The organism is Cupriavidus sp. MPR-AND1C (assembly GCF_058809705.1).
The window spans coordinates 1-55,341 of sequence record NZ_JBXASU010000049.1 but is presented as its reverse complement, the minus strand read 5'-3'; the positions used below and the strand labels follow the sequence as shown (position 1 = coordinate 55,341).

The 55,341-nt window shown below is 67.1% G+C and carries 53 protein-coding genes (1 of these 53 only partly in view); 16 read left to right on the top strand and 37 right to left on the bottom strand.

Annotated elements, in window-relative coordinates:
* Window positions 1-20: the 5' portion of a LysR family transcriptional regulator gene (locus tag AC1RWI_RS23790; protein ID WP_043353291.1), read on the bottom strand. It extends 895 nt beyond the left edge of the window; the window shows 20 of its 915 coding nt (coding positions 1-20); the start codon lies at window positions 18-20; its stop codon lies beyond the left edge, outside the window.
* Between the two features lie 143 nt (window positions 21-163).
* On the opposite strand from AC1RWI_RS23790, the gene AC1RWI_RS23785 reads away from it, so the two are divergent.
* Both AC1RWI_RS23785 and AC1RWI_RS23780 read left to right on the top strand, forming a co-directional pair.
* On the top strand, window positions 164-856 hold the full coding sequence (locus AC1RWI_RS23785) for a 3-oxoacid CoA-transferase subunit A (protein WP_043357684.1): 693 nt from the start codon (window positions 164-166) through the stop codon (window positions 854-856).
* Window positions 853-1,488, top strand: a complete 636-nt coding sequence (locus tag AC1RWI_RS23780; protein WP_492869173.1) for a 3-oxoacid CoA-transferase subunit B — start codon at window positions 853-855, stop codon at window positions 1,486-1,488. The genes AC1RWI_RS23785 and AC1RWI_RS23780 overlap by 4 nt, the downstream gene beginning before the upstream one ends.
* A 37-nt stretch (window positions 1,489-1,525) precedes the next feature.
* Here AC1RWI_RS23780 and AC1RWI_RS23775 read toward each other — a convergent pair whose 3' ends face one another.
* From AC1RWI_RS23775 to AC1RWI_RS23760, 4 genes are all read right to left on the bottom strand, one after another.
* Entirely contained in the window at window positions 1,526-2,407 is an 882-nt protein-coding gene (locus AC1RWI_RS23775) for an alpha/beta fold hydrolase (RefSeq protein ID WP_492869171.1), read from the bottom strand.
* A gap of 168 nt (window positions 2,408-2,575) precedes the next feature.
* Complete coding sequence (locus tag AC1RWI_RS23770) at window positions 2,576-3,607, bottom strand: isocitrate/isopropylmalate dehydrogenase family protein (RefSeq protein ID WP_043353286.1); 1,032 nt, start codon at window positions 3,605-3,607, stop codon at window positions 2,576-2,578.
* A gap of 126 nt (window positions 3,608-3,733) precedes the next feature.
* Entirely contained in the window at window positions 3,734-4,591 is an 858-nt protein-coding gene (locus tag AC1RWI_RS23765) for a D-amino acid aminotransferase (RefSeq protein WP_043353284.1), read from the bottom strand.
* A 177-nt stretch (window positions 4,592-4,768) separates the two neighbouring features.
* Window positions 4,769-5,797 (bottom strand): SDR family oxidoreductase, encoded by a 1,029-nt coding sequence (locus AC1RWI_RS23760; RefSeq protein ID WP_492869169.1) that lies wholly within the window; start codon window positions 5,795-5,797, stop codon window positions 4,769-4,771.
* 56 nt (window positions 5,798-5,853) lie between these two features.
* On the opposite strand from AC1RWI_RS23760, the gene AC1RWI_RS23755 reads away from it, so the two are divergent.
* Complete coding sequence (locus tag AC1RWI_RS23755) at window positions 5,854-6,609, top strand: TetR/AcrR family transcriptional regulator (RefSeq protein WP_492869167.1); 756 nt, start codon at window positions 5,854-5,856, stop codon at window positions 6,607-6,609.
* A 60-nt stretch (window positions 6,610-6,669) separates the two neighbouring features.
* Here AC1RWI_RS23755 and AC1RWI_RS23750 read toward each other — a convergent pair whose 3' ends face one another.
* The 9 genes from AC1RWI_RS23750 to AC1RWI_RS23710 all read right to left on the bottom strand — a co-directional run bounded on the left by AC1RWI_RS23750 (window position 6,670) and on the right by AC1RWI_RS23710 (window position 19,328).
* On the bottom strand, window positions 6,670-7,887 hold the full coding sequence (locus AC1RWI_RS23750; RefSeq protein ID WP_492869178.1) for a TolC family protein: 1,218 nt from the start codon (window positions 7,885-7,887) through the stop codon (window positions 6,670-6,672).
* A gap of 53 nt (window positions 7,888-7,940) precedes the next feature.
* Entirely contained in the window at window positions 7,941-11,090 is a 3,150-nt protein-coding gene (locus AC1RWI_RS23745) for an efflux RND transporter permease subunit (protein WP_492869165.1), read from the bottom strand.
* On the bottom strand, window positions 11,090-12,163 hold the full coding sequence (locus AC1RWI_RS23740; RefSeq protein WP_043353280.1) for an efflux RND transporter periplasmic adaptor subunit: 1,074 nt from the start codon (window positions 12,161-12,163) through the stop codon (window positions 11,090-11,092). The genes AC1RWI_RS23745 and AC1RWI_RS23740 overlap by 1 nt, the downstream gene beginning before the upstream one ends.
* Before the next feature lie 95 nt (window positions 12,164-12,258).
* Window positions 12,259-12,696: a hypothetical protein gene (locus AC1RWI_RS23735; protein ID WP_043353278.1), complete on the bottom strand. Its 438-nt coding sequence runs from the start codon at window positions 12,694-12,696 to the stop codon at window positions 12,259-12,261.
* A 69-nt stretch (window positions 12,697-12,765) separates the two neighbouring features.
* The gene (locus AC1RWI_RS23730) at window positions 12,766-13,605 is read right to left on the bottom strand and encodes an ABC transporter permease (protein WP_043353276.1); all 840 of its coding nucleotides are present in this window, start codon (window positions 13,603-13,605) and stop codon (window positions 12,766-12,768) included.
* 4 nt (window positions 13,606-13,609) lie between these two features.
* Window positions 13,610-14,383: an ABC transporter ATP-binding protein gene (locus AC1RWI_RS23725; RefSeq protein ID WP_043353274.1), complete on the bottom strand. Its 774-nt coding sequence runs from the start codon at window positions 14,381-14,383 to the stop codon at window positions 13,610-13,612.
* A gap of 14 nt (window positions 14,384-14,397) precedes the next feature.
* On the bottom strand, window positions 14,398-15,402 hold the full coding sequence (locus AC1RWI_RS23720; protein WP_492869162.1) for an ABC transporter substrate-binding protein: 1,005 nt from the start codon (window positions 15,400-15,402) through the stop codon (window positions 14,398-14,400).
* A 66-nt stretch (window positions 15,403-15,468) separates the two neighbouring features.
* Window positions 15,469-17,202 (bottom strand): hydantoinase B/oxoprolinase family protein, encoded by a 1,734-nt coding sequence (locus tag AC1RWI_RS23715; protein ID WP_492869160.1) that lies wholly within the window; start codon window positions 17,200-17,202, stop codon window positions 15,469-15,471.
* Window positions 17,199-19,328, bottom strand: a complete 2,130-nt coding sequence (locus tag AC1RWI_RS23710; RefSeq protein ID WP_492869158.1) for a hydantoinase/oxoprolinase family protein — start codon at window positions 19,326-19,328, stop codon at window positions 17,199-17,201. The genes AC1RWI_RS23715 and AC1RWI_RS23710 overlap by 4 nt, the downstream gene beginning before the upstream one ends.
* Before the next feature lie 287 nt (window positions 19,329-19,615).
* On the opposite strand from AC1RWI_RS23710, the gene AC1RWI_RS23705 reads away from it, so the two are divergent.
* The gene (locus AC1RWI_RS23705) at window positions 19,616-20,347 is read left to right on the top strand and encodes a TetR/AcrR family transcriptional regulator (protein ID WP_492869156.1); all 732 of its coding nucleotides are present in this window, start codon (window positions 19,616-19,618) and stop codon (window positions 20,345-20,347) included.
* A gap of 129 nt (window positions 20,348-20,476) precedes the next feature.
* Here the strand turns inward: AC1RWI_RS23705 and AC1RWI_RS23700 are convergent, their stop codons facing one another.
* Genes AC1RWI_RS23700 through AC1RWI_RS23685 form a run of 4 tightly spaced genes read right to left on the bottom strand, consistent with a single transcriptional unit; the run spans window position 20,477 to window position 24,840 of the window.
* Entirely contained in the window at window positions 20,477-21,343 is an 867-nt protein-coding gene (locus AC1RWI_RS23700) for a carbohydrate ABC transporter permease (protein ID WP_043353264.1), read from the bottom strand.
* 1 nt (window position 21,344) lies between these two features.
* On the bottom strand, window positions 21,345-22,274 hold the full coding sequence (locus tag AC1RWI_RS23695; protein ID WP_492869154.1) for a carbohydrate ABC transporter permease: 930 nt from the start codon (window positions 22,272-22,274) through the stop codon (window positions 21,345-21,347).
* Window positions 22,271-23,326 carry an ABC transporter ATP-binding protein gene (locus tag AC1RWI_RS23690; RefSeq protein ID WP_043353259.1) on the bottom strand — a complete coding sequence of 352 codons (1,056 nt, stop codon included), beginning with the start codon at window positions 23,324-23,326 and terminating at the stop codon, window positions 22,271-22,273. The genes AC1RWI_RS23695 and AC1RWI_RS23690 overlap by 4 nt, the downstream gene beginning before the upstream one ends.
* A 50-nt stretch (window positions 23,327-23,376) precedes the next feature.
* The gene (locus tag AC1RWI_RS23685; protein WP_492869152.1) at window positions 23,377-24,840 is read right to left on the bottom strand and encodes an ABC transporter substrate-binding protein; all 1,464 of its coding nucleotides are present in this window, start codon (window positions 24,838-24,840) and stop codon (window positions 23,377-23,379) included.
* A gap of 257 nt (window positions 24,841-25,097) precedes the next feature.
* Between AC1RWI_RS23685 and AC1RWI_RS23680 the strand changes: the two genes are divergently transcribed.
* The gene (locus AC1RWI_RS23680) at window positions 25,098-26,300 is read left to right on the top strand and encodes a glycine C-acetyltransferase (RefSeq protein WP_492869150.1); all 1,203 of its coding nucleotides are present in this window, start codon (window positions 25,098-25,100) and stop codon (window positions 26,298-26,300) included.
* Between the two features lie 57 nt (window positions 26,301-26,357).
* Window positions 26,358-27,413, top strand: a complete 1,056-nt coding sequence (tdh, locus tag AC1RWI_RS23675; RefSeq protein ID WP_492869148.1) for an L-threonine 3-dehydrogenase — start codon at window positions 26,358-26,360, stop codon at window positions 27,411-27,413.
* Between the two features lie 107 nt (window positions 27,414-27,520).
* Here the strand turns inward: tdh and AC1RWI_RS23670 are convergent, their stop codons facing one another.
* A complete protein-coding gene (locus AC1RWI_RS23670; RefSeq protein ID WP_492869146.1) occupies window positions 27,521-27,958 on the bottom strand; it encodes a universal stress protein in 438 nt (145 codons plus the stop codon).
* A 389-nt stretch (window positions 27,959-28,347) separates the two neighbouring features.
* Between AC1RWI_RS23670 and AC1RWI_RS23665 the strand changes: the two genes are divergently transcribed.
* Window positions 28,348-29,427: a Leu/Phe/Val dehydrogenase gene (locus AC1RWI_RS23665; RefSeq protein WP_492869144.1), complete on the top strand. Its 1,080-nt coding sequence runs from the start codon at window positions 28,348-28,350 to the stop codon at window positions 29,425-29,427.
* A 118-nt stretch (window positions 29,428-29,545) separates the two neighbouring features.
* On the opposite strand, the gene yfiB is transcribed toward AC1RWI_RS23665, so the two are convergent.
* The 5 genes from yfiB to AC1RWI_RS23640 form a co-directional block, all read right to left on the bottom strand.
* Window positions 29,546-30,052 carry an outer membrane lipoprotein YfiB gene (gene yfiB, locus AC1RWI_RS23660; RefSeq protein WP_492869142.1) on the bottom strand — a complete coding sequence of 169 codons (507 nt, stop codon included), beginning with the start codon at window positions 30,050-30,052 and terminating at the stop codon, window positions 29,546-29,548.
* Between the two features lie 40 nt (window positions 30,053-30,092).
* Window positions 30,093-31,391: a diguanylate cyclase DgcN/YfiN gene (gene dgcN / locus AC1RWI_RS23655; protein WP_052494873.1), complete on the bottom strand. Its 1,299-nt coding sequence runs from the start codon at window positions 31,389-31,391 to the stop codon at window positions 30,093-30,095.
* Entirely contained in the window at window positions 31,388-31,975 is a 588-nt protein-coding gene (gene yfiR, locus AC1RWI_RS23650; RefSeq protein WP_492869139.1) for a regulatory sequestration protein YfiR, read from the bottom strand. The genes dgcN and yfiR overlap by 4 nt, the downstream gene beginning before the upstream one ends.
* A 171-nt stretch (window positions 31,976-32,146) precedes the next feature.
* Window positions 32,147-33,103, bottom strand: coding sequence for an ATP adenylyltransferase family protein (locus AC1RWI_RS23645; RefSeq protein ID WP_492869137.1), 957 nt, complete (start codon window positions 33,101-33,103; stop codon window positions 32,147-32,149).
* A 232-nt stretch (window positions 33,104-33,335) separates the two neighbouring features.
* Window positions 33,336-33,797 carry an Lrp/AsnC family transcriptional regulator gene (locus AC1RWI_RS23640; protein WP_492869135.1) on the bottom strand — a complete coding sequence of 154 codons (462 nt, stop codon included), beginning with the start codon at window positions 33,795-33,797 and terminating at the stop codon, window positions 33,336-33,338.
* Window positions 33,798-33,924: 127 nt separating this feature from the next.
* Here AC1RWI_RS23640 and AC1RWI_RS23635 point away from each other — a divergent pair, with 127 nt between their 5' ends.
* The 3 genes from AC1RWI_RS23635 (at window position 33,925) to AC1RWI_RS23625 (ending at window position 37,007) form a co-directional block, all read left to right on the top strand.
* Entirely contained in the window at window positions 33,925-34,554 is a 630-nt protein-coding gene (locus AC1RWI_RS23635) for a LysE family translocator (protein ID WP_043353250.1), read from the top strand.
* Between the two features lie 304 nt (window positions 34,555-34,858).
* Window positions 34,859-36,013: a patatin-like phospholipase family protein gene (locus tag AC1RWI_RS23630; protein ID WP_492869133.1), complete on the top strand. Its 1,155-nt coding sequence runs from the start codon at window positions 34,859-34,861 to the stop codon at window positions 36,011-36,013.
* 193 nt (window positions 36,014-36,206) lie between these two features.
* Complete coding sequence (locus AC1RWI_RS23625; protein WP_492869132.1) at window positions 36,207-37,007, top strand: SDR family oxidoreductase; 801 nt, start codon at window positions 36,207-36,209, stop codon at window positions 37,005-37,007.
* 38 nt (window positions 37,008-37,045) lie between these two features.
* Here the strand turns inward: AC1RWI_RS23625 and AC1RWI_RS23620 are convergent, their stop codons facing one another.
* On the bottom strand, window positions 37,046-37,921 hold the full coding sequence (locus tag AC1RWI_RS23620; RefSeq protein ID WP_492869130.1) for a LysR family transcriptional regulator: 876 nt from the start codon (window positions 37,919-37,921) through the stop codon (window positions 37,046-37,048).
* 248 nt (window positions 37,922-38,169) lie between these two features.
* Here AC1RWI_RS23620 and AC1RWI_RS23615 point away from each other — a divergent pair, with 248 nt between their 5' ends.
* A complete protein-coding gene (locus AC1RWI_RS23615) occupies window positions 38,170-39,726 on the top strand; it encodes an MFS transporter (protein WP_492869128.1) in 1,557 nt (518 codons plus the stop codon).
* A 30-nt stretch (window positions 39,727-39,756) separates the two neighbouring features.
* On the opposite strand, the gene AC1RWI_RS23610 is transcribed toward AC1RWI_RS23615, so the two are convergent.
* From AC1RWI_RS23610 to AC1RWI_RS23580, 7 genes are all read right to left on the bottom strand, one after another.
* The gene (locus tag AC1RWI_RS23610) at window positions 39,757-40,752 is read right to left on the bottom strand and encodes a Bug family tripartite tricarboxylate transporter substrate binding protein (protein ID WP_492869126.1); all 996 of its coding nucleotides are present in this window, start codon (window positions 40,750-40,752) and stop codon (window positions 39,757-39,759) included.
* Window positions 40,753-40,788: 36 nt separating this feature from the next.
* Complete coding sequence (locus AC1RWI_RS23605) at window positions 40,789-42,255, bottom strand: MmgE/PrpD family protein (RefSeq protein ID WP_492869124.1); 1,467 nt, start codon at window positions 42,253-42,255, stop codon at window positions 40,789-40,791.
* A gap of 72 nt (window positions 42,256-42,327) precedes the next feature.
* Window positions 42,328-43,350, bottom strand: coding sequence for a tripartite tricarboxylate transporter substrate binding protein (locus tag AC1RWI_RS23600; protein WP_492869122.1), 1,023 nt, complete (start codon window positions 43,348-43,350; stop codon window positions 42,328-42,330).
* Window positions 43,351-43,408: 58 nt separating this feature from the next.
* Complete coding sequence (locus AC1RWI_RS23595) at window positions 43,409-44,035, bottom strand: YbhB/YbcL family Raf kinase inhibitor-like protein (RefSeq protein WP_492869120.1); 627 nt, start codon at window positions 44,033-44,035, stop codon at window positions 43,409-43,411.
* On the bottom strand, window positions 44,032-44,658 hold the full coding sequence (gene leuD, locus AC1RWI_RS23590) for a 3-isopropylmalate dehydratase small subunit (protein WP_492869176.1): 627 nt from the start codon (window positions 44,656-44,658) through the stop codon (window positions 44,032-44,034). Before leuD ends, AC1RWI_RS23595 begins: the two co-directional genes overlap by 4 nt.
* Window positions 44,659-44,660: 2 nt before the next feature.
* Window positions 44,661-46,061, bottom strand: a complete 1,401-nt coding sequence (leuC, locus tag AC1RWI_RS23585; protein WP_492869118.1) for a 3-isopropylmalate dehydratase large subunit — start codon at window positions 46,059-46,061, stop codon at window positions 44,661-44,663.
* A gap of 2 nt (window positions 46,062-46,063) precedes the next feature.
* Window positions 46,064-46,960, bottom strand: coding sequence for an isocitrate lyase/PEP mutase family protein (locus AC1RWI_RS23580; protein WP_052494870.1), 897 nt, complete (start codon window positions 46,958-46,960; stop codon window positions 46,064-46,066).
* A gap of 198 nt (window positions 46,961-47,158) precedes the next feature.
* Here AC1RWI_RS23580 and AC1RWI_RS23575 point away from each other — a divergent pair, with 198 nt between their 5' ends.
* Window positions 47,159-47,962 carry a GntR family transcriptional regulator gene (locus AC1RWI_RS23575; protein WP_052494869.1) on the top strand — a complete coding sequence of 268 codons (804 nt, stop codon included), beginning with the start codon at window positions 47,159-47,161 and terminating at the stop codon, window positions 47,960-47,962.
* A gap of 43 nt (window positions 47,963-48,005) precedes the next feature.
* Here AC1RWI_RS23575 and AC1RWI_RS23570 read toward each other — a convergent pair whose 3' ends face one another.
* The 3 genes from AC1RWI_RS23570 to purT form a co-directional block, all read right to left on the bottom strand.
* A complete protein-coding gene (locus AC1RWI_RS23570; protein ID WP_492869115.1) occupies window positions 48,006-48,386 on the bottom strand; it encodes a DUF427 domain-containing protein in 381 nt (126 codons plus the stop codon).
* A 67-nt stretch (window positions 48,387-48,453) separates the two neighbouring features.
* Window positions 48,454-49,152 carry an aspartate/glutamate racemase family protein gene (locus tag AC1RWI_RS23565; RefSeq protein ID WP_043353233.1) on the bottom strand — a complete coding sequence of 233 codons (699 nt, stop codon included), beginning with the start codon at window positions 49,150-49,152 and terminating at the stop codon, window positions 48,454-48,456.
* Between the two features lie 100 nt (window positions 49,153-49,252).
* Entirely contained in the window at window positions 49,253-50,458 is a 1,206-nt protein-coding gene (gene purT / locus AC1RWI_RS23560) for a formate-dependent phosphoribosylglycinamide formyltransferase (RefSeq protein WP_082055053.1), read from the bottom strand.
* A 249-nt stretch (window positions 50,459-50,707) separates the two neighbouring features.
* Here purT and AC1RWI_RS23555 point away from each other — a divergent pair, with 249 nt between their 5' ends.
* Window positions 50,708-51,502, top strand: a complete 795-nt coding sequence (locus AC1RWI_RS23555) for an SDR family NAD(P)-dependent oxidoreductase (protein ID WP_043353229.1) — start codon at window positions 50,708-50,710, stop codon at window positions 51,500-51,502.
* Window positions 51,503-51,623: 121 nt separating this feature from the next.
* A complete protein-coding gene (locus AC1RWI_RS23550) occupies window positions 51,624-52,163 on the top strand; it encodes an RrF2 family transcriptional regulator (protein WP_492869112.1) in 540 nt (179 codons plus the stop codon).
* Window positions 52,164-52,183: 20 nt separating this feature from the next.
* On the opposite strand, the gene AC1RWI_RS23545 is transcribed toward AC1RWI_RS23550, so the two are convergent.
* Together AC1RWI_RS23545 and AC1RWI_RS23540 are read right to left on the bottom strand one after the other, a co-directional pair.
* A complete protein-coding gene (locus AC1RWI_RS23545; RefSeq protein WP_043357659.1) occupies window positions 52,184-53,389 on the bottom strand; it encodes an NAD(P)/FAD-dependent oxidoreductase in 1,206 nt (401 codons plus the stop codon).
* 480 nt (window positions 53,390-53,869) lie between these two features.
* The gene (locus AC1RWI_RS23540) at window positions 53,870-54,424 is read right to left on the bottom strand and encodes a YbhB/YbcL family Raf kinase inhibitor-like protein (RefSeq protein ID WP_492869110.1); all 555 of its coding nucleotides are present in this window, start codon (window positions 54,422-54,424) and stop codon (window positions 53,870-53,872) included.
* 186 nt (window positions 54,425-54,610) lie between these two features.
* Between AC1RWI_RS23540 and AC1RWI_RS23535 the strand changes: the two genes are divergently transcribed.
* Both AC1RWI_RS23535 and AC1RWI_RS23530 read left to right on the top strand, forming a co-directional pair.
* Window positions 54,611-54,778 (top strand): hypothetical protein, encoded by a 168-nt coding sequence (locus AC1RWI_RS23535; RefSeq protein WP_170301751.1) that lies wholly within the window; start codon window positions 54,611-54,613, stop codon window positions 54,776-54,778.
* A gap of 31 nt (window positions 54,779-54,809) precedes the next feature.
* Window positions 54,810-55,341, top strand: a 532-nt coding sequence (locus AC1RWI_RS23530) for an SH3 domain-containing protein (protein WP_492869108.1), incomplete at its 3' end; no start/stop codon positions are given.

Here is a 55,341-nt window from a genome sequence, read left to right as displayed (position 1 = left end):
TGTCGGAGTTCGAGGTTCATCGCGATGGCCCGTTTTCAATATAAGTACAGCTTATCAATAATTAAGCTTTACGCACTTGAACCTATCGAAGTCTGCGCCGCATGATGCTCGACTTGGCGGCGGCGACGCCGCGGCACGCATCGGGAGCAAGTCGGGCATGGGATTGGTCAACAAACGGGTAGCAAGCTGCGCAGAGGCCATCGCCGACCTGCGCGACGGCGCCACCGTGATGGTGGGCGGCTTCGGCAGCGCGGGCCTGCCCGACGGCCTGATCGCAGCGGTGCTGGCGCATGGCGCGCGGGATCTCACGGTGATCTCCAACAACGCCGGCTACGACGGCGAAGGCGTGGCGAGCCTGATTGAAGCCGGGCGCATGCGCAAGCTGGTCTGCTCCTACCCGCTGACAGCGGGCGCCACGGCCTTCCGCGATGCTTACCGGCGCGGCGAGGTCGAGCTGGAACTGGTGGCGCAGGGCACGCTGGTAGAGCGCATTCGTTGCGCCGGAGCCGGGCTGGGCGGGTTCTACTGCCCCATCACTGCCGGGACGATCCTTGCCCAAGGCAAGGACACGCGGGAGATCAACGGTGTGCTGCACGTGCTGGAGCTGCCGCTGCATGCGGACTTTGCGCTGATTCGCGGACGTCATGCGGATCGCCTTGGCAACCTGGACTATCACCTGGCGGGCCGCAACTTCAACCCCATCATGGCCACGGCGGCGCGCGTGGTGGTGGCGGAGGTGGAGGCGATGGTCGAGGCCGGCGCGATGAATCCCGAACAGATCGTGACGCCCGGCATCTTTGTCCACCGCGTCGTCACCGCTAACGCCTGCAAACAGCAAGCCGGGAGCCAGCCATGAAGCGATGGAACAGGGAACAGATCGCCCGGCACGCGGCGCAGGACATCCGGCCGGGTGCCTACGTCAACCTGGGCATCGGCCTGCCGACGCTGGTCGGCGACATGCTCCCGCGGGAGCGCGAGGTCTTCCTGCATAGCGAGAACGGCATCCTGCATCTCGGGCCACGCCCGCCACTGGGCCACGAGAACCCGGACCTGATCAATGCCAGCAAGCAGCCGGTGACGCTGCAGCCTGGCGCGGCCATCTTCGATTCCGCACTGAGCTTCGCGATGATGCGCGGCGGCCACCTGGACCTCGCCATCCTTGGTGCCTACGAAGTGGCGGAGAACGGCGACCTGGCCAACTGGAGCCGCGGCGACCCGAACACGCCGCCCGCCGTGGGCGGCGCCATGGAGCTGGCCTTCGGCGCGCGCGAGGTCTGGGTGCTGATGGAACACACCACGCGCGACGCTCGCCCGCGCCTGTTGCACCGCTGCACGCTGCCGTTGACGGCAAGCGGCGTGGTCAGCCGCATCTATACCGACCTGGCGGTGATGCGCGTGACGCCCGACGGCTTGCTGGTGGAGGCCATGGCCGAGGGCATGACCCTCGGCGCGTTGCAGGCGCTGACCGAGGCGCGGCTGCTAGCCTAGCGCCGTCGGCAAAGCAGCGAACCAGCGAATCGGCATTTCAGCGGCTGGCCACCACCCGCTCGATCCACGCGACGAACACCGCGACCACTTCCTCGCGGTTGGTCTCGTTCAACGTCTCATGCCGCGCCCCGCCGAACACGTGGGACGACACGTCGGCCTGCCCTGCCGCGCGGTAGCGGCTGACCAGCGGCTCGAACCATGCCAGGTGATTGTTGACCGGATCGGAGTCGCCGGTGAACAGGTACATCGGCAACGCCGCACGGATGCGGCGCAGCGTATCCGGCTCGGCCAGACGCGCGCACTCGGTAAACATCGAGGCGCGCGAAGCCGGCGTCACGGTGAACCCGCACAACGGATCGGCGATATACGCATCCACCTGGGCTGGGTCGCGGCTGAGCCAGTCGAATGGCGTGCGGCTATCCGGCACCCCGGCATTCATGTCTTCCAGCTTGAAACCCGCCTGTGCTGCTGCCAGCATCAGGTCCACCGCGGTGGTGCCCGACAGCGATACGCCGTCGAGCAGCGCGCTGTGCTCAACCAGGTAGCACTGCGCTGCGAACGAGCCCATGCTGTGGCCAAACAGGATCAGCGGCACCCCGGGATGCTGCGAGCGCGCGTGCCGGCTGAGCACGGCCATATCGTCCGCCAGCGCGGCAAAGCCGCGCGGGCCGAAGTCGCCGAGCTTGTCCTGCGCGGCCGCATCGGCGCCGTGTCCGCGATGCTCGCTGGCGTAGACCACATAGCCCGCGCGCACCAGTGCGTCGGCCAGGGGCCGGTAACGCCGCGCATGCTCGCCCATGCCATGCGCGATCTGGACCACGGCACGCGGCGTGGCGCCACCCTGCCAGCGGTGGACCTCGATCTTGTGATCGTCATTCGAATCGAGACGAAAGTGGACGTAGGGTTCCGATGTCTGCATGCCAAGCCCTCGGTTAACGCCGGCCGCGTCGGGAGTGACGGTTGCGGCGCAGACATGGTACGCAAGCGGGCGCGTTCAGGCTATCGGGGTTGCTCCGCCCTGCCGCTGTGGGGAACGGCAGGGTTCCCAGTCCGCTGCCCGGCGCAGGCCGGGACGTTCGCCGCGCGCTTACCCCAGCCGCTTGATCACCGCCTCGGCGAACTGCAAGGTCGAGGCCGAGCCCTTGAGGTCGCCGGTTTTCACCTGATCCTGGTTGAGCGTCAGATCGATCGCCTGGCGCAGCCGCACCGCCAGGTCCTGGCGGCCCACATGCTCGAGCATCAGGCCGGCGGCCAGCATCAGCGAGATCGGGTTGGCGATGCCCTTGCCGGCAATGTCCGGCGCGGAGCCGTGCACGGCTTCGAAGATGGCCGCCGTCTCGCCGATATTGGCGCCCGGCGCCATGCCCAGCCCGCCGACAAGGCCGGCGATCTGATCGGACAGGATGTCGCCGAACAGGTTGGTACAGAGCAACATGTCGAACTGCCAGGGATTGAGCACGAGCTGCATGGCGCAGGCATCGACGATGCGATCATCCATCTCCACGCGGCCCACGTAGTCCTGCGCCACTTCGCGCGCGGCCTCCAGGAAGATGCCGGTCAGCGCCTTCAGGATATTGGCCTTGTGCACCACGGTGATCTTCTTGCGCTGGTTCTTGACCGCATATTCGAACGCAAAACGCGCGATGCGCCGGCAGGCGTCGCGCGTATTGGTGCCGGTGGACACGGCCACAGCATGCGGGTCATCGCCCACGGCGATGTAGTAATCGTGCGCCACGTAGAAGCCGCCCACGTTCTCGCGCACCAGCACCAGGTCGATATCTTCGAAGCGGCCCGGCACCAGCGTGCGCGCGGGCCGTACGTTGGCAAAGAGGTTGAAGGCTTCGCGCAGCCGCACATTGACAGAACGGAAGCCCCCGCCCACCGGCGTGGTCAGCGGGCCCTTGAGCGCCAGGCCTGTGCGGCGGATGCTATCGAGGGTGGCCTGCGGCAGCGGATCGCCGCCCTGCTCGATGCCCGCCATGCCAGCCTGCTGCACATCCCAGGAAAACGGCGCGCCCAGCGCGTCCAGCACCTTGACGGTGGCTTGCACCACTTCCGGGCCGATGCCGTCGCCCGGGATCAGGGTGGCGGGAATCTGATTGCGTGCTGGTTGTTCCATTTGCGCTTCCTCTCGACAGGTTGAATGTCCGCGTTCGCAGAGCATGCAATGCGGGCGCATTTCTGTCTAGCGCGGATCATGTCAGCCCGGCGGGATCGCACTGCCGGAAGGAAACTCAGGCGTTGATCACGCCGCCGCCGTGGCCGCCTTGGCTTGCTGGTATGCGGCGTACAGCTTCTTGAACACCGGGCCGGGCGCGCCATCGCCGATGGTCTTGCCGTCGATGGTGACCACCGGCAGGATCTCCTTGCTGGCCGATGTCAGCAACACCTCATCCGCGCCCATCACCTCGTCCTGCGAAATGCGGCGCGCTTCCAGCGAGATATCCAGCGCCGCGCACAGCTCCTCCATCCAGCCGTAGCGGATCCCTTCCAGGATCAGGTTGTCCTTCGGCGGTGCCGAGACCCGGCCCTTGCTGACCACCCAGACGTTGGACGCGGAGGCCTCGGTCAGCATCCCGTCGCGGAACTGGATGGTTTCGGTGGCGTCGTTCTCCACCGCGTTCTGCGCCGCCAGCACATTGCCCAGCAGCGAGGTGGATTTCACCTGGCAGTGCAGCCAGCGCTTGTCCTGCGCCGTCACGCAGGCCACGCCCTTCTCGCGCATGGCCGCTGTGGGCAGCGACATCGGGTTGGTCATGATGAGCACCGTCGGCGTCACCGTCTTCGGGAAGGCATGAGTGCGCCGGGCCACGCCGCGCGTGACCTGGATGTACACCATCTGGTCGGCGAGGCCGTTGGCCTGCACCACGCGGTCGATCAGCGCCATCCACTGCGCATCGGTGTGCGGGTTGGGGATGCCGATGGTGTCCAGGCTGCGCGCCAGCCGCGCCAGGTGCTGCGGCAGCCGGAACGGCTTGCCGGCATAGATGGGGACCACTTCATACACGCCATCGCCAAAGATAAAGCCGCGATCCAGCACGGGGACGCGGGCTTCGGACAAGGGCGTGAGCTCGCCGTTGAGATAGACGATTTCTTCGTTCATGGTGGGTAGGGTAAGGCTGGCGGGCGCCGGGGCCTGGGTTGCAGTACGGGTGCGCACTGGAAGAATGCATGCATTCTTCCACAAGGCGCTGGGGGATCTTATGCAAAATCGGCATGACCTTGGCCTGCTCCGCCACCCGGCCCGCCCGCCATGGCGTTCAGCTTGCGCCCCCGGCCCTCATGCCGAGGCCGGCAGCCATCCATGCGTCCGATACCAGGCAATGACATCGCGAACCGTGTGATCCACGGGCCGGAAGCCCAAGCCTAGCTCACCCTCGCTTTTGGCATGGCTAAAGCGGGTCCGGTCCGCTTCCTTCACCATCAGCCGCACGGTTGCAAGGCTGAGCAGGATCGGCTTGCCGGTGATCCGGGCGTAGATCTCCTGCACGCTGGCCAGCGCAAACAACAACGGCATGGGCAGCGCGCGCTTGGGCGTTGCCACCCCCGCGGTGCGTCCGATCAGCGGGATCAGCTCGCGCATGGTCATATGCCGGCCCGCCGCGAGATAGCGCTCGCCACGCCGCCCGCGCAGCGCCGCGGCGATATGGGCCTGCGCGACATCGCGGGCGTCGACCACGGAAAAGCTCCCCGGAACCAGGCCCGGCAATCGGCGCAGTGCCGTATCGAGCGCGACTTGTCCGGCTGAGGTCGGCCCGATATCGCCCGGCCCCCACATCCAGCCGGGCAGCACGAACGTGGCATGCATCTCGGGAACATTCTCGAGGAAAGTCAGGACAGCGCGATCGCCCAGGATCTTGCTGCGATAGTAGTCGTCGGCGTCGGCTGGATCGCGCACATGCGTTTCATCGATTACCGAACCCGGCGCGCCGTGGAGCACGGCGATGGACGAGGTCTGCACAAAGCGGCGCACGCCTGCCGCGTAGGCTTGCGCGATCAGGGCGGCCGTGCCGTCGACGTTGATGCGCCTGAGCGTTTCCCAGTGACTGCCGCCCTTGTAGTTGTCGCGGAAGAACGCGGCGGTATGGAACACCACATCGCAGCCGTGCATGGCCGGAGCGAACGCCTTGACATCGGCCATGTCGCCAACCACGAACTCCACACCCGCGAGATCGCCGAATTGCTGCCTGGCCTTCTCCGCCGAGCGCACCAGCGCCTTGACCGTGACCCCGCGGCCCTGCAGTTCGCGGACAAGATTGTTGCCGAGCAGACCGGTGGCACCGGTCACGAAAGCGGTTTGCAAGTTCATGGACAGGCCCTTATTTCGAAGATCATATGAAATTCAGATATCAATTGATATCCGTTATGATAGCAGCTGAAATCCCAAATGCAATCGATACGGCAACCCCTTTCGCCGCGCCCAATGCCATGCCCAATGCCACGCCAACGAAGCAACCCGCCCCGCGCAAGCGCCTGAGCCGCGAGCAAAGCCAGGCGCAGACCCGCGAGCGCCTGCTTGAGGCCGCGCGCAGTTTGTTCATGCAGCGCGGCTTTGGCGGCACGTCGATCCGGGATATCGCGGAGGAAGCGGGGTATTCGCAGGGGGCGTTCTATTCGAACTTCCCGGACAAGGAGGCGCTGCTGCTCGATCTGCTGCGCGGCCATATGGAGGCCGAGGCAAAACAGCTGGCAGCGGTGTTCGACACGGCGGAGCACACCGGCGCAGAGGTGCTCGCAGGCCTGGATGCCTGGGCCGCGGCGCTCCATGCGGATGCCGACTGGGCCATGCTATCGATCGAGCTGCAGATGCACGCCAATCGCAGCCCGTCGTTTGCCAGCGTTTACCGTGCGGTCTGCGAGACGCATCGCGGCGAACTCGGCGGCCTGATCGAGCGCCTGTTCCGCCATCTGGGCCGCGTGCCGCCGGCCCAGCCGGAAGAGCTGGCCGCGGGTTTCATGGCGCTCGCCCATGGCCTAGCGCTGCAACGGGGCACGACGAGCGCCGACCCGACCGGCCGGATGCTGATGCTGTTCCTGCGCGGCCTGCTGGCGAGCGCGCAGGTGGCTGGCGAAGCGGCCGATGCCGGTCATCCGGCAAAACGGGGCCGCGCAAGCCGGTAGCCGGTAACAGGTAGCCGCACGCCCGCAGCCCGGGCGCACCGCACCCGGGCTGCCACTGGCTCAATCGTCGAAGTCCCACATGCGGTGCAGGTCCAGCCGCAGGCGGCTGTCGGCCTCCAGCGCATCGACCAGGGCCACACGCTCGGCCAGCGTCGTATCGGCCAAGGCACGCCGGACCATCAGCAGTTCGCTCAGGCCGGTTTCCCCCGCCTTGTAGGCCCGGCCGGTGCGTGCCGCGGCGCTGCGCTGCAGCGCGAGCGCTTCGGCCTGTGCCACGGCTGCGGCGCGCTTGCCTTCCAGGCCGCGGTACAGCACCTCGAACTCGGCGCCGATCTTGCGCTCCACCGCCACCCGGCTACGGGCGGCCGCCTCCGCGTCGGCCGCTGCCGCCACCGCCGCCGAGCGCCGGTGCGCGGAGCCAAGCGGCATGCTGATGCTCACGCCGGCAATCCGCTCCGCGCCGCCGCGCTCCACCGTGAAGAACACGCCCACGGTCGGGTCCGGTTTGCGCTCCAGGTCGGTGCGCCGGGCCTGCCGCTGGGCTTGCGTCTCCTGCGACCGGGCGAGGCGAAACTCGTGGCTGTCCTCCACATAGCGGCCGCGCAGCGCATCGGCGGGGTCGTCCGGCAACGCCTGCAGGCGCACATCCGCCGGCAGGCCGCCAGGCACGCCCAGGCCCGGGAAGCGCGCCCGCAGCTCGGCCGCCGCCGCCGCTTCCGCCGCGCGCGCGCTGGCCAGCGCGGCTGCGGTGCGGGCGCGTTCAGCCAGCAAGAGCTCATGGTCCATGGGCGCCGCATCGCCGGCCTGCACGCGGCGTGCGGTCACGGCCGCCAGCTCGCCCGCCAGGCTGTCGTTGCCCTGCGCCGCCAGCCGCGCCTGTTGCGCGCGCAGCGCCCCGAACCACAGCGACAGGATCTGCCGCGAGACTTCATGGCGCGCATCCATCACGGCGAGCTGGCCTGACTGCGCCGTGGCATCGGCCAACTCGCCATCGGCGTCGGCCTTGCCCCAAAGCCGCAGCGGGCGCTCCAGCGCCAGTTGCCCTTCGGCAAACCGGTCGGACGGCTCGCGCACCTGGCGGCGCTGCCCGATGGCCCGCACCACGGCCTCGGCGGTGCCGGCACGGATGCCGTCCGCCCGGGCCAGCACCGCATCGCGGCGAGCCTCGGCCATCTGCACGTCCGGCGACTGGCCAACGGCGTCGCGCACAGCGGACTCAAGCGGCAACACGCCGGCCTGCGCCGGCATGGCTGCTTGCGCCCACACGGCACCCGGCATCCCGGTGGCAGCGATCATGACAGCCGCGGCTGTCATCTTGCCCATTGCGCCTCTCATTGCTCTTCTCCTTGTGCTTCTCCTTGCGCTTCTCCTTGTGCCATGCGGCCTTGCTTGTCCTCGCGCGGCCGCGCCACGCCAAAGCGCTCGAACAACAGCGGCAACAGCAGCAAGGTCAGTGCAGTGGAGCTGACCAGGCCGCCCGAGACGACGATGGCCAGCGGGCGCTGGATCTCGGAGCCGGGCCCGCTGGCGAGCAGCAGAGGAATCATCCCCAGCGCCGTGATGCAGGCGGTCATCAGGACCGGCCGCAAGCGGTCGCGCACGCCGGTGCGCACCGCCTCGGCCATTGGCAGCCCTTCCTCCAGCAAGGTATTGAAATGCGAAACCAGCACCACGCCGTTCAGCACGGCAATGCCCAGCAGCGCGATAAAGCCCACCGAGGCCGGCACCGACAGGTACTCGCCCGCCACCCGAAGCGCGGCGATGCCGCCCACCAGCGCGAACGGAATATTGGCGATGACGAGCGCTGCCTGGCGGATCGAGCGGAAGGTCAGCATCAGCAGCAGGAAGATCGCGCCCAGCGCCAGCGGCACCACCAGCGCAAGGCGCGCGGCGGCGCGCTGCTGGTTTTCGAACTGGCCGCCCCAGGCCACGCGCAATCCCTTGGGCAGTCCGGACAGGCCCGCCACGGCCGTTTGTGCCTCCTGCACGAAGCCGGTCAGGTCGCGTCCTTCCACGCTGACCTGGATCACCGCAAAGCGCCCGCCGTCTTCGTGGTTGATGCGCACCGGCCCTTCCACGCGCCGCACCTGTGCCAGCGAGGTGAGCGGCCAGGACGTGCCGTCCGGCGCTGTGACCTGCAGGCTGGTGAAGGTCTCGGGCGTCTGCCGCAGGCTATCGCTGCCACGCAGGATCAGCGGCGTGCGCACGGTGCCCTCCGGCACGATGCCGATCCGCTCGCCCTCCACCTGCGCGCGCAGCAACGCTTGCAGCGCATCGCCGGAAAGCCCCGCGCGGCCGACGGCTGCGCGGTCCAGCGCAAGCGTGAGGTACTGCACGCCCTCGTTGCTGGGCGCGATCACTTCGGCCGCGCCGGGGATCTTGCGCACGCGCGCGGCAATGGCCTGCGCCGCCGTGTCGATGGCGCCGAGATCAGAGCCGAACACTTTGATGGCCACGTCGCCGCGCGTGCCGGTCAGCATCTCCGAGACGCGCATCTCGATGGGCTGCGTGAAGCCATACACCACGCCCGGGAAACGCTCCATGACGCGGCGGATGGCGCTGGCGATGTCTTCCTTGCTGCCGCGCCACTGGTCCTTTGGCCGCAGCGCGAGGAAGGTGTCGGTCTCATTCAGCCCCATCGGGTCGAGGCCGAGATCGTCCGAGCCGGAGCGCGCCACGATCGAGCGGATCTCCGGCACCTCGGCCAGCAGCGCCTGCTGCACCCGCAGGTCCAGGCCCACCGAGGTGGCCAGCGAAACCGACGGCGCCTTCTGCAACTGCACGATCATGTCGCCCTCGTCCATGGTAGGCATGAAGGTCTTGCCCACCGACAGGTAGAGCGCCACCGCCACGGCCAGCGCCACGCCAGCCGAGGCAAAGACCGCGCGCGGATGCCGAGCGCTCCAGTCCTGCAGCCGGGCAAAGCCGCGTGCCACCTTGCGCATCAGGTACGGGGACTCGTCCGCATGCGTGCGCAGCAGCAGCGACGCCAGCGCCGGCACCACGGTGAACGCGATCGCCACCGACGACGCCAGCGCCAGCACGATGGTCAGCGCCACCGGGCCGAACAGCTTGCCCTCCAGGCCTTGCAGCGACAGCAGCGGCAGGAACACGATCGCGATGATCGACACCCCGGCAAGCATCGGCACCGCCACGCTGGCGACGGCATGACGGATCACCGCGCCGCGCAGCGATGGGTCGGACTTGCGTTCGTGCGCTTTCGCCAAGGCGGATTCGATGTTCTCCACCACCACCACTGCCGCGTCCACCAGCATGCCCAGCGCAATCGCCAGGCCGCCCAGGCTCATCAGGTTGGCGGTCAGCCCCACGTAACGCATCAGCATGAAGGTCGCCAGCATCGACAGCGGCAGGGTTGCCGCCACCACCAGCGCCGCGCGCAGGCCGCCGAGAAACAGGTACAGCGTCACCACCACCAGCAGGCTGGCCTCGATCAGGGCCCGCACCACGGTGTTGGCGGCACGCGTGACCAGTTCACCCCGGTTGTAGAACACGTGCGTGGACATGCCCTTGGGCAGCTGCGGCGCCAGCGCATCCAGCCTGGCCTGCACATCGGCGACCAGCTGGCGGGCATCGGCGCCGCGCAGGGCCAGCACCAGCCCCTGCACCGCTTCGCCACGCCCGTCCTTGCTGACCGCGCCGTTACGCGTGGCCACGCCGAGCCTGACGGTGGCCACATCGCCCACCGTCACCAGCGGCATGCCGTTGCGCCCGCCCGGCGCGGCAACGGCCACCTGGCGCAAGTCTTCCACGCCGCGCACGCCGCCTTCCACGCGCACCACCCAGTTCTCGTCGCCCTGCTCCACCCGGCCCGCGCCGTCATTGCGGTTGTTGGCGTCGAGCGCCTGGCGCAGTTGCTCCACCGTAACGGCGCGGGCGCGCAGCCGCGCCGGGTCAGGGATGACCTCGTAACTGCGCACCTCGCCGCCCAGCGCGTTGACATCTGCTACGCCGGGCACCGTGCGCAAGGCCGGGCGCAGCACCCAGTCCAGCACGCGGCGTCGCTCGGCCAGCGAGAAGGCATCGCCCTCCACCGTGAACATGAACATCTCGCCCAGCGGCGTGGTGATCGGCGCCAGCCCGCCGATGGCGTTGGGCGGCAGGTCGCGCAGCAGGCCGGCGAGCCGCTCGGACACCTGCTGGCGGGCCCAGTAGCTGTCCACGCCTTCCTCGAAATCGACCGTCACGTCGCTGATGCCGTACTTGGACACCGAGCGGACGATGGTCTTGTGCGGAATGCCCAGCAGCTCCTGCTCGATCGGCGTGGAGACGCGCTGCTCGACTTCCTCCGGCGTCATGCCGGGGATCTTCAGGATGACCTTGACCTGGGTGGGCGAGATGTCCGGAAAGGCATCGATGGGCAACTTCAAGTAAGCCCACGCTCCGGCCACAGCCAGCACACAGGCGGCAATCAGTACCAGCGCCCGCTGGCGCAGGGAGAATTCAATCAGGCCGGCAAGCATCACTGGCCTCCCGCGAGCATGCCCTTGAGCGCGCCCACGCCGGCCACCGCCACGCGCGTGCCGGCGGGCAGCGGGCCGCGCACGGTCGCGGCGGCATCGTCCACGGCTTCGACCACCACGGTCTGGTAGCGCACGCCGGTCTTGGTCGCCACGAACACGCCCGGCGTGCCACGCCAATACGTCAACGCCATGGCCGGCACCCGCACGCGGCCCGCACCGGTGGCGTCGGGTGCGCTACGCAAGTGCACGATCACATTCACGCTCTCGCCAGCCTGCAGGCTACCGCGCTTGTCCAGTACCGCGCGCACGCGCACGGCGGCGGTGCCGTCGCTTGCCGGCACCACGCCGGCCACCGTGCCGGTGGCGCCGCGCTGGCGCACCTCCACACGTTCGCCGCCGGTGGGAGCCGGCGCATCGCGGCCGACCAGCAGATCAAGCTCCAGCGCAGTGGGGTCCACGATGCGGAACAACGGCGCGGCGCCTTCCACGCGCGTGCCGGGCACGGCGTTAACCTCGGCGATCAGCCCGGCACGGCCGGCCACCAGTTGCGGCTCACCTGAGCCGCCCGCGAACACGATGCCCGCGGCAGCCATCTCGGCCTCGCGGGCGCGCACCATCGCCGCCCCTTCGGCCGCGCGTGCCTGCGTGGCTTGCCAGCGGCTGCCCGGGATGATGCCGTCGTCGTGCAAGCCGCGGTCCCGCGCCAGCGCCAGGCGGGCCAGGTTGGCCTGCGAGCGCGCTTCCGACAGCGCACGCCCAGCCTCGAACAGTTGCGGGCTGGCAAAGGCGGCCAGCGGCTGGCCGGCGCGCACCGGCTGGCCAATCGACACCAGCACACGCGAGACCATGCCGGCATAAGGCGCGGCAACCACGTACTGCGCATCGGGCTTTAGCACCACGCGAGCGCTGGCGCCGGTCGCCAGCTGCGCGGCACCGACGACGGGATCAAACCGCACGCCGAGCGCGCGGGCCTGGGCATCGGACAGCGTCAGTACCTGCGCGCGGGCCATGCCAATGGGGAACAGCGTCGACGCGACCAGCGCGCCAACGAAAACAACTCGACGGGAAAACATGCCTGGCTCCAAAGCAGGATGGAAGCGCCCGGCACGCCATGATCAGCCTCGATCAGGCGCGCCAGCGTGCACCGCCGGCGTGGCCGGCAGGGGAATCAGGAAGCGAGGGGAGGGGCATGCGCAGGGGGTGGCCTGCTGTCGCTGCCACGCCATCGGGGCGGCGTGCGCTCCCGCCACGGCAGGCGCCGGAACACCGGCAGCGGCCGCGCGCCAAACAGCAGGAACGCGAAGACCAGGCCGATCAGCACATCGGCGGCCTGCACGTGGAGGGGAAAGGCAATGGGGCCGATGGCGGTCTGCACGTCGACCTCAAGCGGCTCGACCGCGATCAGCGCGGCGGAACCCGCGGGCGAGGTGGATGAAGCGGAAGGAGAATAAGAATTAACCGCACCTTGGAGCGCCGTGTGCACATGCAGGCCATGGAGTTTCGGGGTTCCGAGATGGCCGTGCAGAAGCGGGGTGAGGAGCTGCATTGCAAACAGCAACAGCAGCAGGGCTCCCCGGTAGAAGGAGGGGCGGTCCGCGCGAAACATGGCGCGATTGTAGCCGAGTTCGAGGCGGCGGCGCAGTTTGTGAACGGACCATCCGCGCCGCCCGCCCCCTCAGCGTTTGGCTTGCACCAGTTGCGTCAACCGTTCCGTACCCGACGCGGGCACATGGCTTTGCCCCGGCCTGCCGCGCTGCGACGCGTGCCACGGCAGCATCCGCTCCTCGGCCCACTCCAGCGCCTTGAAGAGGATCACCCCCAGCGCGCACAGCAGCGCCAGCGCCACAAACACGGTCGGCGTGTCGAAGCTGCCTTGCGCCACCAGGATGACGTGGCCAAGCCCGGTCTCGCCCGCCACGAACTCGCCGACGATGGTGCCCACCAGCGCGAACGACACGCCCACCTTCATCCCCGCGAAGATGCTGGGCAGGGCGTTGGGAAAGCGGATCTTCCACAGTACCTTGCTGCGCGACGCCTGGTTGGCGCGCGCCATGTTCAGCATTTCCGGGTCGATGGATTTGAGGCCAAGCACCGTATCGATCAGGATCGGGAAGATCGCGATCAGCATGGCAATGGCGATCTTTGGCGCGGAACCGGTACCCAGCCAGATCACGAACAGCGGCGCCAGCGCCACCTTGGGCACGGCGTTGAGCGCCACCATCAGCGAGTAAAGCGTGCGATCCAGGAAACGGGAGTACACGATGCCGATGGCCGAGCCCACACCCAGGACCACGGCCAGGACAAAGCCCGCCAGCGTGGTCTGCAGCGTGTCCAGGCTCTGCATCAGCAGGAAACCCGGCTGCGCCAGGAACTCGGTAAAGATCTTGCTGGGCGGCGGCAGCAGGAACTCGCGCACGCCAAAGGCCCGCACCGCGCCCTCCCAGATCAGCAACAGCACCACGATGGTCAGGATGGCCAGCCGGCTGTTCTCGGAACGCTTCCATAGCAACTTCATCACATCATCCCCTGTAGATGCCAAGCTCGCGGAAAATCTGGCGGATCTGCGACACGTAGCCGGCAAAGGCCTCCGTCTCCCGCACCGCCAGGCCGCGTGGCCGTTCCAGCTCGATCGGAATCACCGCGGCGATGCCGCCCGGGTTGCGCGACATCACCACCACGCGGTCGCTCAGGTACACGGCTTCGGAGATCGAATGCGTGATGAACAACACGGTTTTGCCGGTGGCCAGCCATGTCCGCTGCAGTTCCTCGTTAAGATCGTCCCGCGTGAAGGGATCGAGGGCGCCGAAAGGCTCGTCCATCAGCAGCAACTGCGGGTCTACCAGCAGCGCGCGGCAGATCGAGGCGCGCTGGCGCATGCCGCCGGACAGCTCCCACGGATAGCGGTGCGCGAACGCGCCAAGGCCGAACAGGTTGAGCACGGAACGCGCGCGCTCCTCGAAATCGGCGCGATCCAGGTCGTGGAACTCGGCGGCAATCAGCACGTTGTCCAGGATCGTGCGCCAGTCAAGCAGCAGATCGCGCTGGAACACCACGCCCATGTTGGCCGGCGGGCCCACGATGGGGTCGCCCTGCAGCGCCAGGTGGCCGCTGGAAATGGGCTCCAGTCCAGCCACGCACTTGAGCAGCGTGCTCTTGCCGCAGCCGCTCGGGCCGACGATGCTGACGAATTCTCCTTCCTCGATTTCGAGGCTGACGTCCTTCAACGCGTACAGCGGTTCACGCTGGGAATGGTAGACCTTGTTGAGCTGCCCGATCTGCAGGAATGCCGACATGTACGTCTCCCGGACTAGTTCGCCAGCATGGCGTTGGTGTAGTAGTCGGCCGGCTTGCGCCCGGGCTTGATCATGCCGGCCTGCTCCATCGACTGGATGGCGGCCGCCCAGTCGGCATCGCTCTGCTTGCCGATCGGCAGGCCCTTGTGCGTGGGACTGTCGAAGAACGCACGGTAAGCCTGGATCTGCGCCAGCAGGATCTGCGGGTCCAGCTTGGCATTGGGGCGCTGTGCCAGGATGGCGGCTACGCCTTCATCGGCGTGGCCCGCGTAGATGTACTCCCACGCGCGCACCTGCACCTGGGCGAACTTCTTCAGCGCCGCGCCCTTCTCGGCCAGCCGTTGCGGCGTGGCCACCAGTCCATAGCTGGGGAAGTTGATGCCGCTGTCGGACAGCAGCAGCGCCTTGGCGGGGCGCACCTTGGACACCATCGGCTGGCCGAACGGCGCCTGCGACAGGAAGCCGTCGCTGTTGCCCGAGGCGTAGGTGGAGATCATGGCCGCGGGCGACACCATCACGATAGTGGCCTTGCCCTTGGCGATCTTGTTGGCCTTGAAGTAGGGATCGATAAACGGCGCCCACGGACTGGTGGTGAAGCACACCAGCTTCTTGCCGACCAGGTCCTGCACGGATCTGACGCCCAGCTTTTCATCGACCATCACCGCCAGGTCGCCCTTGCGGGCGAAGCCGGCGATGGACATCAGGTCCAGCCCGTTCTCTTTGGCCACGGCCATGGTGCCAAGCTGCACCTGGCCCACATCAGCCTGGCCGGCGGCGAGCAGTTGCAAGGTGTTGATGGTGCCGGTGCCGTCCTGCACTTCCACGTCGAGCCCGGCCTCCTGGAACCAGCCCTTTTGCTTGGCCAGGTGCATGGCGGCATGCATGCCCCATGGCGAGTAGTCCATCCGCACCAGCAGCTTCTGGGCGGGCGCCTGCGCTGAGGCCGCGCCGGCGAACAGCATCAACGATGTCGCGGCGGCACACGCGCGCCAGGCCAGTTTCATGACAGAAAAACGCATCTCGATTTCCTTTGTGGGGTGTCTGTGGGTATGCGTAAGCGGACGGCTGCCAGCCGTCCGGAAATACTACGCGGCCTTGGCCAGCAGCTTCGCGCGCAATGCCGCGGTGGATGGCACATCGATCTCGCCGGTGGCAGGGTCCACCACCACCTTGTAATGCTCGAGCACAAAGGCGGCGGTGAGCTTGTGGTTCCACACGTCCTGCCCGATGCGCTCGAAGTCGCGCACCAGCGGATCGCCGAAGCCGCCGCCGCCGGGCTGGATATGCGTCACCACATCGTTGCGTGCAATCGTCATGCCGACCTTGCTCGGCAGGTCAGTGATCTCATCGCCTTGCCGCAGCAGGTTGCGTGCCGGACTGGCGGGCCCGCCTCCGGCCAGGCCATACGGCGAGAACTTCATGCGGTCGGCACGCAGTTGCAAAAGCGCGTTGGGCGCCAGCACGCGATAGCTGCGGCGAATGCCCAGGCCGCCGCGGAACTCGCCCGCGCCACAGGAATCCTCCACCAGCTCGTAGGCTTCCACGCGCACCGGATGCTGCGCTTCCAGCGTTTCCACCGGCGTGTTCGACAGGTTCTGCGAGGCATTGGTGATGGCCTCGATGCCATCGCTGGCGGGGCGCGCCCCCCATGCGCCGCAGATCATGTCCACGATGATGTAGGGCTTGTTCTCGTCGCTCATGCCGGACAGGCACACCACCGTGTTGCCGCCTTCGCCGGCGGCGGGAATACGGTCCGGCACCACTTGCGCCAGCGCGCCGAGCATCGCATCGAACACGCGGTAGCCCGTCAGCGCGCGCGCCGCCACCGCGCTCGGCGGCAAGGGGTTGAGCACGGAGCCTTCCGGCACGCGCACCTCGATGCAGCGGAACACGCCAGCATTGTTCGGCACATCGCCCTTCAACGCGCAGCGCACGCTCAGGTAGGTGCACGACTTGGTGTACGACAGCGTGGAGTTGATGGCGGCGCGCACCTGCGGCGACGATCCCGTGTAGTCCGCGCTCACGTAGTCCTCATGCACCGTCAGCGCAACCTGGATGGGGATCGGCTCCGGCGACAAGCCATCGTCGTCGATGTAGTCGGTAAAGTGGAAGGTGCCTTTGGGCCATTTGCGGATCTCTTCGCGCGTGAGGCGTTCCGCGTAGTCCAGCAGCTCGTTCAGGTAGGCGCGCGTGTCATCGCGGCCGTATCGGTCGAACAGCGCTGTTAGTTCGCGCACGCCTACCTGGGTGGCGGCGTACTGCGCCTTCAGGTCGCCTAGCACACGGTCCGGCAGGCGCACGTTCTGCGCGATGATGCGCTCCAGCGTGTCGTTGACCTTGCCGCCTTCATACAGCTTGAGCACCGGGATGCGCAGCCCTTCCTGGTAAATCTCGGTGGAGTCGCTGGCGTTGGAGCCTGGCACGCGCCCGCCCACGTCGGTATGGTGGCAGATCACCACGCAATAGCCTTCCAGCTCGCCGCCATAGAAGAACGGCACGAACATGAAGATGTCCGGCAGGTGCATGCCGCCCTGGTAGGGGTCGTTGACCACCACCGCGTCGCCCGGATTCAGGTCGTTGCCATAGCGCGCCTGCACCGCCTCCATGGCCTCGGGGATCGCCCCCAGGTGCAGCGCGATGGTCTTGGCCTGCGCCACCATGCGGCCGTGCCGGTCGCAGATCGCGGCCGAGTAGTCCATCACGTCCTTGACGATCTCCGAGCGCGCCGTGCGAATGACCGTGTAGGCCACTTCGTCGACGATGGAGTCCATCGCGTTCTTGACGACCGCGAAGGTCACCGGGTCGAACTGCGTGCTCATGCTGCCTCCTGGGCGATATCGATGATGATGTTGCCGATCTTGTCCGCGCGCGCCGAAGCGCCTGGGGGCACGACGATGGTGGTGTCGTACGACTCGATGATGAGCGGGCCCTGGCGCGGCGCATCCGTCATGGCCGAGCGCGGGATCAGCAAGGTCTCGCGCGGTGCCTGGTCGCGCCCGAAGCTCACCTGGCGCGTGCCGGCAACACCATGCAGCGCGCTGGCATCCACCTGGATGGCGTCGAAATCCAGCCGCTGGTCGCTACGGCCATAGGCGCTCAGGCGCACATTCACCAGTTCCAGCGGCTCGTCGTTGCGGTAGCCAAAGGTTTGCTGGTATTGGACGCCGAAATCCTCGATAAGCTGCGCAAGCGCAGCAGCGTCCGGCGCCTTGCCGGCTTCACCGCCAGGCAGCGGGATGGTCAGCTCCGAGCTCTGGCCGAGGTAGCGCAGGTCGATGCCCACCGCCATCTCGACCGCGGCCTCCGGATAGCCTTCCAGCGCGAGGATGGCCAGGCCTTGCTGTCGCAGTTCGTCGATCACCGCGCCAATGCCGGCGCCATTGCAATCCGCCAGCGGCCGCAGGATGGCCTTGACGAAGTTATGCTCGGCATCCGCGCACAGCATGCCGGCCGAGCAGAACACGCCCGCCATCACCGGTGCGATCACCCGCTTGATGCCCAGCAGCATGGCCACGTCCACCGCGTGCAGCGGCCCGCCGCCGCCGAAGGCGATCATCGTCATGTCGCGCGGGTCGCGCCCGCGCTCCACCGTCACGGCACGCAGCGCGCGCGCCATGCTCACGTTGGCCACATGGCGGATGCCGTGCGCGGCGGCCAGCGTATCGAGCTTGAGCGGTGCACCGATATGCGCGTCAATGGCACGGCGCGATTGCTCCGGGTCCACCTTGAGGCTGCCGCCCGCCAGCGATTCGGGATTCAGGTAGCCAAGCACCATGTTGGCGTCGGTCACCGTGGGCCGATCGTTGCCGCGCCCGTAGCACGCAGGCCCCGGATTGGCGCCGGCCGATTCCGGGCCCACGCACAGCAGGCCACCGGCATCCATCCAGGCCAGCGAGCCGCCTCCGGCGCCCACCTCCGCGATATCGATGGCCGGTACCTTCAGCACATAGCCCCCGCCTTTGACAAAGCGGCTCGGCGCGCTGATGCCGTCGCGGAACTCGTACTCGGTGGTCAGCGACGGCGTGCCGCCGGTGATGATCGATGCCTTGGCCGTTGTGCCGCCCATGTCGAACACGATCAGGTCGCGCCCGCCACCCAGCGCGCCGATCTGCGCCGCGCCCGCCACGCCGCCGGCCGGCCCGGAGGCCACGGCAAACACGGGCTTCTCGCTGGCGCTGCCCACGCCCATCATGCCGCCGTTGGACGCCATCACCTGCAGCGACGCCGACACGCCCATGCGGGCCAGGTCATCCTTCAGGCGCCGCAGGTAAGTGCGCATGGCAGGCAGGATGTAGGCATTGACCACCGTGGTGCTGGTGCGTTCGTACTCCTTGATTTCCGGCAGCACATCGCACGATGCGGTCACCAGCAGGCGGGGAAAAGCCCGCTCCAGCTGCGCCTTGGCTTCCAATTCGTGCACGGGGTTGATATAGCTGTTGATAAAGCAGATGGCCAGCGCCTCCACGCCCTCTTCCACCAACCCGCGCGCCACGGCCAGTACCTCGTCCACGTTGAGCGGCACGATGATATTGCCGCGCGCGTCGATGCGCTCATTCAACCCGCGGCGATAACGGCGCGGCGCCAGCGGCTGCGGCTTCTGCCAGCCCAGGTCGAACATGGTCGGGGTGCGGATGCGGCCGATCTCCAGCACGTCGCGAAAACCCGCCGTGGTCAGCACGCCGGTGCGCGCGCCCACCTTCTGCAGGATGGTGTTGGACGCCGTGGTGGTGCCGTGGACGATTTCGGTGATATCGCCCGGCGCAATCCCGGCTTGCCCGATCAGCGACTTCAGGCCGGTGACGATGGCCTCGCCCAGGTCGTGCGGCGTGGTCGATGTCTTGTTGACGAACAACCGCCCGTCCGGCATTGCCAGGACGATGTCCGTGAACGTGCCCCCGATATCGCACCCGACCCGGACGCCCGCATTGCTTCCCGCATGAACCATGTCAACTCCAAGGATGTGAGGCACGGGCGACTTGCGCGTGCCGCGCATTCCGTTGCCCCGGAACGCGCACCGACCGACCTGCTAACTAACTAGTCAGTACAATAGAAGACGGGATTTTGCTTGTCAACCGGGTTTTCACGGAGCACCAGAATGGCGCCAACGCTTGGCTGGCGGCCTTCTTGCGGTGCGCTTCAGGGGGTGTACACTAACCATCTGGTTAGCGGGCGCACTGGCACGGTGCTGCCCGCCATGACAATGCCATGACAAATTTATCGAGGAACATCCGTATGCCAGTGACCGCCAAGACCGCGCGCAAGCCAAAGCCGCGCGACGCCCAGGCCACGCGCGAGAAGATCCTCCAGATGGCGTCGAAGGAATTCGCGGCCAAGGGCTTCGACGGCGCCCGCGTGGACAGCATCGTGGCCCGCAGCAAGATCAGCAAGAATCTGGTCTACCACTATTTCGACAGCAAGGAGGCGCTGTTCATCGAAGTCATGGAACGCGCCTACGCCGCCATGCGCGAGCGGCAGAACGAACTCGGCCTGACGGGAAAGAGCCCCGTCGACGATATGCGCGCGCTGGTGATGCACACCATCCAGCATTTCATCGAGCAACCGGAATTCATCCTGCTGCTGGGTACGGAGAACCTGCACAAGGCGGAGCACATCCGCAAGTCCAAGGTGATTCCTGCCATGTTCAATCCGCTGAAGAGCGCGCTGGCGGAGATTCTGGAGCGGGGGAAGGAACAAGGCGTGTTCAGGCAGGATGCAGACTGGGTGGATCTATATGTTTCGATCTCGGGCCTGGGGTCTTACTTCATCTCGAACCGCTACACGCTGTCGTTCGTGCTTGGCGTGGACCTCGCCGCCCCGGATCGCGTGGCGTCGAGGTTGCAGCATGTGCCGGACATGGTGATGAGCTACCTGTGCAATTTTGGCGCCGCGGCGACGCAGGGCAAGGAACAGCCGCGCGCGGAGCAGGCGACGGTGCGCACGCAAGGCGCGGCGGCGCTGCCGTAGCACGCATTGCCGGGCCGCCCCGTTGGCGGGTGGCTGGCTCCGATGGCATCTGCGCTGGCCAACGATCCGCGCTCGACGCTGCCCGGATCGCTTCGCTGTCGGCACGGACCCGGCCACCGCCAGACGCACTCACTTCACCGCGCCCACGGTAAAACCCGCGACAAAGCGGTCGACGAACAGGTTGTAGAGCACGGCTACCGGCACGCTGACGACCAGGCAGGCGCCCATCAGGGAGCCCCAGAAATAGACATCCCCGCGCACCAGGAAGGTCGGCACGCCAACGCTGACGGTGTACTGCGACGAACTGGTAATAAAGGTGAGGGCATAGACGAATTCCTGCATCACCAGCGTCAGCGTGAATATGACTACGGTCAGGATGCCGGCCGAGGACAGCGGCACCACCACCTTCAGGAAGGCGCCGAAGCGGCTCAGCCCGTCCATCATCGCCGCCTCTTCGATATCGCGCGGCACCGCCTTGAAGAACCCCATCATCAGCCAGGTGCAGAAAGGCACGGTGAAACTCGGGTACACCAGCACCAGCGACCACAGCGAATCCTGCAGGCCGAGCGCGCCGATGATGCGGGAGAAGGGAATGAACAGGATGGTGGGCGGGATCAGGTAGGTCAGGAAGATGGCGATCGCCAGCTGCCGCCCGCGGCTGCCTGCCAGCCGGGCCAGGCTGTAGCCGGCCGGTACCGCCAGCAGCAGGGTGATGGCCACCACCATCGCCCCCACCAGCAGCGTATTGGCGATCCAGCGCAGGTACTGTGTCTCCAGGAACAGCACGCGCAGGTTGTCCAGGGTGGGCGGCTGGTTGAACAGGAAGGGATTATTGGCCGTGTTGATCAGGTCGTGGACATCCTTGAAGGTGGTGATCAGCATCCAGTAGAAGGGAAAGGCGCAGAACCCCGCGAAGACGGCAAGGATGGCGACATGGCCGAAGCGTGCGCCCCAGCGCGCGCCTCTGTGCTTCCAGTGACTGGCATCAGCACGCATGTCAGGCTACCTCCGCGCGGTTGGCGATGGTCAGCAGCAGCGCCACCACCGCTACCAGCAGCGGGAACAGGAACAGCGAAATCGCCGCGCCCTCGGCCAGGTCGCCGCCCTGGATGCCCGTGAAAAATGCCAGGCTGGCGAGCACCTGCGTGGTGTCATAAGGCCCGCCACGGGTCAGCACGAAGATGATGATCATGTCGGTGAGCGTAAACACGATGCCGAACAACAGCGCCACCAGCATGATCGGCATCACCAGCGGGATATTGATGCGCAACAGGTGGCGCCAGAAGCCGGCGCCGTCCATGGCCGCGGCATCGTGGATATCCTGCGGGATGCCGTGCAGGCCGGCCAGGATGATGACCGTGGCCAGCGGCAGCAGGCGCCAGACATCCACCAGGATCACCGACGCCATGGCCAGGTCCGGCTGGCCCAGCCAGACCGGCCAGGTCTGCGGGCCAAACAGGCCGAGCGCGCGCAGCGTCCAGTTGATGATGCTGTAGACCGGATCGAAGATCCACAGCCAGCCGATCGAACCCAGCGAGATCGGCGCCACCCACGGTAGCAGGATCAGCAGCCGCACCAGCCATTTTCCGCGAAAATCGCGCAGCAGTGCCAACGCCAGGATCTTGGCCAGAATCACCACCAGCGCCTGCGACACCAGCGTGAACACCAGCGCATTGCCGAGCGAGCGCCAGAAGGTGGGGTTCTGCACGATACGCTGGAAGTTCGCGAGGCCAACAAAATGCATGGCGCGCGTGCCCACCGTGATATCGGACAGGCTGTAGTAGATCGACAGCAGGAAGGGAATGCCGAGCAGCAGCGCGATATAGATGAGTGCCGGCGCCAGCATCAAGGCACCGAGCCAGCGCTCGCCCAACGCATGCCAGGCACCGGCCTGTGGCGCTAGCGCGGCGGGAGCCCGGGTGCTCATGCCGGCCTCACGGACGGCGCTACGGACGACGCCACACCGAGGCTGGCGCCGGAACGCGGATCAAAGCGCCTCAGGTCGGCACGCCGCACCGCGAACGGGTAGCGCGCGCCGGTCTCCAGCGGGAAGGTGACGGTGCAGGGAATCCGCGAGATGACCTTGGCCGGCGGCAGTGGCGGCTCCAGCAGGCCATACACCAGCCGGTCGGAACCGAGATTCTCGATGCGGGTGATATGGAAGGGGAAGGGTTCCAGCGCTTCATCGCTGCCGTAGACCTCGCGCGGCAGGAAGTGCTCCGGCCGGAAGCCCGTCACCAGGGCATCGGTGTCGACCAGGTTCATCGGCGGCGAGCCGATGAAGGTGGCCACGAAGGTATCTGCCGGCTGCTCATACACTTGCTGCGGGGTGCCAAGCTGGTGCACGCGGCCGTGGTCGAGAATGGCGACCCGGTCGCCGAGCGCCAGCGCCTCGATCTGGTCGTGCGTGACGTAGATCGTGGTGGTCGCCAGACGCCGCTGAAGCTGCTGCAATTCCTCGCGCGCGGAGGTCCTGAGCTTGGCATCGAGATTGGAGAGCGGCTCGTCCAGCAGGAAGGCCACCGGCTCGCGCACCACCGCGCGCGCCAGCGCCACCCGCTGGCGCTCACCGCCTGAGAGCTGGCGCGGCTTGCGCGACAGCAGGTGGCCAATGCCGAACAGCGCCGCGGCCCAGCTCACCTTGCGCGCGATCGCCTCGCGCGGCATGCGCTGCGCCTCCAGCGGGAAGGCGATGTTGCCGGCCACGCTCAGGTGCGGATAGAGCGCGTAGCTCTGGAACACCATGGCCATGTTATGCGCGCGCGGCGGCAGCCCGGTGACGACACGGCCGCCCACCAGGATATCGCCGGAGGTGGGTGCTTCCAGCCCGGCAATCAGGCGCAGCAAGGTGGTCTTGCCCGAGCCGGACGGGCCCAGCAGCACCAGGAACTCAGCTTCGTGCACGGCCAGGTCGATGCCGTCGACAGCGTTGGTGCCGTCGAAGCGCTTGGTGAGTGAGCGGGTTTCCACCGTGGCCATGACTTATCGGCCCACGCCCATCCCGATGCCTCCGGTCCGGCGGGGGCGGCTCATATGAGTCCCTTTTCCCGCCACTTGGCGAAGATCCGCTTGCACGTCGCTTCCGCGGCGCGGATGGCATTCTCCGGCGTTTCGTCGCCGGTGGCGGCCTTGGCGAACATGGTGTTGAGCACCCAGGTATTGAAGATCTCGTCGATGGCCGCATTGGCATAGCCGGGGTAGCCGACGTTGGTGGCCTGGTTCATCAGGCTGCCCAGCACCTTGTACTTGTCGCGCGGGCGGGCCTTGGGATCATCGGCGATCAGCTTCTGCAGGTCCGGGACCGTGCTCGGGAAGCAGGGGAAATTGTAGAACTCGCTGCCGAGAAAGGCCTGGTGGAAGTTGTCGATATAGTCCAGCAGGAACTTCTTGGCACCCGCTATGTTCTCGGCGAATTTCCAGATCACGTAGCAGTCCATCACGTGTTCCATGCCGATGCGGCGCACCGGGCCACGCAAGGCCTGGGTCAGCCAGATATCGGACGTGACTGGAATGTTCTTGTTCTCGCCTTCGCGCGTGATGGAAATGGCGTTCAGGCAAAGCGAGATCTTGCCCGCCAGCATGGCGCGGTTGTTGGAGGACGGATCCCACGCCAGCACCTCCGGCGTCATGGTTTCCTGGTACAGGGCCTTGACGAACTTGACCGCCTCCAGCGTGTTCTTCGAATTCAGCACGACGGTATGGCGCTCATCCTGGACCGAGCCGCCGAATGCGAAGAGAATGGTTCGCATCGCCATCGCGGTATCGAGTTCGGCCGACAAGCCAATGCCCACCGGCACGTTGCGTTTGCGCTTGATCTTGCGGCCCGCGCTCAGCACGTCGTCCCAGCTGTCCGGCGGTGCCATGCCGCTCTCGTCCCACAGGTCCTTGCGGAAATTGATCGGGTCCGGCACGAAGCTGTCCGAGAAGCCGAAGTACTTCTTCGTCTTCGGGTTAAACGTACTCCTGATCGCCAATTCGACCGGCTTGCCATGCTTGCGCTGGCACTCCTCGTAAATCTCGCGGTGGTCGATGACCTGCTCCTCGTACACCGGCGCAGGCGACAGGAACATGAACAGGTCGTGCCCCTTCTGCGCGGATACCTCGGCGGCGGCCCGCGTGGCCAGCGCGGGGATCCCTACGTGATCGACGATGACCTCGGTATCGTTGCGCTGGCCCCATTCCTTCACGTAGGTGTTGTCGAACCACTTGTCATAGCCCGGCACGAAATGGTTCCACTGGAGGATCTTCAAGGTGTGCTTGGCTGCCTGTGCCCGGCGCGGCAGCACCAAGGGGCCAAGCCCCGCGGCAAGCGCGGTAGCCGCAGCGGCCTGGATCAGGCGGCGGCGCCGCGCGTTGTGGCGAACAAGGGTGCCGGGGGATGCGTGCCGGCGCGAATAGATGATTCGCTCGATAGGAGCAATCCGTACGTCTTCGTTCATGGCCGCCTCCGCCAGCAAGCCGGTAGCCGGCATGCGCACCGATCGCGGCGGCATGCGCAACCTCTCTTAAGGATAGGAGTTACCGACCCTAAGGCAAAGAGCCAAAGGCTTGATTTCATTGCGTTTACGATCCGATCCAGCGACCGGCGCGGCGGCTGCCGCATAGCAGCATCGGTCGCGCCTCGCCAGCCACCGCTTGCGCAGCGCAGCACAAAACACGCGCACAGCAAAAGCGGCATTTTCCCGGCTTTCGCCATACCATGGAGGCTGGCGCAAGCCACGCCGCCCAACAACCTTGCCAGGGGCCTCCCATGCGCGACCGCTATCTCTCCCACCTCCGCAATACGCTGGACACCATCCGCGCCGACGGCTTCCACAAATCCGAGCGCGTCATCGCCAGCCCGCAGGCGGCCGATATCCGGCTGGCGGGCGGCGAGCACGTACTGAACTTCTGCGCCAACAACTACCTGGGCCTGGCAGATGACCACCGCCTGATCGAAGCCGCCCGGCGCGGCCTGGAGCAAGACGGTTTCGGCATGGCCTCGGTCCGCTTCATCTGCGGCACCCAGTCCGTGCACAAGACCCTCGAAGCCGTACTCGCCAAGTTCCTCCACACCGGCGACAGCATCCTCTACTCCAGTTGCTTCGACGCCAACGGCGGCCTGTTCGAGACCTTGCTCGACGACCAGGACGCCGTCATCAGCGACGAGCTCAACCACGCCAGCATCATCGACGGCGTGCGCCTGTGCAAGGCCAGGCGCTACCGCTACCGCAACAACGACATGGCCGACCTGGAGACCCGGCTGCAGGAGGCGGATGCCGCCGGCGCGCGCTTCAAGCTGATCGCCACCGACGGCGTATTCTCGATGGACGGCATCATCGCGGACCTCAAATCGATCTGCGACCTGGCAGACCGCTACGGGGCGCTGGTGATGGTCGACGATTCGCACGCGGTGGGCTTCGTGGGCGAGCACGGGCGTGGCACGCCGGAGCTGTGTGGCGTGGAGGGCCGCGTGGATATCATCACCGGCACGCTGGGCAAGGCGCTGGGCGGCGCCTCCGGTGGCTATGTGGCGGCGCACCGGGAAATCGTGGAGTTGCTGCGGCAGCGCTCGCGGCCTTATCTCTTTTCCAACTCGCTGGCGCCGAGCATCTGCGCCGCCACGCTGAAAGTGCTGGAGCTGCTTGCCAGCGAAGAAGGCGCGGCATTGCGCGCGCGCGTGCGGGAGAACGGCGAGCATTTCCGCCGCGAGATGACGGCGCTGGGCTTTACGCTGGTGCCGGGCCAGCATCCCATCATCCCGGTGATGCTGGGCGATGCCGCGCTGGCATCCGGCATGGCCGATGCGTTGCTGGCGGAGCATGTGTACGTGGTGGGCTTCTCCTTCCCGGTGGTGCCTAAGGGCCGGGCACGGATCCGCACGCAGATGAGCGCGGCGCATACGGCCGAGCAGATCGAGCGGGCCGTGGCCGCGTTTGCCAAGGTGGGCCGCAAGTTCGGCGCCATCGCCTGAGCGGCGCTCAGGCGTCACCCAGGCACTTCATCCACGCTGCAAGCAGGAGGCTGCCCCATGAAAGCCCTCGCCAAACTCGAACGCGCGCCCGGCCTGACGCTGACCGACGTCCCCGAGCCGGAAGTCGGCCACAACGATGTGATGATCCGCATCCGCCAGACGGCCATCTGCGGCACCGACATCCATATCTGGAAATGGGACGAGTGGGCGCAGAACACCATTCCCGTGCCGATGCAGGTGGGGCACGAGTACGTAGGCGAGATCGTCGCCATCGGGCAGGAAGTGCGCGGGCTGGCCATTGGCGACCGCGTTTCCGGCGAGGGGCACATTACCTGCGGATTCTGCCGCAACTGCCGTGCCGGGCGCCGCCACCTGTGCCGCAACTCGGTAGGCGTGGGCGTGAACCGCGCCGGCGCCTTTGCCGAGTACCTGGTGATTCCGGCCTTCAACGCGTTCCGCATTCCCGACGATATCCCGGACGAGATCGCCGCCATCTTCGACCCCTTTGGCAACGCGACGCACACCGCGCTGTCCTTCAACCTGGTGGGCGAAGACGTGCTGATCACCGGCGCCGGCCCCATCGGCATCATGGCCGCCGCCATCGCTCGGCACGTGGGCGCGCGCAACGTGGTGATCACCGACGTCAACGAATACCGGCTCGCGCTGGCGCGCAAGATGGGCGCCACGCGCGCCGTCAACGTGCAGCACGAAAACCTGAAAGACGTGGCTGCCGAGTTGCACATGACGGAAGGCTTCGACGTGGGCATGGAGATGTCCGGTGTGCCGACCGCCTTTGCGGCCATGCTCGAGCACATGAACCACGGCGGCAAGATTGCCATGCTGGGCATTCCGCCATCGAAGATGGCGATAGACTGGAACCTGGTGATTTTCAAGGGGCTGGAGATCAAGGGCATCTACGGCCGCGAGATGTTCGAGACCTGGTACAAGATGGTTGCCATGCTGCAAAGCGGGCTGGACCTGACGCCGATGATCACGCATCGCTTCAGCGTGGGCGACTTCGAGGCCGGCTTTGCCGCCATGCTGTCGGGCAACAGCGGCAAGGTGGTGCTGGACTGGACGCAGCCGGGCAAGGCGACTACTGTCGCGGGCTAGAAGCGCATGCTAGAAGCGCATGCTGGTAGCGCATCCATGTCTTGCCCGGACGCTGTCACGCCGCAGGTGGCTGGCGCCGCACAACGCAAGCCGGCCGCGATGAGCCGCTAGCGATACACCAGCACAGGGATACTGCTATGCGTCAGCACCTTGTTGGTTTCGCTGCCGATCAGCACGCCCTGCAAACCGCGCCGCCCGTGCGAGGCCATCACGATCAGGTCGCAGTCCTTGTCCTGGGCGGCCTGGATGATGGCTTCATAGGGGTGGTCATGTATGACGCAAAGGGTCTGGCAAGTCACGTCCGCAGCCTCGGCTTCGGCGGCCAGGGTTTTCAGGTAGTCCGCCGAGTTGCGGGTGGCTTCCTGCACGAACCGCGTACGGGTGTCGGCCAGCAATTCCACCTGGTAGGTGTAGACATGGAAGTCCGGGATCACCCGGATCACCGTGACCCGGGCCCGCGCCTCATGGGCGAACACCAGGGCCTTGCGGAAAGCGGCTTCGGACAGGGGTGAGCCGTCGACGGGCAGCAGCAGATGCTGGAACATGGTGCCCTCCTGGCACGCGAAGGGCGCAGGCCACCGCACGGGCGCCCTCTCACGCTTCGCTCGGGTTGAGGATTACCTCTGTCCAAGTATAGATGTGCCGCTGCCGCGCACACCGCACACATCGCACACACAGCACACACAGCACACATACACCGCGCGCGCCCTTCATCTCCCCGCATTTTGCCGGTAAGATCCAGCACCGGTTCCGCGCCACGACGCGGCACCCAGCGTTTACCCGAGGCCGGGCAGCCACACAATGGCAGCCCGGCCTTATCGAGACGGCAGCCCCCGATGGCTGCCGTTGCAACTGCACTGCCTTGCAACCCAATGCGGTGCACCCGGAAAGCGAAGGTATCCCTTTGCGCTCCCATCTTCATGGAGAAGACGCTTTGACTGAACGCATCAACGCAGAGGCCGCCGGCCGCCTGTTCGGCACTGGCGAAGGCCCATCCCACGAGCGCGTCACGCTCGCCACCGATCCCGAGTCCGGCCTGCAGGCCATCATCGCCATCTACAGCACCAGCCTTGGCCCCGCGTTTGGCGGCTGCCGCTACTGGGCCTATCCCGCCGAGAGCGACGCCCTGACCGACGCCCTGCGCCTGTCGCAAGGCATGGCCTACAAGAATGCGCTGGCCGACCTGCCCTTCGGCGGCGGCAAGGCCGTGATCCTGCGCAGCCCGGCGCAAACCGATCGCACCAAGCTGTTCCGCGCCTTCGGCCGCATGGTCGAATCGCTGGGTGGCCGCTACATCACCGCCGAAGATGTCGGCACCACGGTGGAAGACATGGTCGCCGCCCGCACGCAGACCCGCTACATCAGCGGCATGCCGCGCGAGGGCACCTTCGGCGGCAACCCGTCGCCCAAGACCGCATATGGCGTGTTCGTCGGCATCGAGGCCGCCGTGCGCTACGTGCTCGACCATAACAGCCTGCAAGGCGTATCCGTTGCCGTGCAGGGCCTTGGCTCGGTGGGCTGGGACCTCTGCCGCCAGCTGCATGCGGCCGGCGCGCGGCTGACCGTGGCCGATATCCATGGCGCCAAGGCAGAACAGGCGCGCGAGCAATTCGGCGCGCAGGTGGTCTCCACCACCGCCATCACCAGCGTGGCCGCCGATGTGTTCGCGCCCTGCGCGCTCGGCGCGGTGATCACCCCGGCGGTGGCCGAAGGCTGCCAGTTCAAGATCGTCGCGGGCGGCGCCAATAACCAGCTCGCGTCGCTGGACGAGGGCGACACGCTGCAACGCCGCGGTATCTTCTATGCGCCGGATTTCCTGATCAACGCGGGCGGCATCATTAGCTGCGCCCGCGAGTACCTGGGCGGTGCCGAGGAAGCGGCGGTGCTGGCCGAGGTGGCACGGATCCGCGAGCGCGTGTTCGCGCTGGCCCAGCGCGTGGAGAAGAGCGGGCTGGCCCCCGCACGCGAGGCGGTCAACTGGGCACAGGAGAAGCTGGCGCAAGGCGCTCGCTAGTCCGCTAGCCTTGACGGTGTTGAGGGTCCGCGCTGACAACGGCGCGGACCCGGACGGGATCGCGTCGTCCTCCTGGAGCCCGTGCTTGAGATTGCTGCATTTTGGGTGTCGCCGGCAGCTACTCGATCGTGACCACGATGGCCACGCGCCGGTTTTCCGCGCGGCCCGCGGCGGTGCGGTTGTCCACCACCGGCTTGCTCTTGCCCAGTCCGCGCACCTGGATGCTCTCCGCCTGGAACCCCGTGGTGGCCAGCACATTCGCCACCGCCTGCGCGCGCCGGACCGACAACTGCTGGTTGTAGTCGGCCGAGCCGGAGTCGTCCGTATGCCCGTCCAGCCGCACATGATCAATGCCCGCGCCCGATAGTGCCCGGCCGATCCGCTGCACCGCCACCTGCCGGTCCGCGCTGATCACGTCCTCGTCCAGGCCGAACAGCACCTTCTCGGAAAAGTCAAGCCCCCAGCCATTTTCGGTAAGCTGGAACCCTTGCGACTGCAACGCCTCGACTTGCACAGCAGTGAGCTTCGGGGCCGGCACCGTCTGGCAGGCAGCAAGCGCAAGGGTGACGGCAATCACGGCGGCCGTGATGCACCGGCTGCCGGCGGCTTGCAAGTTCGATAGCATGACAGATGCTCCTATTCCTATTCTTGTTCTCGTTCTTGTCTTATTTCTCGCTGTCTTCGCACTCGGACACCGAGGCGGGCCCGGTGCTCGCCAGCCGCGGCTCCGCGGTCTCCCAGCCGCCTCCCGACCTGCGCTTGGCCCGGTACATGGCCTCGTCCGCCGTGTGCATCAAGGTGGCGGCAGTCTGGGCATGAAGCGGAAACACGGACAACCCGATGCTCAGCGAGGCCCCGATGCGGGTGCCGCTCGACAGTTGTACCGGATCTTTCATGCGAAGCAGGATATGCTCCGCGACCTGGACGATGTCGGCAGGCTTGCGCAGCGAGGTGAGCAGTACCGCAAACTCGTCGCCGCCGAGCCTGGCGACCAGGTCGCCCTCGCGCACGCAGGAACGGATGCGCCGGGCAATGTCGGACAACACCTCGTCCCCGGCGGCATGGCCGAAGTTGTCGTTGATCTCCTTGAACGCGTCGCTGTCCAGGTAGAGCACGCCCGCATATCCCTTGGTGGTGCCGGCGAAGCGTACGGCCCGATGCAGCGCATCCTCGAACGCTGCCCGATTGAGCAGGCCGGTCAGGCTGTCGTGGCTGGCGCGGTGCGCCAGCGACCTGTTCTCGTGCTGGAGCTGGTTCTGCCAGGTCTCCAGTTCGTCGAGCAGGCCGTTGAAATCCTCCCCAAGCGCGTTGAGCTCAGCAATATGCGCTGGCGGCGTGCGCTGGTCGAAAGCGCGCTCCGAGCGCACGGCATGGGCCACGCGCATGAGGTTGCGTACCGGCTCGATGATATGGACCAGCATGCGGCTCGACATGTAGTGCGCGCTGACCGCGGTGAGCAGCAGGCAAGCCAGCAGCCCCAGCAGCCCGCTGAGCACAAAGTGCAAGAGGTTGCCGGTGTCGGCGGTCAGGCGGACGGTGCCCACCGCCTGCGTTTCATGCAGGATCTCCTGCTCCACCGGGCCGAGCGCCATCACGCGGCTGGCCAGGCGCTGCAGGCCGGGAAACCGCTCGCCGGCCGGGCGCCGCCACTCGGCCAGCAGGCGGTTGTCCTTGTCATAGACGCGGGCCTGGGCCACCTCCGTCGCGGCGATGGCCACCAGCGCCTCGTTGGCGGCCGCCTGGTCGCGGAACACCACCGGCGCTTCCAGCGTGTACGCCACGGAGCGGGCAACCAGGTGCAGGTTGTGGTCGGCATAGACGCGCAGCGCGGCCAGCCCGAGCGCGGTCAGCGAGATGCCGGCCGTGCACACGGCGATCAACGCCACGCTGAGATGAATGCGGCGCAGCGCGTTGTATAGCGTCGGGCGCGATCTCGTCGCGTCGGGGCGCAATGGCAGCTTCATGGCGATGGCCCCCGGCGGCGGCCAAGCTGCAACACTGCCGGATGGATATGGATGCCACTGCGGGCAACGGCATCCAGGTTGACGCGGAACGAGACGTGGCCATCGACCACGTTGAGGCAGAACATGCTGCCGATCTCGCACTCGTAGTCTTCTTCCGTGATGACAAGGACCGGGCGCCCGATCAGCTCCGTCGACAGATTCTTGCGCCGGGCATCCGTCATGGGCCCGAGGTAGACGGAATCGCAGCCCGCGGTGGACACGCCATCCTGCAGGTCGATGCGCCTGGATTGCACGGGGCGCCCGCTTGCCAGCACGCCGCCTTCCGCGAGCTTGGCGCCGTAGCGCGACGAGCCGTCCACGCACAGGCGCAGGACTTCCCGCTCGTTTGGCCAGCGCGCATAGCCAAGCAGGCTGAACACCACCCGCGCCACCGCCTCGGTGCGCGGGGGGGGCGTGTCCGCCGTGGTGCCCTGCGACTGCGCGCAGAGGATGGCGGCGAGAAGGGCCGGCAGCAAGCGCGGCAGGCGCGAATGCTTGCTGCCGCGGCTCGGACTGGCTAGGGCGGTAGCCGTTTGAAGAGGCAAGTGGTGAAGCCTACCAAGTAATGCGATTGGGGAACGCCGCAGCGCACAGCAAGCGATGCGATCTGACCTGGCTAGCACGATCAAGCGGGGATTCCTGCCCGGCGCGAACGCCACCGGACAACCCTGCTAGCCCAAACCCTTTAACGGCGCTCCTGCATTTATATTTACCCCTTATTTCCGGCCCGTCGATGCCAGCGACGACAAAGGCGGGCCTGCGGCCTGCCTCAGCATCGCCATGGGGCCGAGCCGCTCGATGGTGCGCATCTGCGCCTCATTCCGCACAAAGAACGATCCTGCAAACCCGAGCGTATTGACCGAGATACCCTCGACGGACTCAGCCGACCTTGGCACGAGCAGCATGCCAAGCGGTGTGACAAGCAGGTTGTATGGAGCCAACGGCTGCGGCGCTCCATCCACATGGATCGTACGCACGCCCACCGCCTCCAGCAGCGCGCGGTAGCGCGCAAGTGCGGTGCGGGCCAGATCCGGCCCGCGCGCCGACGACAAAGCCAGCGGCGCGAACGCATGCGAAAACGCCAACCCCGGCACTGTGCCGACCGCGCCATCCATGCGCGCGGCCGCAAGCAGTGGCGCGATGGGCAACGCCGGGCCTTCGCTGGCAAGCGGCAGCGGCACCAGTTGCAGGTGCTTGTGGCGCTGGCTTGCGCCGGCCGCCGCGCCACCGTTATAGAAGCCAAGGCCATCGAACTCGGCCATGCAGGCCAGCAGCGCCTCGAAGTCCGCCAGGTTGAGCAGCGCGTCCTGCGACTCGAAGCGGCGGGTAACGATCAGCAGGTGATGGTCCAGGACGTTGAACTTGTTCAGCAGCGCAAGATGGGTCTCGGAGATGTCCGCGACAAACAGGTCCGGGTCGTAGGGAAGGAACGGGTCGGCGCCCGCCTGGTTGCCCGGGACGGCGTTGTCATGCTGGCGCGCGTGGCCCTCATCCCTGTCGCGGTCCTTGCGCGCAAGGCTGGAAACCTGGCGCACCAGGAAGCGCACGCCGCCATCGTCGATGCCCTCCTGGAAGGTCTCGATCGGACGCAGCGCACCGCAATGCAAGGCGTGCTCCGTCTGGCGCAGGATGGCCGGCCATAGCGTGCCGGGCTGGAGAGATCGATGTGGCATGGTCTGGCCCAAGGGGTGAGTGACTATAGCCGGGGGGGGCTGATCGATCTTATCCCTCGGAGGCAGGGCAGGCTGGACCGATCTGTGGCACGGGCGGCAACTGGCCTTCACCGTGGCGATCCTGTGCACGGGCATTGCGTTGCTATGCGTCTTCGTCGCGCGTGAGATATCCCTGGCCGCGGACCGCGACGACTGAGCCGGATGCGGCGCCAGGCCTTGCAACGTCACCGCATCACAACAACGGCAAGCCGACATTGCGCTTGACCTCGCCCAGCGACAGCATGGACTCCACCGCCGTCACGCCGGGCAATGTGCGCAGCACGTCGCGCATGAAGATGCCGTAATCTTCCAGGTCCCGCGCGACCACCAACAGCAGATAATCGGCGCTGCCCGACACGTTATGGCAGGACACGATACGCGGGATTGCCTGGATCTCCCGCTCGAAGCGGTCGGAGAGCTCACGGCTGTGCACGCCAAAGCGGACCTGCGTGAACGCCATCAGGCCTAGCCCCAGGGCCTGGCGGGACAGCACCGCGCGATAGGCCTCGATATAGCCGTCGGCCTCCAGCCGCTTGAGCCGGCGCGCGCACGGTGTCTCGCTCAGCCCCACGGATTCCGCCACGCTGGCGTTGGTGGCGCGTCCGTCCGCCTGCAGCGCCATCAGGATGGCGCGATCGGTTTTGTCCAGATCCAAAAGTCAACCCCCAAGAAATCCGTCAAAATTAGCGGATTCCCCCAAATTATATTTATTAACTCCAAAAGAACGCCAGAATTCCCTCCAGCCTCTGGGCCATGATGTTGCCCTCGACACGGCATGCATCATGGTCTCAATACATCTCCTCGTCACCTTTATCGGCGCCCTGGCCGTGGTCTACGCCCTACCCGGACCGGACATGGCACTGGTGCTGCAAACCAGCACCGGCCGGGGTGTCCGTCATGGCCTGGCCACGGTCGCCGGACTGGCCATGGCACGCGCCGCGCATGTCACGCTCTCGGCATGCGGCGTGGCCGCGCTGCTGCGCGCGGCGCCCTGGCTGTACCAGGGCATCCGCGTCGCGGGCGGCCTCTACCTGGCTTATGTGGCCATCCAGATCTTCCGTAGCCCGGCTTTCGGGATGCACGCCGGCACCGGCACGGCAGTAGCGCCGGTGCGGCTACGCGCCTCCGTTGCCAAGGGCGCGCTCAGCAGCATCCTTAATCCCAAGGCACTGCTGTTTTGTTCCGTGCTGTTGCCGCAGTTCGTGGATCCCCATGGCGCGCCGGTGTGGTCGCAAGTGCTTGAGCTCGGCGTGGTGCTGGTGCTGACCGGCGTTGCCTTCGACCTGGCGTGCGTGTTCGGCGCGCTGCGCCTGACCGGCTGGCTTCGCCGCAGCCCGCGCGCGCAGACGGTCCAGCGCTGGTCCTTCTCGGCCATGCTGCTGGCCTTTGCCGCGCGGATTTCCTTTGAGTAAGGCGAAGCGCAGGACGACAGGACCTCCACGCGAGTGACGCCTTTTGCCCACCGTCAACACGGATCTGCCAAGAACAGCATGAGGTGCTAGCCTTACTAGGCGGCCAGGCACCTTGAGCGCGCCCCCTTGCTCCTGGAAGCCAGCGTGCCCGGCATCTTTGACCAGGCCGCGGTGTACCGGCATGGCGGCGCGATGCACGTCAAGCCGCGTCCTGGCGAGACCACGTTCCGGGTCCGGCGCCCGCTCATGCCGCGAACACCGGCAAACGCGGCCGCACCCCCGACAACCCGGGAGCCGGAACACCATGAATAGCAGGACGCAACCCGCCGCAGCCCCGACCGACGCGCCTGGCGCGGCCAGTCGGCCCATCGATCAGCAAGTGGTGTTCGTCCTGCAGGGCGGAGGCGCGCTGGGCGCTTTCCAGGCCGGCGTCTACCAGGCGCTGCACGAGGCAGGGATCGAGCCCGACTGGGCCATCGGCACCTCCATCGGCGCCATCAATGCCTCGATCGTGGCTGGCAACCGGCCTGCGGATCGCTTGCCGCGCCTGCGGCAGTTCTGGGAGCAGGTGGGCCGCCACGGGCCGCTTGAACTAGCCCGCCTGCTCTCGGGCGGCGACAGCACGATGTCGAACCTTGCAACCCTCACCCAGGGCATCCCTGGCTTCTTCACGCCCAACCCGGCTGCCTGGCTCGGCACGCGCGTGCCGCTCGGGGTAGAGCGCGCCGGCTTCTATTCGGTCTCGCCACTGCGCGACACCCTGCTCTCGCTGGTGGATTTCGCTTACCTCGGCGAGCAACACACGCGGCTCACCGTCGGCATGGTCAATGTGCGCAGCGGCAGGATGTGCTACTACACCAACCGGGACACCGCGCTGAGCGTGGAGCATCTGCTGGCATCCGCGGCGCTGCCGCCGGGCTTCCCGGCGATCCGGATCGACGGCGAAGCGTTTTGGGACGGCGGCATCTGCTCCAACACGCCGATCGAAGCCGTGCTCGACGACCACCCTCGCCGCAGCTCGGTGATCTTCGCCGTGCAGCTGTGGCCCCTGCAAGGCCCGGAGCCCGACACCATCTGGGAAGCCATGGGACGGCAGCGGGACATCCAGTACTCAAGCCGCGCCGAGACCCAGCTGGAGCACCAGAGGCAATTGCACCGGCTGCGGCATGTGATCCGCGAACTGGCCAGGCACATTCCCCAGGCGGAGCGCAGCACGCCCGCGGTCGAGGCGTTACTGGGCTGGGGCTGCCATACCACCATGCACGTGGTCGAGCTCAATGCGCCGCCGCTCGGCGGCGAAGACCTGACCAAGGATATCGACTTCAGCGCCGCCGGCATCGACGCGCGCTGGAACGCCGGCTATGTCCACGGCAAGCAAGCCATCGCAGCCGCGCCCTGGCGTGGCGCGCTCGATCCGATCGAGGGCATCGCGGTGCATGTGGCGCTGACACCGGCGTAGGTGTGTTGACGCCGCGCTGACACGACGTCCCGGGATTGAGCGCTCACCAGCAAGGCTGGCGCGGGCGCGCTAAGATGGCACCCCTGTTGTCTCACCGGCCTGACGGCCCCCCCCCGCCACGCCCGCGGATCCGCCGTTGATTGATTGATCGATCGACGCCCGCGCGCTCCCTGACCACCCAGGACACATCACCATGGATCTCGAACTTCGCAATCAACGCGTGCTCATCACCGGCGGCAGCCGCGGCATTGGCCTGGCCTGCGCGGCCGGCTTCCTGCGCGAGGGTGCGCGCGTAGCCATTGTTTCGCGCAGCGCCGAGAACCTGGCCAAGGCTTGCGCCAGCCTGGCCGAAGGCGAAGGCGAATACGCCAAGGACGTGGTCGCGGTATCCGCCGACCTGACCGATATCGCCGCGGCCGCGCGCGCGGTGGAGGCGGCAGTGGCAGCGCTTGGCGCCATCGACATCCTGGTGACCTCCGCCGGCGCGGCCAAGCGCCGCCCGCCGGACGAGCTGACCCCGCAGCTGTGGCAGGACGCCATGGCCGCCAAGTACTTCAGCTACATCAACGTGATCGACCCCGTGGTCAAGCGCATGGCACAGCAGGGGCGCGGCGCCATCGTCAATATCGTGGGCATGGGCGGCAAGCTGGCCAACCCCGCCCACCTGGCGGGCGGCGCGGCCAACGCGGCGCTGATGCTGGCCAGCGCCGGCCTGGCCAATGCCTATGGCAAGCAGGGCGTGCGCGTGAACGCCGTCAACCCATCGGCCACGCATACCGAACGCCTGCAGCAAGGCATGGAAGTGGATGCGCGCATCAGCGGCACGACCGTGGAGCAGGCATTGGCACGCGCCAACGCGCGCACCGGCCTGGGCCGCCTGGCCACGCCGCAGGAGGTGGCGGACGCCGTGCTGTTCCTCGCCTCGCCCCGCGCCAGCTATATTTCGGGCGCCGTCCTGTCGGTCGATGGCGCTACCACGCCGATGGTCGTCTGACGCTGCGACGCTGCCAGCCTTTCGTGGAGCAGCCCCGCCTAGCCTGGCGCGGGCCGCGACACCAGTTCGATATAGCGACGGATGGTGGCGGCTTTTTCGTACTGGCGCGACATCAGCGACAGATACGACGTCACCTCCAGGCCCGCGATATCCCGGTAGACAAGGCTGGGCAGGCTGATGTGGCCGGCCACGGAGTTCGGGACAATCGCCACGCCTTCGCCCAGCGACACCAGCGTCAGCACCGCCACCAGCCCGCCCGGCCGCGGGCCCAGCCTGGGCACGAAGCCACCCTGCTCGGCGGTGGACAGCGTGCCCGACACCTGTTCGGGAAGAATCAATGTCTCCGCCTTGAGATGCGCGGGACGGATCTCGGCCAGGCCGCACAGCCATGAATCGCTGTGCAGCGCGAGGATAAAGCCTTCCGGCGCCAGCGGCAGCGCGTCCACGCCCTCGGGCAGGTTCATCGGGGAGCGGATATAGGCGATGTCGACCTGCCCATCCCTGACCTGCTCGGGCAGCGTGCCCATGGGCGCCTCGCGCACCAGCAGCTGCACATCGGGGCAGGCCTTGCGGAATGCCGCGACTTGCCGCTGGAGCACGCCCGAGTAAGCCGCCGAGGCGACATAACCCACATGGATCTTGCCCGTCTCGCCGCGCGCCTCGCGCTGCGCGCGCAGTTGCGCGGCCTCGAACTGCGCCACCACGGATTGCGCCTCCGCCAGCAGCACCTCGCCGGCCGGCGTCAACGCCACCGAGCGCTGGTTGCGCTCGAACAGGCGAATGCCAAGGCTGGCTTCCATCTCCTGGATCTGGCGGGTAAGCGTCGGCGTGGAAATGCCGAGCCGCGCGGCGGCGCGGGTGAAGTGCAAGTCCTGGGCTACCGCGATGAAGTAGCGAAAGTGGCGCAGTTCCATCGGTTTGCTGTTTTCCTTCCGAGTACTTTCTGATTATTAGCCAACAGGCAACAAAATAGCACGGCCGGCGCAACAACGCGTGGCCCTGCCCGCCGTATCCTGGCCCGCATCCAATCAAGGAATGCGACAGCAAGCAACGATATGCGGCACAAGACGAATCGTCACCCACGGCCCGCCGGACACGGCACATCCGGATTTATTTCATTTCAGGCAATATCGCCGGCACGGCAGTTTGAAGGGGAGCCGGCATGAGCGGCATGAACTCGCGCGCCGCGCTGCTGACCGCCTCGGGCGCCTGCGCGCTGATCGTCCTGGACACCAACATCGTGGCTGTCACGCTGCCGCGCATCGCGAGCGACCTGCATGCCACGTTCTCCGATATCGAGTGGGTGGTCAGCGCCTACATGCTGACCTTTGCCGGCGGCCTGCTGCCTGCCGGCAGCCTGGCCGACAAGTTCGGCCGCAAGCGCATGCTGCTGACCGGCCTGGCGGTCTTCATGCTGGCCTCGCTGGGCTGCGGCCTGGCGGCGAGCAGCCTGGCGCTGAACCTGGCGCGCGCCGTCAAGGGCGTGGGCGCGGCCATGCTGCTGACCTCCGCGCTGGCGACCATCGCGCACGCCTTTCACGATGAGCGCGAGCGCGCCCGGGCGTGGGCCTTCTGGGGCGCGTGCATGGGTGTGGCCATGCTGGTGGCACCCGGCCTTGGCGGCGTCATCAGCCAAGCATTGGGATGGCGCTGGGTGTTCCTGCTGAACCTGCCGGTCGGCATCCTGCTGGGTGCCATGGTGCTGCGGCATATCGCGGAGTCGCGCGACACGGGCGCGGCACGTATCGACCTGTGGGGCGGGCTGTGTTTTTGCGGCAGCCTGTTCCTGATGATCTGGGCCCTGATCGAGGCCAACCGCATCGGCTGGGGCGATATGCACACCCAGATGCGGCTGGCCGGCGGCGCCGTGCTCTTCGCGCTGTTTATCGGCGTGGAACGCATCCAGCGCCGGCCCATGGTGGATCTCGCGCTGTTCCGCAATCCGCGCCTGATCGGCGCGTTGCTCGGCATGGCCGCCTATGCCGCCTGCGCCCAGGTGATGATGACCCTGATCCCGCTATATCTGCAGACGGGCCTCGGGTTCTCGGCGATCGCGTCAGGCGCCGCCATGCTGCCGTTTGCGCTGACCATGCTGATCTTTCCGCGCATCGGCGTGCAGTTGTCGGGACGGCTGGACGCGCCGTCGATGCTGGTGTTCGGGCTCGTGCTGGTCGGCCTCGGCAACCTGCTCAGCGCGTGGGCGGCCGTCACCATGTCCTACCTGCCTTTTGCGCTGGCCATTGCCGTCACCGGCAGCGGCGCGGGCCTGCTCAACGGCGATACGCAGAAGAACATCATGGCCTGCATTCCGCGCGAGCGCTCCGGCATGGCGTCTGGCATCAGCACCACCACGCGGTTCAGCGCCATCGTGCTGTCCTTCGGCTTGCTCGGCGGCCTGCTCGCCTACCGTACCGAGGCCGTATTCGACACGGCGCTGCATGCGCATGCGCAAAGCGCAGGGGTGATGCCCGGCATGGCCGCACACATCATCCCGCGCGTGGTTGCCGGCGACCTGCACGGCGCGATGGCCGATGTGCCAGCATCGCTGCGCAGCGTGCTGGAGCCGCTTGCACGCACCGCCTTCGCGGATGGCTTCGCCTGGATTCTTTGCGTGGCGGCCGGGGTTGCGCTGCTCAGCGCCGTCCTGGTGCGCCTGCTGATGAAAGACGAAGCGGCGGCGCACCAGGCGGTGCGCGTGGAAGTGCCGGCGCGCCGCTAGCGCGCCGCTAAAGCGTGCCGTGCCAACCACTCAATCGATCGTCATGTGCGCGTCGTGCACGATCTTGCCAAGGCGCAGCTTCTCGTCCTGCACAAAACGCGTGAACTCCGCCCGCGTGCCCGACACGGGGCGGTAGCCGTAGGTCTCGAACTGCGCGCGCAGGCCGGCGTCGCTGCGAAACGCGGCCTGCGTGGCCTGCGCGATGCGGTCCAGGATCGGCGCCGGCGTGCCCTTGGGCGCATAGATGCCGCCCCAGTGCTCCATGCGGATGCCTGCAAAACCTTGCTCCGCCGTGGTGGGCACGTCCGGCAACGCCTGAGCGCGCTTGTCGTCGGTCACCGCCAGCGCGCGCAGCTTGCCGCCGCGCAGGAAGCCGAGCACACCAACCGGGGCTTCGGACGCCAGGTCGATCTGGCCGCCAATGACCGCGTTAAGCGTTTCCGAGCCGCTCTTGTAGTGCACCAGTGTCACTGGCACGCCGAGCGCCGTCTCCACCATCTCCGCCACGAAATGCCCGGTGCTGCCGGCGCCGGCGGTGCCGAACGTGATGCCACCCCTGGCCTTGCCGTAGGCCTGCAGCGCCTGCAGGTCCTTGATATCCTTGCGCGAAGCACCGGCGCCCACCACCATAACCGACGGCGCCGCATTGGTGCTGACCACAGGAACGAGGTCGCTGTCGGCGTAGGGCATCTTCGCGCGCAGCAACACGTTGGCGACCGCACCATTGCCGGCGATCAGCAGCGTATAGCCATCGGGCGCGCTTTTGGCGACAAACTCGGCGCCGATGATGCCGCCGGCGCCCGCCTTGTTGTCCACGATCACGGTCTGGCCCAGCTGCCGGCCAAGCGCCTGCGCGATCAGCCGCGTGGTGATATCGCCCGGGCCGCCGGCCGAGAATGGCAGCACCAGGCGGATCGGCTTGTCCGGCCAGTGCGCCTGGGCAACGGCCGAAAGGCTGGATAGGGCCAGCATCGCGCAAGCTGCCATCCGGGCCAGCACGGCACGCCGGGGGAATCGTTGGGTCATGTCTCACTCCTGATGTTCTTTGTTGTCGGCAAGCACTCAGCCGAACGCGCAACCCACCGGTGGCGCAAGCAGGGCGAGCAAGTCGCGCACATCGTCGAGCTGCTCAAGATCCCGCACCATGCGCTCGATGGCGTGCTGCCGCTGCGGCGCAATCAAGCCGTCCGTCAGAGACCTGTACTTCGCGGCCACTTCGTCACTCGATTGCGGCGCTTCGATGGCGCGCGATGCCCAACGATTGACCTCGATGCGCTGCCCGTCGGTGAAGGTCACGGCCAGACGCACGCGCCCGCGTGCCCGTTGCCCGCCTGCGTCGAAGGCGGGATCGTGGCGCACGGCGATACGCGGCAGCAGCGCCCAGACGTCGTCGGCATCGATGCGCGCCGGCGCGAACTGCGGCACCAGCGCCGCGCCATCCAGCACCGCCACCGCAAGCGCGTAGCCGATGTTCATCTGCGCGCCGATTGGCGTCAGCGGCCGCTGCGGCACCCACCAGCCATGGTGATAGACGGCATGCGACACATCCACCTCGATAGCGGTGATCTCCCCTGCCTTGAGCGTGCGCTGTGCGCCCACGTCGAACAGCGCATCGAGCGGCGCGTGGATGCCACCCATGGCCGCGTAGGGCTTGATGACGATCCGCTCGACCTCCCAACGCTCGCCCAGGCCGTCGGTGATCTGCGCGGCGTCCGGCGCATGCCCTTCGCCGAACGTCGAGAGAAAGCCGCCGTACTCGCGCTCGAACACGCGCTTGATGCCGGTGTAGCCGCCCGCCGCCAGCACCGCCGCGTAGAGCCCATTGCGCGCGGCGAAGCCGTGGTGCATGCGCTTGCACATGGCCTCGTACTGCGCCGCCATCAGCCCGGCCGACTGCGTGCCGGCCAACCCAAGCGCATCCTCGAAACGCGCGGCGTCGAGCCCCAGCAGCTTGCCCACCGCGGCGGCGGCGGCGTGCGTGCCGAACACCGAGCCGGAATGCCAGCCGCGCGACAACATCTGCGCGCCGTGCAGGGCCATGCCCACGCGCGGGCCCACCTCATAGCCGGCCATGGCCGCCTCCAGGAAGCGCCGCCCGCTGACGCGGCGCTCGCCTTCGGATGCGGCCCACAGCGCGGGCAGCACGAGCGAGGCGCTGTGCAGCGGCCCGAGCGGATGGTAATCGTCAAGTTCAAACCCCTGGATAAAGGTGCCATTGAGCAGCGCGGCGCCCGGCGCGCTGGTGCGCGCCCCCCAGCCGACGATGGTGCGGTCCCCCTGCCCCTCCATCTGGCGGACGATATTGGCGGCGGTGCGCGACCACGGCAATTGCGCGCCGACGATGGCACAGCCGATGCCATCGAGCGTAAGAGCCTTGGCGCGCTCGCGCGCGGTGGCGCTGGCTTGCTCCAGCCGGAAGGCGGCCAGCCATTGGGCGAGCCTGCCGGTGGGCCCGTCGGGATCGGTTGGCGGCATGGGTGCGGCGTTCTGACTCTGACTCTGATGCTGGTCCTGATCCTGGTTTTGCATGATGTGTCTGCCTATGTGGCGTTACGTGAGGCTACGTGGAGACTGGCGCAGTCGGCTGGCGGTCGGGTCCCCTTACTCGAATGGATACTGCTTGACCAGCGCCCCCAGGCGCTCGCTTTCCTGGCGTACCTGCGCGGCAAACTCAGCAGGCAAATTCGCCACCGGCTCGGCGCCCGCGGCGGCGATGGTCCGTTGCACTTCCGGATCCTTCACGGCCTCGCGCAGCACGGCGACAATGCCCTGCGTGATCGCAGCCGGGGTGCCCTTGGGCGCGAACAGGCCATACCAGGTGACCGACTGGAACTGCGGGTAACCGGCCTCGGCCGTGGTAGGCACATCAGGCAGCGCGGCGGCGCGCGTGCGCCCCTGCGTGGCAAGGATCTTCAGCGTGCCCGCCTTGTAGTGCGGCAGCGCGGCAGTGATGCCGGTGAACGCCAGGTTGACGTTGTTGGCGATCAGGTCCGTGATGATGGCGCCGGTGCCACGGTAGTTGACGACAATGAGGTCAGGCAAGCCCGCCTCCGCCGCCAGTTGCTTGCCGGAGATGCGCGCTAGACTTTCGCCGGTGCCGAGCGAACAGGTCTTGGCGACGGTCTTGCAGTACTGCACGAGTTCCGCGAACGTCTTCACGGGCAGCTTGGCGCTGGCTACTACCGCGGCGGGCGACTGCGAAATCGCCGTGATGGGGTCGAGCCGCGCCAACGGGTCAATGCCCTTGAACCCGGGCGTGTACCTGGTGGCCACGATAGCCGGCACCTGCAGCAGCAGCGTATAACCATCGGGCTTCGCCTCCATCACGCGCCGCGTGCCGATCAGGCCGTCGGCGCCCGGCAGGTTCTCCACCACCACCGGCTGGCCCCAGAGCACGCCAAGCGGCTTGGACACCGCGCGTGCGGTGGCGTCCGTACCACCGCCGGCGCTATAGGGGACCACCAGTGTGACCGGACGGTCCGGGCGCCATGCGCCGGGGCTGGCAGTGGGGCTGGCAGTGGGGCTGGCGGCGGCGGCTAGCGTGCCGGCCGACAGCATTGCCGCGCCGATGGCGAGCAGGCCGACGGCTCGGCACCTGGTTTGTCGTTGGATCAGGGATGGCATGTTGTCTCCATATTTTCTTGTGGTAACCCGTGGTGTTTCCGGCTAGCCGTGCAAGCACTCAAGCCGACGCAACGATCGCTGGAGTCAGCGGCCGGCCTCGCCAGTCGCGCTGGAACACGCCATTGAGCCGGCCCCGCGCGATGGCATGCGTGCGCAGCCACGCCATCAGCGCTTCGCGCGCAAGACCCGCTGGCGGCTCGGCGGCAAGCGCGAACAGCTGGAACACGTAGCGATGCGGCCCGTGCCCCGGCAGGGGCCGGGGGCCGTCGTAAGCGGCATGGCCCAGCCCGTTGACGGCCAGTGTCACGCCGGCCGGCAACGGCGCGCGCGACAGTGCGCCTTCGGCCAGCGAGCCGACCGAGCCCGGGCCCCAGGCAAGCGCGTGCACGATGGCGTAAGCCAGCGGCACATCCGGATCCTCGACCAGCAACAGCCAGTGCGTGGCCGTTGCCGGCAATCCCGTCCAGGCCAGCGCGGGCGAGCAGTTGGCGCCCACGCCCGCGCCCGCGTGGCGCTCGGGCATCGCGCCGTGATCGGCAAACGACGCGCTGTGCAGCGCCAGCGTGTGGGGCAATGCGGCCAGCACGGCGTCGCTGCATGCCAGGCTGCCATCGCCCGCTTGGCGTCCGCGCAGCAGCAGGCCGGCTGCGCGCAGCAACAGTGGATGCTGCAACCGGGCGTTCATGCCGCGTCTTGCCGGCGCACCGTCCAGGCCCAGGGCCGGCTGGTGCGATCGGCTTGTTGCCAGGCGCGGATCAGCGCATCGTCCTTGAGCGTCAGGCCGATATCGTCCAGCCCGTGCAGCAGGGCTTCACGACGCAGCCGGTCGACGGGAAACGCGACGGTCGCGCCATCGGGCGCGGTCAGCGTGGCGCTCGCCAGGTCCACGCGCACCGGCGCGCCGGCTGCGCATTGCGCGGCCAGCGCTTGCACCGTTTCGGCGGGGAGCCGGATCGGCAGCACGCCATTCTGGAAGCAGTTGTTGTAGAAGATATCGCCATAGCTCGGCGCGATCACGCAGCGCACGCCCAGGCCCATCAGCGCCCACACCGCGCCCTCGCGCGAGGACCCGCAGCCAAAGTTGGCGCCGGCCAGCAGTACCGGCGCGCCGCGAAACGCCGGCTGGTTGAACACGCAGCCCGGGTCCACGCTGCCATCGGTGCGGTAGCGCAGCGCTTCCAGCGCATAGGGGCCGAGTTGCTCGCGCGGCAGCGCGGTGAGCCGCTCGATGCGGATGATCACGTCGGTGTCGACGTTGGCGCGCAGCAGCGGCACGGCGGCGCCTGTTACGACCGTAAAGGGTTGCATGGTCATGTGAGTTTCCGTACGTCGGTTATGCAGCCGGTGACCGCGGCGGCGGCGGCCATCGCGGGGCTGGCAAGATGGGTGCGGGCGCCTGGCCCCTGACGCCCTACAAAATTGCGGTTGGAGGTGGAGACCGAGCGCTGCCCGGGCGGCACCTGCTCGCCGTTGGCGGCCACGCACATGCTGCAGCCGGGCTCGCGCCAGGCAAAGCCCGCATCCTCGAACACGGCGCGCAGCCCCTCGGCCTCGGCCGCGCGCTTGACGTTCTCCGAGCCCGGCACCACCCAGGCGGTCACGCCCGGGGCCACGCGCCGCCCGCGCGCCACGGCGGCCGCTGCGCGCAGGTCGGACAGGCGCGAGTTCGCGCAGGAGCCGATAAAGACCCAGTCCACCGGCGTACCGGCGATGGGGGCATTGGGTGCCAGGCCCATGTAATCCAGCGCGGCGCCAATGGCAGCACTGGCCGCCTGGTCGCTGGCGGCGGCCGGATCGGGGATAAGCCCGTCGATCGCGATCGCGTGCTCGGGGCTGGTGCCCCACGTGATAGTGGGCGCCACGGCGGCGGCGTCGATCACCTCTTCGCGATCGAACACGGCACCGGCATCGGTGGCGAGCGTGCGCCAGTACTCGGCCGCGCCGTCGAACTGCGCGCCGGAGGGCGCATACGGGCGGCCGCGCAGCCATTCGATGGTGCGCGCGTCGGGCGCCACCATGCCAAAGCGCGCGCCCAGTTCCACGCTCAGGTTGCACAGCGTCAGGCGCCCTTCCACTTCCAGCGCTTCGATGGCCGTGCCGGCGAACTCGATGGCATAGCCGCCGCCAGCCGCCGCGCCGAGGCGGCCGATGATATGCAGCGCCAGATCCTTCGCGGTGATGCCCTCGGCCAGCACGCCGTCGCATCGGATGCGCATGCGCCGCGGCTTTTGCTGGCGCAGCGTCTGCGTGGCGAGCGCGTGCGTACTCTCGGACGAGCCCACGCCGAAGGCCATCGCGCCCAGGCCGCCGTTGGTACAGGTATGGCTGTCGCCGCAGATGACCGTCAGGCCGGGCAGCACGATGCCCAGCTCTGGGCCCATCACGTGGACGATGCCCTGCCCCGGCTGGCCGAGGTCGAACATCGTCACACCCGCCGCGGCCGAGCGATCGCGCAGCGCAGACCACAGGCGCCCGCCCGGCACATGGGTATTGCCATCGCGCCCGGGCTGGCTGGAGACCGCGTGGTCCGGCGTGGAGAACACCAGCGCCGGATCATGTAGCGGCAAGCCGCGCGCCGCCACATCGGCCAGCGCCGGCGGGCCGGAAAGATCGTGCAGCAAGTGACGGTCGATGTGCAGCAGCGCCCAGCCATCGCCGAGTTCGCGCACCACATGCGCGTCCCAGAGCTTGTCAAAGAGAGTGCGCGCCATCGTCAAGCCTTTGCGCTTGCCGGCGCATCGGGGTTGGTGGCGCGCTCGCCGGCATTGAAGCGCTGGCGCAGGCTGTCCCATTCATCGGCGCCGAAGCGGCGGAAGGTCTGCCCCACGCTGGCCGACACGCCTGGCGCGGTGAAGGTGGCCTTGAGCTCGGCCAGGGCTTCGTCGCCCGCCTGGATCGCGGCCTTGAGCATCAGGCCCGGCAGGATGGCCAGCTTGTAGCCCATGACCTCGGCCTCGCGCAGGTCGAAGATCGGCGTGCGGCCGCCGGGCACCACGTTCAGCAGGCAAGGGCCGCGCACCAGCCGCGGCACCGCCGCCACTTCCTCGATGGTCTGCGTGGCTTCCACGAAGGCCAGGTCCGCGCCAGCTTCCAGCGCGGCGTTGGCGCGCCAGATGGCCTCTTCCAGCCCGAGCATGGCGCGCGCATCGGTGCGCGCGATGATGACGAAATCCGGCGTGCGGCGCGCCTGCACCGCTGCGCGGATCTTGGAGACGAACTCCTCGCGCGAGACCACCTCCTTGCCATCCAGGTGGCCACAGCGCTTGGGCGCAACCTGGTCCTCGATATGGATCGCCGCCACGCCACGGGCCTCGTACTCGCGCACGGTGCGGGTGACGTTGAGCTGATTGCCGTAGCCCGTGTCGGCGTCGGCGATCAGCGGGATCGACACGGAGCGCGCCATCACCGCGGCGTTTTCAACCATCTCGCTCATCGTCAGCAGGCCGAAATCAGGGAAGCCGCGCGCCGCCGACGTGCCGGCGCCAGTCATGTAGCAGGCGGAGAAGCCGGCCTGCTCGATCAGGCGCGCGCCGATGGCGTCGTAAGCGCCGGGCGCGATGATCATGCCGGGCGCCTGCAGGCGCTGGCGAAGGATAGCTGCGAGGGTCATGGACGGGTCCTGTCTGCTTGCGGTGGGTGACGGAATGCGTACGGAGTAAGCCTCAGCGCGGAGGGGAATCGGTTGTCGACCTTCGCCCTGTGTTTATGTGTTTATATTCTAGATACAACTTGTCGGTTCCGTCAAGGATTGGGAAATTCGCCACTGGACCGTTGTGCTATGCTGCCCACGCCACTAAACCGTCACCTCATGCCGCGCACGACCGACTCCCCTTCGCCGCTGGGCCATATGCCCGGCACCTCACTGCACCGGCAGCTCTTTCTCGTGCTGCGCGACGAAATCACGCGCGGCATCTATGCGGAAACGGGGGCTTTGCCGAAAGAAGAAGCACTGTGCGAGCGCTTTGGCGTCTCGCGCATCACGGTGCGGCGGGCGCTGTCCGAGTTGGCGGCGCTAGGGCTGGTGGAGCGGCGCCATGGCCTTGGCACCTTTGTGCGGGCGGACGCGCCGGCAGGGCGCAGCAGCCCTAGCCTTAGCGTGATCGACAGCCTGCGCAAGACCGCGCTGGAGACGGACGTCGAGGTTCTTGAGGTGGCCACGGCCGTGCCGCCGGCGGACATTGCCCAACTGCTGCTGCTCGCCCCGGGCGAGCAAGCCGTGCACGCGCTGCGCCTGCGCAGCATCAAGGGCACGCCGGTGATACTAACGGATGCATGGGTACCCGCCGCGCTGGGCAAGCGCGTGTCGGCGGCGGCGCTGCGCAAGCAAGCGCTCTACGAGATCCTGATGGCGCAGGGGGTGAAGTTTGGCCGCGTGGTGCAGGAAATCACGGCCCAGGCGGCCGACCCCGCTTATGCGGGCTGGCTGCGCACCGAGGTTGGTGCGCCACTGCTCAAGCTGGTGCGCCTGATGCATGACCCGGAGTCGCGGCCGGTCCAGTACATCACGGTGTACATGTCCCCGGAACGCAGCCGCATCCTGATGGATATCTCGGCCGACACGGTCAACACGCTAAGCGCCGGGCAGTTAGTCCACGACGTGCCGCGCGGCTAAGAGGCCGTTTCAACATAAAGCACACGGCCCTGGCGTTCACCGCCTAGCCCTGCCGCTGCTCGATGGCATCGACTCGGTTGGGGTAGAAGGCCACGTGATCCTTGATGGCCTCGACGGCGGCATACGGCGCCTCGTAAGTCCACACCGCATTGACCGATCGCTCACCGCCCGCGGGGATGCTGTAGTAAGCGCACTCGCCTTTGTACGGGCAGTAGGTGGCATGGTCCGTGCGCGCCAGCAGCGACATATCGACATCCTTGCGCGGAATGTACTGCACGGCCGGGTAGGCCGCCTCGCGCAGCGTGAGCGCGCTGCGGGTGTCGGCAATGACGGCGCCGCCGAGCCTCACGACGACGCGCGCGGGGTTCGCCTCGATCACGATCGGATGATCGGGCCCCGGGATCTTGATGGGCTTGCTGGCCATGGCTGGGCTTCCTGATGTGTTGCCGCGCCTGCCAATACTACGCGTGAACGCGCCAGCCTGCCCGGCATCAATATGCGCCTTGCACCGCCCTGCGCAGCGCCGCCTGCGCCAGCAGCCGCGTGGAATCCAGCGTCGGCAGTGACGAGTTAGCGTCGTTCACGATCAGCGGGATTTCCGTGCAGCCGAGCACAACAGCATCGCAACCCTGCGACTTCATCCGCCCGATAACCCGCTGGAAGTAAGTGAGTGCTTCCGGGGTAGCGATGCCGCCCACCAGTTCATCCATGATGATGCGGTTGATTTCATCGCGCTCGGCGGGGTCCGGCCGCATAAAGCCGAGCCCGCGCGCGGCAAGCTTTTCGGGGTAGACCTCGCTGTCGACAAGCCAGCGTGTTCCCGTCAGGCCCAGGCGGGTGAAACCGCGCGCCGCCGCGCTCTCGGCGACCACCTCGGCAATATGCAGCCAGGGCCGCGGCGAACGCGCCGCCATGTACGGCAGCGCCTGGTGAATGGTGTTGTCGGGACAGATCAGGAAATCCGCGCCCATGCCAGCGAGCTTGCTGGCAGAGGTGAGCATCAACTCACCTACGGCCTGCCAGTCGCCGCGATCCAGGTGCTTGACGTACTCGGCAAGCGACGGGGTGTGCATGGATATCTCGGGATGCGCATGCGGCCCGAGCAGCCGCGCGCCCTCCATGCAAATGGTCCGGTAGCAAAGCGCAGCACCTTCGGCGGAGCAGGCAACGATGCCGATATGCAGGGTCATGACGGTTGGCTCCATGCGATGTCACGGCAAATCACGGGATCATGCGCGGCGGCCGATTCAGCCGCCGCGCACCGAGCGGGTAAAGCAAGTTAGCGCTGGCTCAGCCTGCCACGCGCGGCTTCACGCGTCCCGCCGCATCCTTGGCGCGCACGCGGGCCGCTTCCACGTCGGCGTCGTACGCCAGGGCCACGCCCATGCGGCGCTTGGTGAAGCTCTCCGGCTTGCCGAACAAGCGCAGCTCCGTCTGCGGCACGCGCAGCGCCTCGTCCACGCCGTCGAACACCACGCCCTTGGCATCCACGCCGCCATAGATCACCGCACTGGCGCCCGGGCTCTTGAGCGCGGTGCTGACCGGCAGGCCGAGAATGGCGCGCGCGTGCAGCTCGAACTCGTTCTGCCACTGGGTGATCATGGTCACCATGCCGGTGTCGTGCGGACGCGGGCTGACTTCGCTGAACCAGACCTGCTCGCCCTTGACGAACAGTTCCACGCCGAACAAGCCTTGCCCGCCCAGGTTGGCGGTGACGGCCTGCGCAATCTGCTGGGATTTTTGCAGTGCGGCCGGATGCATCGGATGCGGCTGCCAGCTTTCCACGTAATCCCCGCTGACCTGCACGTGGCCGATCGGCTCGCAGAACTGCGTTTCCACCTGGCCGTCGGCGCCGATCGCGCGCACCGTCAGCAGCGTGATTTCGTAGTCGAAGTCGATGAAACCTTCCACGATCACGCGGCCGTGGCTGACACGGCCACCGGCCATGGCGTAGTCCCATGCGGCCTTGACGTCGGCGGGGCCGTCGATCTTGCTCTGGCCCTTGCCGGAGCTGCTCATCACCGGCTTGACCACGCACGGGTAGCCGATGCCGCCATCGATGGCCGCCTGCAGCTCTTCCAGCGAGTCGCAGAACTTGTAGGGGCTGGTGGGCACGCCGAGCGTCTCCGCAGCCAGGCGGCGGATGCCTTCGCGGTCCATGGTCAGGCGCGCCGCGCGCGCCGTGGGGATGACGCGCACCACGCCGGCGGCTTCCAGCGTCTCCAGCATCTGCGTGGCAATGGCCTCGATCTCCGGCACCACCAGGTCCGGCTTCTCGGCCTCGATCAGCGCCTTGAGCTGGTCCGGGTCGCTCATGGAAATGGTGCGCGCATGGTGCGCCACCTGCTGGCCGGGCGCATCGGCATAGCGGTCCACCGCAATCGTTTCAACGCCGAGGCGCTGCAGCGCGATCAGGACTTCCTTGCCGAGCTCGCCGGAGCCCAGCAGCATGACTTTGGTCGCGCCAGGCGACAGAGGGGTGCCGAGAGTGGTCATGTGGGACCCTTGGGATCAAGTAAAAACAGCGATTGTACGTGGACCGAAAGCGCGCGCCCAGGCGTGCGTGCCGAGGGCTTTGGCGCCCGCAAGCCGATTGCCGACAATGCCTGCGAGGAAGGCCGCGGCAAGAACCGGCGGGTGGAACTGGCGCGCGTGGCCGCCTGGGGGACGGGCCTTGCCGAAATCCGCCGAGCCAATAAACTAGGTCAGTCGGCCTGCACTCGGCAGGCCTCCCAAGGAATGGCCATGAAGATTGATCTCACGGGCAAGATCGCCCTTGTTTCAGGGTCCACCGCCGGCATCGGCTTCGCAACGGCCAAGGGACTCGCTGGCGCAGGCGCCCGCGTCATCCTCAACGGGCGCAGCAACGCCACGGTGGACAAGGCCCTGCAAGCGCTGCGTGCCGCCGTTGCCGGCGCCGACGTGACGGGCTTCGTCGGCGACCTTGCCGACCCCGAGGCCTGCGCCCGCCTGGTGGCGGCCCATCCCCGAGTGGATGTGCTGGTAAATAACCTTGGCATCTTCCAGCCGCAGGACTTCTTTGAGACGCCCGACAGCGAGTGGACCCGCTTCTTCGAAACCAACGTCATGTCGGGCGTGCGGCTTTCGCGGGCCTATGCGCCGTCCATGGCCGAGCGTAAATGGGGACGGATCGTGTTCGTCTCGTCGGAATCGGCGCTGAATATCCCCGCCGACATGATCCACTATGGCTTTTCCAAGACCGCGCAACTGGCAGTCTCACGCGGGTTGGCCAAGCGGCTTGCCGGTACCGGCGTGACCGTCAACGCGGTACTGCCCGGCCCCACGCTGTCGGAGGGCGTCACCGACATGCTCAAGGATGCCATGGCAAGCTCGGGGCAATCCGCCGAAGCCGTGGCAGCGGACTTCGTCAAAACACACCGTTCCTCCTCGATCATCCAGCGTGCCGCCAGCGTCGAGGAAGTCGCCAACATGATCGTCTATGCCTGCTCCCCGCAAGCCTCGGCCACCACCGGCGCCGCGTTGCGCGTGGACGGCGGGGTCGTGGATACGATCGCCTGAGTCCTGTGCGCGGCATTCCTTGCGCGGCCATGCGGCCGCGCCAGTTGGCCGCCCCCGGCGCTTGCGCTTCGCCCCGAATCTGTATAGGCTGAACTACGATTCAATCTATCTTAGTTAAGCCATGTCCCACATCAGCACGGGCGTCGAATACGGACTGCACTGCCTCCTGTTCCTCGCCGACCCGACGGCAAGCGTCAAGGAAGCCAGCGTGCGCGACCTGGCCGAGCTGCAAGGCGTCCCTGCCGAATACCTCGCCAAATTGTTCACCAAGCTGGCCAAGGCCAACCTGGTCGTGGCCACCGAAGGCATTCGCGGCGGCTTTTCGCTGGCGCGGCCGGCGGCAAAGATCACGGTCATGGATGTCGTGCAAGCGATCGACGGCGACAAGGCGCTGTTCGACTGCCGCGAGATCCGCGAGCGTTGCGCGCTGTTCGATGCGTCGCCGCCCGCCTGGGCCACCCGTGGCATCTGCTCCATCCATGCCGTCATGCAGGCGGCAGAAAAGGCCATGCGGCAGGAACTGGCCGGGCACACGCTCGCCGATCTCGCCGAGCGGACCCTCGTCAAGGCACCGGCCAATTTCGGCCCGCACGTAGTGCGATGGCTCGCGGACCGCGCCACCCACCGGCGCGGCGAGCGCGATGCGGCAGACAAAGACTAGGCCCGGCGAGCGCAGCGGATCTACGCTACCACGGTGCGATCGGGATTGGCCGCGGCCAGTGCCTGCGCGCGATCGGCGCTGGGCGGATAGATCCACTCGGCGTTGATCCGGCCTTTCAGCGCCTTGGCGTCCGCGCCAACGAGCTTGACTTCACGCTCCCAGCCCTCGGTGTAGACCGCGCCCCACGGGCCCAGGTCCAGGCAGGTGACGTACCTCGGCTGGCGGTAGGGAATCGGTGCAAGGCCGAGCAGGTCCGCAGCAACGTTGTGCCCCGCCGAGCGGCCAAGGTTCATCGCGTGCTGACACGACATCGCGGCATAGTTGCCGTCATCGTCCGTGGCGGCATAAGCGACATCACCGGTGGCGAACACGGCGTCCACGCCCTTGACGCGCAGGTTGCTGTCCACATGCAGGCGACCGAATGCATCGCGCTGCGCGGGAATCTGCTGCGTGAGCGCGCTGGCGCGCACGCCCGCCGTCCAGATCACCGTCTTGGCATCGATGCGCTCGCCGTGCGCCGTGGTCAGGCCGTTCTCGTCGACGGACGCCACCGACGTGCCTGGCCGCCAGGTCACGCCAAGCGCTTCAAGCGCTTGCGTGATGACGGGACGCGGGCCGGCGCCGAGCTCGGCGGCCACTTCGGCATGGCGATCGACCACGATGACGTTCACCTCGGCGTCTTCGCCCAGCGCATCGCGCAGGCGCGCCGGCATTTCGGCCGCGGTCTCGATGCCGGTGAAGCCGCCGCCGGCCACCACGATGGTATTGCGCGCGGCGGATGCCGGATGATCGGCAAGGCGCTTGATATGCGCCTCCAGCTCGGCCGCTTCATCGATCTGGTCCACGCTGAACGCATGCTTGTCCAGACCCGGGATCTGCGGGCGAAACAGGCGGCTGCCCGTAGCAAGCACGAGGCGGTCATAGGACAGCGTGGACCTCGCTTGATCGATGCCAACCACCTCGACTTCATTGCGGTCCGCATGGATCCGCTCGACGGTACCCTGGATGAACCTGACGCCGACCGCATCGAAGATGTCGCGCAGCGGCGCCTTCATCCGCGCAGCACCTGCCTCATAGAAGCGCGGACGCACATGCAGCTCCGGCTGGGGAGCGATCAGCGCGATCTCCACATCCTTCTGGCCGTGCAGATCGATCAGGCGCGCCGCGCCCAGCGCACTCCACATACCGGCGAAGCCGGCGCCAATGATCAGGATACGTTTAGCCATCATGCAACTCCTCTCAAATTACGCATGCGTTCATGCTGCCGGACCGCGCACGCCACGCGACGCCCCGACTCAAAACTCCGATTCTATGAGTCGTAGTTTTGAAACTCAAGGGATTTTTTCGCGGCACGCGTTACCAGCGTCCCGTTCGCCGCACGCGGCGTACGATGCGCCTTGCCTGCGGCAGCAGCACGAAATCGTAGCGAGGGAATCGAGCGCGCCAAGCAGCATTGCGTGATGTTCGACATCACGTTGGCGCGTCAGTGGTGGCGGCGCTGGTGCTGGTCGCAGCCCTGTTGTGGCCGGCGCCGCGCGGGCAACACTCGCGCGGCGCCGGTGTGGCGGGTCTTGGCGAATTGCGCTTTCAGCAACTCCGGGGGTTACTTCCGAGGGCTATTGCTGATGGCTTAACGCCTTTCGCCTTTTTCATTTTCCTTTAGCCTCCTGCTCTCGAACGATGCGCTCAAAAAGATACGCAGCCGCTTAACGCGCATATCTTCCGACGACGCTTTGGCCGCCCAGCGCATGGCCTTTGAGCGCCTGCATCAGTTCGTCCCTGTTCAGGCCAGGCGGCAGCGCGGTTGGCGCAAGGTCTGTGGCGATGACGGTCAACACATAATGGTGCGGCGCACCACCAACCGGCGGACAAGGTCCAAGATAAATCGGCTCGCCCCGTACATTCTTGCCAACGGTGACGCCATGGCGATCGGCCTGGCCCTCGCCTTCCTTCAACTGACCGCGATCGGCGGCGATGTTATAGGCGACCCAGTGCGAATAGCCTAGCCCCATGTTGCCATCGAGGTCCAGCAGCAGCACCGCCATGGACTTGGTGCCGGCGGGAAGATTCGACCACGACACCTGCGGCGACACGCCTTTGCCGCCGCAATCGGACGTATTGTTGCCATACAGCGTAGGGATCGCCGCCCCATCCGCAAACGATGCGGACGACGCCTGCATGCCTGCCGCATATGCCGTGCCAATGCAGCCCAAAACCAGTGCGCCAGCCAGCGGCGCGAAGCGTGTTCTGATGAGATTCATTTGTGCCTCGCTCCGATGGAATGAGTGGAATGTATTCGACGCACGCAAAGGAAGGTGCGCGTATACCCTCTGGCATTCACGATTGACCAGACTTAATATGGGCTTGATCGTGCTCAAGGCTGTTGCGAAGTACGGACGATGTCATTAGAAATAACGTTAAAAATATAACGACTAAAGGAGACATCCATGCAAGATTATCAAAGCCTTGTGTTCATGTGCGCGATCGGCTTGGTGTGCCTCTATGTCTTGCTCGGCACACTCTCCCAATCGCTTGCGATCAAATACGGTGCGCCCGCCATCGTTTCCGTCCTGATGGTGGCGTTCTCCGTCTCGCCGTGGCACGTGGCGGGGTAAACCACAATCACCAGCGGCTGCGGAGGTCTTGATGCGCCGAATGGCCGTTAAGTGCGTTCTGGCGGGAATCACCGCATTGCTGGCCGCGCCCGGTGTGGCGTTTGCGCAGCCTGCCCAAGCCTTTACCACCGGCCCCGTCAACCTGCGTGCCGGACCCGCACCGGATTACCCGGTGGTGGCGCAACTGTCCGGCGGCGTGCCGCTCACCGTGATGGGGTGCGTCAGCCAGTACACATGGTGCGACGTGGCGCTACCTAACCTACGTGGCTGGGTCTATGCCGGGCAGCTCGGGTACGCGTATCAGGGCGGCAGTGTTTCTGTGCTGAACTACGGCACCGTGATTGGCCTTCCCATCATCACGTTCTCCATCGGCTCCTACTGGGGTAACTACTATCGCGGACGGCCTTGGTACCACGACCAGGGACGCTGGGCGCATCGTCCGCCATATGGGCCGGGACCGGGCTATCCGCCAGTGCATGTGCGCCCGCCAGGTGGTTATCCGCCCGGCCGTCCGCCTGGTCATGGAGGCGGAAGCAGCCATGGTGGTGGTCACGGTGGCGGCG

Excerpts from the sequence above, each read along its gene's own strand:
- AC1RWI_RS23780 (WP_492869173.1), top strand. The coding sequence starts at position 853 with ATGAAGCGATGGAACAGGGAACAGATCGCCCGGCACGCGGCGCAGGAC.
- AC1RWI_RS23775 (WP_492869171.1), bottom strand. The coding sequence starts at position 2,407 with ATGCAGACATCGGAACCCTACGTCCACTTTCGTCTCGATTCGAATGAC.
- AC1RWI_RS23770 (WP_043353286.1), bottom strand. The coding sequence starts at position 3,607 with ATGGAACAACCAGCACGCAATCAGATTCCCGCCACCCTGATCCCGGGC.
- AC1RWI_RS23765 (WP_043353284.1), bottom strand. The coding sequence starts at position 4,591 with ATGAACGAAGAAATCGTCTATCTCAACGGCGAGCTCACGCCCTTGTCC.
- AC1RWI_RS23760 (WP_492869169.1), bottom strand. The coding sequence starts at position 5,797 with ATGAACTTGCAAACCGCTTTCGTGACCGGTGCCACCGGTCTGCTCGGC.
- AC1RWI_RS23755 (WP_492869167.1), top strand. The coding sequence starts at position 5,854 with ATGATAGCAGCTGAAATCCCAAATGCAATCGATACGGCAACCCCTTTC.
- AC1RWI_RS23750 (WP_492869178.1), bottom strand. The coding sequence starts at position 7,887 with ATGCCGGGTGCCGTGTGGGCGCAAGCAGCCATGCCGGCGCAGGCCGGC.
- AC1RWI_RS23745 (WP_492869165.1), bottom strand. The coding sequence starts at position 11,090 with ATGCTTGCCGGCCTGATTGAATTCTCCCTGCGCCAGCGGGCGCTGGTA.
- AC1RWI_RS23740 (WP_043353280.1), bottom strand. The coding sequence starts at position 12,163 with ATGTTTTCCCGTCGAGTTGTTTTCGTTGGCGCGCTGGTCGCGTCGACG.
- AC1RWI_RS23735 (WP_043353278.1), bottom strand. The coding sequence starts at position 12,696 with ATGTTTCGCGCGGACCGCCCCTCCTTCTACCGGGGAGCCCTGCTGCTG.
- AC1RWI_RS23730 (WP_043353276.1), bottom strand. The coding sequence starts at position 13,605 with ATGAAGTTGCTATGGAAGCGTTCCGAGAACAGCCGGCTGGCCATCCTG.
- AC1RWI_RS23725 (WP_043353274.1), bottom strand. The coding sequence starts at position 14,383 with ATGTCGGCATTCCTGCAGATCGGGCAGCTCAACAAGGTCTACCATTCC.
- AC1RWI_RS23720 (WP_492869162.1), bottom strand. The coding sequence starts at position 15,402 with ATGCGTTTTTCTGTCATGAAACTGGCCTGGCGCGCGTGTGCCGCCGCG.
- AC1RWI_RS23715 (WP_492869160.1), bottom strand. The coding sequence starts at position 17,202 with ATGAGCACGCAGTTCGACCCGGTGACCTTCGCGGTCGTCAAGAACGCG.
- AC1RWI_RS23710 (WP_492869158.1), bottom strand. The coding sequence starts at position 19,328 with ATGGTTCATGCGGGAAGCAATGCGGGCGTCCGGGTCGGGTGCGATATC.
- AC1RWI_RS23705 (WP_492869156.1), top strand. The coding sequence starts at position 19,616 with ATGCCAGTGACCGCCAAGACCGCGCGCAAGCCAAAGCCGCGCGACGCC.
- AC1RWI_RS23700 (WP_043353264.1), bottom strand. The coding sequence starts at position 21,343 with ATGCGTGCTGATGCCAGTCACTGGAAGCACAGAGGCGCGCGCTGGGGC.
- AC1RWI_RS23695 (WP_492869154.1), bottom strand. The coding sequence starts at position 22,274 with ATGAGCACCCGGGCTCCCGCCGCGCTAGCGCCACAGGCCGGTGCCTGG.
- AC1RWI_RS23690 (WP_043353259.1), bottom strand. The coding sequence starts at position 23,326 with ATGGCCACGGTGGAAACCCGCTCACTCACCAAGCGCTTCGACGGCACC.
- AC1RWI_RS23685 (WP_492869152.1), bottom strand. The coding sequence starts at position 24,840 with ATGCCGCCGCGATCGGTGCGCATGCCGGCTACCGGCTTGCTGGCGGAG.
- AC1RWI_RS23680 (WP_492869150.1), top strand. The coding sequence starts at position 25,098 with ATGCGCGACCGCTATCTCTCCCACCTCCGCAATACGCTGGACACCATC.
- tdh (WP_492869148.1), top strand. The coding sequence starts at position 26,358 with ATGAAAGCCCTCGCCAAACTCGAACGCGCGCCCGGCCTGACGCTGACC.
- AC1RWI_RS23670 (WP_492869146.1), bottom strand. The coding sequence starts at position 27,958 with ATGTTCCAGCATCTGCTGCTGCCCGTCGACGGCTCACCCCTGTCCGAA.
- yfiB (WP_492869142.1), bottom strand. The coding sequence starts at position 30,052 with ATGCTATCGAACTTGCAAGCCGCCGGCAGCCGGTGCATCACGGCCGCC.
- dgcN (WP_052494873.1), bottom strand. The coding sequence starts at position 31,391 with ATGAAGCTGCCATTGCGCCCCGACGCGACGAGATCGCGCCCGACGCTA.
- AC1RWI_RS23645 (WP_492869137.1), bottom strand. The coding sequence starts at position 33,103 with ATGCCACATCGATCTCTCCAGCCCGGCACGCTATGGCCGGCCATCCTG.
- AC1RWI_RS23635 (WP_043353250.1), top strand. The coding sequence starts at position 33,925 with ATGGTCTCAATACATCTCCTCGTCACCTTTATCGGCGCCCTGGCCGTG.
- AC1RWI_RS23630 (WP_492869133.1), top strand. The coding sequence starts at position 34,859 with ATGAATAGCAGGACGCAACCCGCCGCAGCCCCGACCGACGCGCCTGGC.
- AC1RWI_RS23625 (WP_492869132.1), top strand. The coding sequence starts at position 36,207 with ATGGATCTCGAACTTCGCAATCAACGCGTGCTCATCACCGGCGGCAGC.
- AC1RWI_RS23620 (WP_492869130.1), bottom strand. The coding sequence starts at position 37,921 with ATGGAACTGCGCCACTTTCGCTACTTCATCGCGGTAGCCCAGGACTTG.
- AC1RWI_RS23615 (WP_492869128.1), top strand. The coding sequence starts at position 38,170 with ATGAGCGGCATGAACTCGCGCGCCGCGCTGCTGACCGCCTCGGGCGCC.
- AC1RWI_RS23610 (WP_492869126.1), bottom strand. The coding sequence starts at position 40,752 with ATGACCCAACGATTCCCCCGGCGTGCCGTGCTGGCCCGGATGGCAGCT.
- AC1RWI_RS23605 (WP_492869124.1), bottom strand. The coding sequence starts at position 42,255 with ATGCAAAACCAGGATCAGGACCAGCATCAGAGTCAGAGTCAGAACGCC.
- AC1RWI_RS23600 (WP_492869122.1), bottom strand. The coding sequence starts at position 43,350 with ATGCCATCCCTGATCCAACGACAAACCAGGTGCCGAGCCGTCGGCCTG.
- AC1RWI_RS23595 (WP_492869120.1), bottom strand. The coding sequence starts at position 44,035 with ATGAACGCCCGGTTGCAGCATCCACTGTTGCTGCGCGCAGCCGGCCTG.
- leuD (WP_492869176.1), bottom strand. The coding sequence starts at position 44,658 with ATGCAACCCTTTACGGTCGTAACAGGCGCCGCCGTGCCGCTGCTGCGC.
- leuC (WP_492869118.1), bottom strand. The coding sequence starts at position 46,061 with ATGGCGCGCACTCTCTTTGACAAGCTCTGGGACGCGCATGTGGTGCGC.
- AC1RWI_RS23580 (WP_052494870.1), bottom strand. The coding sequence starts at position 46,960 with ATGACCCTCGCAGCTATCCTTCGCCAGCGCCTGCAGGCGCCCGGCATG.
- AC1RWI_RS23575 (WP_052494869.1), top strand. The coding sequence starts at position 47,159 with ATGCCGCGCACGACCGACTCCCCTTCGCCGCTGGGCCATATGCCCGGC.
- AC1RWI_RS23570 (WP_492869115.1), bottom strand. The coding sequence starts at position 48,386 with ATGGCCAGCAAGCCCATCAAGATCCCGGGGCCCGATCATCCGATCGTG.
- AC1RWI_RS23565 (WP_043353233.1), bottom strand. The coding sequence starts at position 49,152 with ATGACCCTGCATATCGGCATCGTTGCCTGCTCCGCCGAAGGTGCTGCG.
- purT (WP_082055053.1), bottom strand. The coding sequence starts at position 50,458 with ATGACCACTCTCGGCACCCCTCTGTCGCCTGGCGCGACCAAAGTCATG.
- AC1RWI_RS23555 (WP_043353229.1), top strand. The coding sequence starts at position 50,708 with ATGAAGATTGATCTCACGGGCAAGATCGCCCTTGTTTCAGGGTCCACC.
- AC1RWI_RS23550 (WP_492869112.1), top strand. The coding sequence starts at position 51,624 with ATGTCCCACATCAGCACGGGCGTCGAATACGGACTGCACTGCCTCCTG.
- AC1RWI_RS23545 (WP_043357659.1), bottom strand. The coding sequence starts at position 53,389 with ATGGCTAAACGTATCCTGATCATTGGCGCCGGCTTCGCCGGTATGTGG.
- AC1RWI_RS23540 (WP_492869110.1), bottom strand. The coding sequence starts at position 54,424 with ATGAATCTCATCAGAACACGCTTCGCGCCGCTGGCTGGCGCACTGGTT.
- AC1RWI_RS23535 (WP_170301751.1), top strand. The coding sequence starts at position 54,611 with ATGCAAGATTATCAAAGCCTTGTGTTCATGTGCGCGATCGGCTTGGTG.